We start from the raw sequence: 42,264 nt of genomic DNA, 5'->3' as shown, positions 1-42,264 counted from the left end.
GGCGGTTGCCCGCAAACTCGTCACCATTGCAAACGCTCTGTGCAAAATGAGGCGAAAGTGGGCTCCTCAACCCGCCTGAGAAATACAGTTGCTAGTAGATTTTCGGCACGTAGAGCTCGTCTGGCAGGACGCGGCGTTCGTAGTTCGGATCGTGCTTGCGCTCGGGCAGGGTAACCTTTTCGTGGGGGATCTCGTAATAGGGGATCTTCGACAGGATATGTTCCATGCAATTGAGCCGTTCGCGCTTCTTGTCGTTCCCCTCGACGATATACCAAGGCGCTTCGGGGATGTTGGTGCGCTCGAACATGTCCTCCTTGGCCTTGGTGTAGTCCTCCCAGCGGATGCGGGATTCCAGATCCATCGGCGACAGTTTCCATTGTTTCATGGGGTCATGGATGCGCATGAGGAAACGCAGCTGCTGTTCCTCGTCCGTGATCGAGAACCAGTATTTCAGCAGGATGATCCCCGACCTCACCAGCATGCGTTCGAATTCCGGCACGTCCTGAAAGAACTGCTCGACCTGTTCTTCGGTGGCGAAACCCATTACCCGTTCCACCCCGGCGCGGTTGTACCAGGATCGGTCGAACAGCACGATTTCACCCGCGGCGGGCAGGTGCGGGACGTAGCGCTGGAAATACCACTGGCTCTGCTCGCGCCGGCTGGGGGCGGGCAGGGCGACCACGCGCGCCACGCGCGGGTTCAGCCGCTGGGTGATACGCTTGATGACGCCGCCCTTGCCGGCTGCATCGCGACCCTCGAACAAGATGCAGATCTTGGCGCCGGTGTGCTGGACCCAGTCCTGAACCTTGATGAGCTCGGCCTGAAGCCGAAGCAGGTTGCGGAAATAGACCTTTCGATCCAGTTCATCTGGATGCTGAGCGCGATAGAGCTTGCGCAGCTCCATCGACAGCATCGGTTCCGAAAACTCTATCTCGAGGGTTTCGTCGAACGTATCCTGCAGCTCGGCCTCGATCCACTCCATGACGTGGTTGTCGTCCTGCTGCGCGCTCTCGGCGGTGGCGCTGGAGGCGGGGCGCTTGAGCGCCGGGCTCTTCCTGGGGTGTTTCTTGTCCTTCTTGTTCAAGACCTGCTCCTGAAATCTGATTTGATCCTGCAAGGGCGTTCCCATGCTTGATGTTGGCGCCAGGCGGCCGGTGTCAATGCCTGCTCCGGGATTTCCGGCAACCGGATGCCGTGGACGCAGTTGTCCGCCAACCGAAGCGGCGCAAGAGGGCCGAACCTGCCGCCGCATGGTCGGCAACACCGCCGTTTGAGCGCTTCCCATCCAGTATTCCACAACATATAGTAGGGGGCAACATCACTTTGACGAAAACAGGCAGAGCGACAGGCAGGCCATGGCGCATATCATCGTTGTTGGGAACGAAAAGGGCGGGGCGGGCAAGTCCACTGTCTCGATGCACGTGGCCACCGCGCTCGCGCGGATGGGGCACAAGGTCAACACGCTGGACCTGGACCTGCGCCAGCGCTCGCTGGCCCGTTACGCGGAGAATCGGGCCGACTACATGCGCCAGACCGGGATCGACCTGCCCAGCCCGGTCTGCCATGACTTGCCGGAGATCGACCCTTCGGCGCTGAAGCCGGGCGAGAACGTCTATGACCACCGCCTGTCCGCGGCCGTGGCCCGGCTGGAGCCAGACAGTGACTTCATTCTGATCGATTGCCCCGGCTCGCACACACGCCTCAGCCAGGTGGCCCATTCGTTGGCCGATACCCTGATCACGCCGCTCAACGACAGTTTCGTCGATTTCGATCTGCTGGCGCGGATCGATCCCGGCGCCGAACGGATCCTCGGCCCCTCGGTCTATTCCGAAATGGTCTGGAACGCGCGCCAGCTCAGGGCGCAGGCGGGGCTGAAGCCGATCGACTGGGTGGTGATCCGCAACCGGGTCGGTACCCAGCGGATGGTGAACAAGGAAAAGATGCAGCGCGCGGTGCGTCTTCTGTCGGAACGGATCGGCTTTCGCGTCGCGCCGGGGTTCAGCGAACGGGTCATCTTCCGCGAACTCTTTCCGCGCGGCCTGACGCTGCTGGATCTCAAGGATATCGGGGTGAAGCAGCTCAATATCTCGAATGTCGCCGCACGCCAGGAATTGCGTGACATGATGAAAGAACTGCACCTGCCCGGTGTCGAGGTAGCGTTCTAGGGTCGAGTCCCGCTCCGCCCCTTCATCTTGCAGCAAATACTCTGGGGGCCGCCATTGAAGCGCCATTGGTCCGAGCGACAATGGCGACGGGGCAAAGCCCCCGGTGGTGCGACCGAACGACACGGTGGCCCATACTCGCCTTTGCCGGAATCCGGCGCGTTCAAACCGGTTGGTAGATCGTGAACAGCTCGTGCGGTTCGGCCACGCCGCGCAGCATGTAGCGGCCGAGCGACACCAGGTCGTGTCGCCCCGGCGTCGCCAGTCGCTTCACCTTTTCGGACAGGATGACGTTCTGCCCCAGCGGCCGTCGCATGCCGGAAAGACGCGCGGTCAGGTTCACGGCGGGGCCGATCGCGGTAAAATCCAGCCTGTTTTCCGCGCCGATATTGCCGTAGAGGATCTCTCCCGCATGAAGGGCAAAGCTGGCCTCGGTCGCGGGCAGTCCGCCGCGTTCGCGTTCTTCGTTGTGCCGGTCGATGTCGGCGCGAAGCTTGGCAACCGTGTCCAGCGCGGCATCGGCCGCTTCCGTCATGTCATCATGGCCGAACATGGCCAGAAGGCCATCGCCCATGAATTTCAGGATATGCCCGCCGTTCTGCTGGATTTCGCCCACGGTGATTTCAAAGTAGTCATTCACCATCCGGATCAGATAGCTGCCGGGGATCCGCTCGGCCATCTCGGTAAAGCCGGCCAGGTCGAAAAACAACATTACCGCGTTGATTTCACGCAGCGATCCGCGCTGCAACTCGCCCCTCAGCACGCGCTGGCCCGCGTCCCGGCCCAGATAGACCCGCAGCAGTTGCTGCGCCATCAGCCGGTTCGACGCCGATTTCATTGCCAGTGCGAGATAGGGGTGCGCCCCCCGGATGATGCCGACATGCTCGGGGCCGAAGCCCTCGGGCGCGTCGGTCACCCATGATGCGATCAGCCCCTCCGGCAGGTTGTTCGGGTCAAGCGGCGCTTTGGGATCGTGCCGCGTGAGAATCGACGCCATCGCCAGGTAATCCGTCCCCCCTTCGGCGCGCAGATCCGCGAAGATCGGAAAGCGGTTGGCGAAACGGCCGTCCAGCTGCGCGTGCAGATAGGGCTGCCCTTGTTCGATCATGTAGTAGAACGGGCTGCGCACCCATTGCTCGGGCGGCTCTTCGGAATAGGAATAGGTTTCGCGGGTCATGCCGGCCTTTCGGTGCCACTCCAGCCCGATGCCGCCATATTTCGGGTGAAACGCGCTTTGCGCCACATGCAGCCGCATCAGAGGCACTCCCAGTTCTACCAGCCGGTCGCAATAGCCCGCCAGCAGTTCCTGCTGGGTCGCGCCCTCCATGCCCTGCTGCACCAGCCAGTCGTTAAGGGGCTTGCCGGCCTCGCTGTATTTCATTTTCTTCATCGTCCTCGTGGAACGTCCCATCTGTGGGCGCGGGTCGGAAATTGCCAGAGCCCTGGCGGGGAATTTCCCGCTGCTTTTCCCGGCGCTGGCGCGCGCTCAGCCCATCCCGGCCAGCCGCCGCAGCATCACCCGCAACAGCGCGTTTTCTCCCCGCGTGAACTGCGCGGTCAGCCGCGCGTCATAGTCTTCGGCAATGCCGCGCAGGTCACGATACACCGCTTCGCCCGCCGGTGTCAGTTCCAGATGTTCCGACCTCCGGTCGTTTTCGTCCCGCGTCCGGGTCAGATAGCGCCGCTCGGCCAGCCGCTGCACCGCCCGGCTGATCTTGGTCTTGTGTATCTTCGATCGCTGGCCGATCTCCTTGGCCGTCATCCGCCCGTAGATGCCCAGATGAAACAGCACCCGCCAGTCGGTGCGCAGCAGGCCATAGCGGCTCTTGTAGACTTTCTGGAACGCCAGCGAACTTTCTTCGGCCGCCTGGTTCAGCAGGAAGGGAAGAAAGTTTTCCAGATCGAAATCGTCTTTTTTCTCCATTTTCGCCCCTTGACCTATTGTTGGTTACAAAAACAACTATTACCCCAACGCTGTCAACGACAGGAAAACGCGCAACCGAGTCTCTCGCCGGTCATCCCGGACGAGGGACCAGGAGGAACACCGAAATGCCGCTCATGAAAAGCTGGGTCGCATCCGCGAACGATCCCGCCCATCCGTTTCCCTTGAACAACCTGCCCTACGGCGTCTTCTCGACCAAAGGGACCGAGCCGCGCTGCGGCGTGGCGATCGGCGACATGATCCTCGACATGGCCGCGGCCGAAGAGTCCGGCCTGATCCGGCTCATGGACGAGCCGCTCTTCGACGTGCCCTACTGGAACGACCTGATGGAGCAGGGCCCCGCCGTCTGGGCGGCGCTGCGCGAACGCCTCACCGCGCTTCTGACTGCCGGCGCGGCCGAGCGGGAGAAGGTAGAACCTCTGCTGGTGCCGCAGGCCGAGGCCACGCTGCATATGCCCTTCGTGGTCTCGGAATACACCGATTTCTATGCCGGCAAGCACCACGCCTTCAACGTGGGCACCATGTTCCGTGGCCCCGAAAACGCGCTGCCGCCGAACTGGCTGCACATCCCGATCGGCTACAATGGCCGCGCCTCCTCGGTGGTGGTCTCGGGCACCGAGATCCGCCGCCCCTGGGGCCAGCTCAAGGGGCCGAACGACGACCGCCCGCGCTTTGCCCCCTCGGCCCGGTTCGACATCGAACTGGAGATGGGCGCCATCGTCGGCACCGCCTCCGAAGGCCCGATCACCGTTCAGGAGGCTGACGCCAACATCTTCGGCTACGTCCTGCTGAACGACTGGTCGGCGCGCGACATCCAGGCTTGGGAATACCAGCCGCTGGGGCCGTTCCAGGCCAAGGCGACGGCGACCAGCATCAGCCCGTGGATCGTGACCAAGGCCGCGCTGGAACCCTTCCGCACCGACACGCCCCCGCGCGAGGTGGAACTGCTCGACCACCTCAAGGATTGCGGCCCGATGCTCTATGACATCGAACTCGAGGTGACGCTGGCCCCCGAAGGCAAGCCCGCCACCACCATTGCCCGCACCAATTACAAGGAAATGTACTATTCCTCGGCCCAGCAGCTGGCGCATCACACCACCTGCGGCTGCCCGATGAACGTGGGCGACCTGCTGGGCTCGGGCACGATCTCGGGGCCGACGAAGGACAGCCGCGGCTCGCTTCTGGAACTCAGCTGGGGCGGCAAGGAGCCGATCCGGCTCGACACCGGCGAAACCCGCAGCTTCATCGAGGACGGCGACACGCTGACACTGAAGGGCGCGGCGCGCGGCGACGGCTACACGATCGGCTTCGGCGATTGCGTGGGCAAGCTGTTGCCTGCTCTGGAAGACCCCTACGCAAGGTGATCCCCGCATTCTTCATCTTGCTCCAAATACTCCCGCCGGAGGCTCCCGCACTCGCCGCCGGCGCACCGTCAGAAGGAAGAACGACATGGCCAAGGCATTCGCATCCCAGGGCGACCTGACCGAAAAGAAGATCAGCTTTACCGAGATCGGCGAGGGCCTCTATGCCTTCACCGCCGAAGGCGACCCCAACTCGGGCGTCATCATCGGCGACGACAGCGTGATGGTGGTCGAAGCGCAGGCCACCCCGCGGCTGGCGCAGAAAGTGATCGACTGCATCCGCACCGTCACCGACAAGCCGATCACCCATGTCGCGCTGACCCATTACCACGCCGTGCGCGTCCTCGGCGCCAGCGCCTTCGGGGCTAGCCAGATCATCATGTCCGACACCGCCCGCGCCATGGTCGTGGAACGCGGCAAGGAGGACTGGGAAAGCGAATTCCAACGCTTCCCGCGCCTCTTCGAGGGGCACGAGAGCATCCCCGGCCTGACCTGGCCCACCACGACCTTCAGCGAATCGATGACCGTCTATCTGGGCAACCGCCGCGTGGACCTGATGCATCTTGGCCGGGCGCATACGGCCGGCGACATCGTGATCCACGTTCCCGACCAGAACGTGATGTTCACCGGCGACATCGTGGAATACCATTCGGCCTGCTATTGCGGCGACGGGCATTTCAGCGACTGGGGCGACACGCTGGACGCGATCAAATGGTTCGACGTGGACGCCATCGCGCCGGGCCGGGGCGATGCTCTGGTGGGCAAGGAGATGGTGAACGCCGCCATCGAAAATACCCGCGATTTCGTCGAAAGCACCTATCGCCCGGTGGCCCGCATCGCCGCCCGTGGCGGCAGCCTCAAGGAAGCATGGGACGCGGCCCGCGCCGAATGCGATCCGAAATTCAGCGACTACGCGATCTACGAACATTGCCTGCCCTTCAACGTCAGCCGCGCCTATGACGAGGCTCGCGGCGTGGACACCCCCCGCATCTGGACCGCCCAGCGCGATCTGGAGATGTGGGAGCAACTGCAGGGTTGAACCGTTACCCCGGCGGGTGAACGCGCGCACCCGCCGACCCAACCGGAGGAGACCATGAAAAAGATCTTCGAAATCCCGCTATACCCCTACGCGCGCAGCGCCGATCAGGACGCGCCCGCGCCGGTTCGCCACAAGGTCGTGGTGGTCGGTGCCGGCCCGATCGGGCTGGCGGCCGGGATCGACCTGGCCCAGCAGGGCATCGAGGTGCTGATCCTCGACGACAACGACAAGGTCAGCTTCGGCAGCCGCGCTGTCTGCTACGCCAAGCGGCCGCTGGAAATCCTCGACCGTCTGGGCTGCGGCAAGCGGATGGTGGAAAAGGGCGTGGAATGGAACGTCGGCAAGGTGTTCTTCGACGACCGCCTGGTCTATGAATTCAACCTGCTGCCCGAAGAGGGCCACCAGTTCCCCGCCTTCATCAACCTGCAGCAATACTATTTCGAAGAATACATGGTCGATCGCATCCGCGAGCTCCAGAAGGAGGGCGCGCCGATCGAGATCCGCGGCCGCAACAAGGTCGCCGCGGTGGCCGATCACGGCGACCATGTGGCGATCGAGGTGGACACGCCCGAAGGCCCCTACAACCTGACCGCCGACTGGCTGATCGCCTGCGACGGCGCCAATTCCTCGATCCGGTCTATGATGGGGCTCGATTTCGTGGGCCGCGTTTTCGAAGACAACTTCCTGATTTCGGACATCATCATGGAGGCGGATTTCCCCACCGAGCGCTGGTTCTGGTTCGACCCGCCCTTCAACCGGGGCCAGTCGGCGCTGCTGCACAAGCAGCCCGACAACGTGTGGCGGATCGACCTGCAGCTGGGCTGGGACATCGACAAGGAACGCGAAAAGCGCCCCGAGAACGTGATCCCGCGCCTCAAGGCGATGCTGGGCGAGGACGTGGAGTTCGAGCTGGAATGGATCAGCATCTACACCTTCCAGTGCCGCCGCATGGAAAAGTTCCGCCACGGCCGGGTGATCTTTGCGGGCGACGCGGCGCACCAGGTTTCGCCCTTCGGCGCCCGCGGCGCCAACAGCGGGCTTCAGGACACCGACAACCTGTGCTGGAAGCTCAAGCTGGTGATGGACGGCAAGGCGCCCGAAAGCCTGCTGGACAGCTACGACTTCGAACGCATCCACGGCGCGGACGAGAACATCCTGAACTCGACCCGCTCCACCGACTTCATCACGCCGAAATCCGAAATCAGCCGGATCTTCCGCGACGCGGTGCTGGATCTGTCGGAGCATTTCGAGTTCGCCCGTCCGATGGTGAACTCGGGCCGGCTGTCGGTGCCCTGCACCTATGACGGCTCGCCGCTCAACTCGGCGGATGCGCTTTTGGGCGGACCGGCGCGCACGCGGCCCGGCTCTCCCTGTCCCGACGCGCCGCTGGGCGACGAGTTCCTGCTGCCGAAACTGGGCGGCAGGTTCACCCTGCTGACCATCGACGCCGACGCTCCCGACGTGATCGAGGAAGACGGGATCGAGGTGACCCGGTTGGCGCTGTCGGTCAAGGATGATCCGACGCTGGCACTGAAGGAGCGATACCTGGGCGATGCGGAGTCGGCCGTCTATCTGATCCGGCCCGACCAGCACGTCGCCGCCCGCCGCCCGAGCTTTGACGAGAACATTTTCCGCGCCGCGATCCGCCGCGCGACCGGCAAGGAGTAGGACCCATGGCCGAACTGAACCTGCAACCCAATATCGACGACCCCGACGGCTTTTATGCCGAACTTCTGGCCGCCCACGAGGGGCTCGAGAAGGTCGAAAGCGATGCGCTGAACGCGCGCCTCGTGCTCGTGCTGGCCAACCATATCGGCGACCGCCACGTGCTACGTCAGGCACTGGCCGCCGCCGCCCTGAAAAAGGAGGACTGACCCCATGAAGATCCAACAGATTCACCACGTCGCCTATCGCTGCAAGGACGCGAAGGAAACCGTCGAGTGGTACAAGAAGATGCTGAACATGGACTATACGCTGGCCTTTGCCGAGGACCGCGTGCCGTCCACCCACGAGGAAGATCCCTACATGCACATCTTCCTCGATGCCGGCAACGGCAACGTTCTGGCCTTCTTCGAACTGCCGACCAAGCCCGAAATGGGCCGGGACGAGAACACTCCCGCCTGGGTGCAGCACATTGCCTTCAAGGTGGCCGACCGCGACGAACTGATGGCCTACAAGAAGCATCTTGAGGAGAACGGGGTCGAGGTGCTGGGGCCGACCGACCACACGCTGTTCCATTCGATCTATTTCTTCGACCCGAACGGGCACCGGATCGAACTGGCCTATGACGACCCCGAGGCCGCGCCGCTGGCTGCCAAGGCCGCCGAGGTCAAGGAGGCGATGCTCGAGGAATGGTCGCAGACCAAGCGCGCGCCCAAGCACGCCGCCTGGCTGCACCAGAAGGAACTGTCGCAGGACTGACCGGCGCGACCCGCGCCACTGACAGTCGGCCCGCGTGTCGGCTGTCGCCATAGAGGGGGAGGGAAGGCCATGACGGGAACCGTTCTGTATGACTACTGGCGCTCTTCGGCCAGCTATCGCGTGCGCATCGCGCTGAACCTAGCGGGCATCGCCTACCGCGCCGTCCCGGTCGATCTGGTCCGGGGCGAACACAAGACGCCCGAACACCTGGCCCGCAATCCGCAGGGGCTGGTGCCGGTTCTGAAAATCGACGGCCAGCGGTTCACGCAGTCGCTGGCGATCCTGGATTATCTCGACACCACCCGCGCGATGGGTCTGCTGCCCGAAGAACCGGCCGAGCGCGCCCGCGAGATGGCGCTGGCGCATGCGATCGCGGTGGACATCCACCCGGTCTGCAACCTTCAGGTCGTCTCCTACGCCGTCGAGATCACGGGCGGCCGCGACGGCGTGCGCGAGGACTGGATGCGCCGCTTCATCCGCCCCGGCCTTCTGGCCTTCGAGGACATGCTGTCGGGTTGGGAACAATCGCCGTGGTGCTGCGGCACGCGCCCCGGCCTGGCCGACATCTGCCTTCTGCCGCAGCTCTACAATGCCCGCCGCTGGGGCGTGGACATCTCGGACATGCCGCGGGTCCTGTCGGTCGAGGCCGCCGCCTCCGACCACCCGGCCTTTGCCTCCGCGCATCCCGACGCCGTCAGGCCGGCCGGCTGACGCATTCGGACGTGACAGGCCGGCCCCGTCCGCCCATGATCGCGCAGAACGGATCAGGGAGGTTCCATTGTCTGGACATGGTTACGAAAACGGGCGGCTGAACCTGCCCTTCGTCGGCATCTGCACCTTCGGCAAGTATCCATATGTCGAGAACTAGGATGCGATCGACGCCGACGTGGCGGTGATGGGCGCGCCCTTCGACGCAGGCACGCAATGGCGCGCCGGCGCCCGCATGGGCCCGCGCGGCATACGCGAGGCGTCCACGCTCTTCTCCTTCGGCCATGCCGGGGCCTACGACTTCGAGGACGACGTGACCTATCTCGACCCGGCCAATGTGCGGATCGTGGACATCGGCGACGCCGACATCGTGCATACGGACACGCTGCAAAGCCACGCCAATATCGAGGCCGGCGTGCGCAAGATCCGCGCGGCGGGGGCGCTGCCCGTGGTTCTGGGGGGCGATCATTCGGTCAACATTCCCTGCATCAACGCCTTTGACGATCACGGAGAGATCCACCTCGTCCAGATCGACGCCCATCTCGATTTCGTCGATGAACGCCACGGGGTCCGCTTCGGCCACGGCAACCCGATGCGCCGCGCGGCGGAAAAGCCCTATGTCACGGGTCTCACCCAGATCGGCATCCGCAACGTCTCCTCGACCGCTCGCGAAGGCTATGCCGATGCCCGCGCCATGGGTTCCGACATCCTGTCGGTGCGCCATGTCCGCCAGATGGGAATCCCTGCGCTGCTGGAAAGAATTCCGGCCGGCAAGGACTATTACCTCACCATCGACATCGACGGTTTCGACCCCTCGATCGCGCCGGGCACCGGCACGCCCAGCCACGGAGGCTTTCTGTATTACGAAATGCTGGAATTCGTCGACGGCCTGGCCCGGCGCGGCACTGTCGTGGGCCTGGATCTGGTCGAAGTGGCCCCCGACTACGATCCCGCCGGGTGCACGTCGATTCTGGCCGCCCAGTTCCTGTTGAACGCGATCGGGCGGATCATGCATCACCGCCAGGCCCGGACGTGATCCGGCGCCACCACTTCGGCGCCGACACAACCCCCCCCCATCCTCTTCATCTTGCTCCAAATACTCCGGGGAGCGCGAGGGGCGGAGCCCCTCGCCACATCTTCAATTGCGCGCTTCCGGTGCGACGGCCCCCCCGCAATCGCCTGAACACGGTCACTCCTGCGGCAGGCGGTGCAGGTCGTTCAGCAGATCCAGAAGAGTTTCATATTTCTCGGGTCCAAGCTGTTCGCGCACGCGGTCATTCAACTTGATGGCGGTCGGCAGATTCGCCGTGATCAACTCTCTGCCCGCGGGCGAAATCTGCACGATCTGCTTCCGCCGGTCCTCGGGGTCCGGGCGGCGGTGAATCAGGCCCTTGTCGTCCAGTTTCTGCAGGATCCGGGTCAGGCTGGGCAACAGCAGGCAGGCCAGTTCGGCAATGCGGGTGGGGTCCAGCGGGCCTTCTTCTTCCAGAACCCGCAGGACTCGCCACTGCTGTTCAGTAATGCCGGCCTTGGACAGCATGCCGCGGATCGGGCCCATGACCCGTTCACGCGCGCGCAAAAGGGCGATGGGCAGGGAACGTTCTGTCGACGGAAACGGACGTGTCATGGCCATGTGATAGCCTGCCCGCGCCCGGATGCAAAGCGCGCGCATGGTTGACAGTGGCGCGGAAAATACTAAACCTGTTAACGGAAATTTCCGGAGTGGACCGATGCCGCATGTGATGGTGGACTATTCCCCGAACATGGAGAACCTTGTGGACATGGCCGCGTTCTGCGACGTGCTGCGGCGGGCGGCCATCGAGACGGGGATCCTGCCGATGGCGGGGGTGCGTGTGCGCGCGGTGCGCGCCGATCATGTCTCCATCGCCGATGGCGACCCACGGCACGGCTATATCGACATCTCGGTGCGCCTGCGGGGTGGTCGGACGCTGGAGGCGCGCAAGGCCGCGACGGCGCATATCTTCGCGGCCGCGCGCGATCATCTCGCGCCGGTCATGGCCGCGCATCCGGTGGCGCTGTCCTTCGAGATGCGCGACATCGACCCCGAGCTTTCACCGAAATGCGGCACGATCCGCGACCATCTCTAGGAGGGCATTCATGGACTGGCAGGAGTTCGGCCAATGGGGCCGCCGCGTGGCCGACTGGGCCCAGGATTATCACCTGACGGTGGCCGAGCGCCCGGTGCGGGCGCAGACCAGACCGGGCGAGATCCTGAACGCCTTGCCCGAGACGCCGCCCGAAGAACCGCAGGATCTGATTGACGTCTTTGCCGATTTCGAACGCATCGTCATGCCGGGGATCACCCACTGGCAGCATCCCCGGTTCTTCGCCTATTTCCCGTCGAACGCGGCGCCGCCCTCGGTGCTGGCCGAATTCCTGGTCTCGGCCATCGCGCCGCAATGCATGCTGTGGCAGACTTCCCCCGCCGCGACCGAGATGGAAACCCGGATGATGGACTGGCTGCGGCAGGCGGTGGGGCTGCCGGACGGGTTCGCGGGCGTCATTCAGGACAGCGCCTCGACCGCGACGCTGGCGGCGGTGCTGACCATGCGCGAACGCGCCCTCGGCTGGAACGGCAACGCCGAGGGACTGGCCGGCAAGGCGCCGCTCAGGGTTTATGCCTCCTCCGAGGTGCATACCTCGATCGACCGGGCGATCTGGATTTCCGGCATCGGGCAGGAGAACCTCGTGCGCATTCCGATCAGGGGGGAAAACCGGGGCATGGACCCGGCGGCGCTGGATGCCGCGATTCGCGCCGACAAGGCCGCCGGGATGGTGCCTGTGGGGGTGATCCTGTGCGTCGGCGGAACCGGCACCGGGGCGACCGATCCGGTCGCGCAGGTGATGGAGCTTGCCGAACGTCACGGGCTCTATACCCATGTGGACGCGGCCTGGGCGGGGTCGGCGATGATCTGCCCCGAATTCCGCGATCTCTGGGCCGGGGTGGAGCAGGCGGATTCCGTTGTCCTCAATCCGCACAAGTGGCTGGGGGTGCAGTTCGACTGTTCCGCGCATTTCCTGCGCAACCCGGATGAGCTGGTGCGCACGCTGGCGATCAGCCCGGAATATCTGAAAACCCATGGGGCCGAGGGGATCGTCAACTATTCCGAGTGGTCGATTCCGCTGGGCCGGCGGTTCCGGGCGCTGAAGATCTGGTTCCTGATCCGCGCCTATGGGCTGGAGGGGCTGCGCGCGCGGATCCGCAACCATGTCGCATGGTCGCGGGCGCTGCACGACCGGGTGGCGGCCATGCCGGGGTTTCAGATCGTCACGCCGCCGATGTGGTCGCTCTGGACTTTCCGTTTTGCGCCCGAAGGGGCAGGAGATCCGGATGCGCTAAATCTGGCGCTGGTCAACGCGATCAATGACGACGGCCGGATCTACCTGACCCAGACGCGGGTGGATGGCAAGCTGGCGATCCGATTTCAGGTCGGCCAGTTCGACACGACCGAGGCCGACGTGATGATGGCCGGCGACGTGATCGCCGAGATCGCGGCGGGGCTTCGCCCCTGATCCGGCTGGACATTCGGGCGCGGCGCTGGCTACCGTCGCGCGAAAATCGAGGAGGAGATACCTATGCCCGCACCGGTAAATACCTTCAAGCAGGCGCTGGCCGAGGGAAAGACGTTGATCGGCTGCTGGCTGAGCTTTGCCGAGGCCGCGGCGGCCGAGGCGATGGGAACCGCGGGCTTCGACTGGCTGGTGATCGACGGGGAGCACGCGCCGAACGACATCCGGTCGATTCGCGATCAGCTGATGGCTCTGGCGGCGAGTCCCTCGCACCCGGTGGTTCGGGTTCCGATCGGCGAGACATGGATCATCAAGATGGTTCTGGACGCGGGCGCACAGACGGTTCTGGTGCCGATGGTCGAGACCGCCGAACAGGCCCGCGAACTGGCGCGGGCCTGCCGCTATCCGCCCGAAGGCACGCGCGGCGTGGGCGGGGCGGCATCGCGGGCGACGCGGTTTTCGTCGATCCCCGATTACATTGCCACGGCGGACGAGCAGATCTGCCTGCTGGTGCAGGTGGAAAACCGGGCGGGCATGGCGGCGCTGGACGAGATCCTGGAGGTCGAAGGGGTGGACGGCGTGTTCATCGGGCCTGCGGATCTGAGCACCGACATGGGCTTCAAGGGCAATTCGGCCGCGCCCGAAGTGCAGGCGACGATCGCCGATGCCATCCGGCGCATCCGCGCGGCGGGCAAGGCGCCGGGCGTGGTGGGCGTGACCGAAGAGGCGACCCAGGGTTACCTGGACATGGGCGCGCAGTTTCTCGCCGTGGGGTTGGATCTGTTGCTTCTGGTGCGCGAGGCGCGGGCGCTGTCGGCCAGGTGGAAGGCGAAGATCTGATCCATCGGCGCCGCACGGGGAGGAGGCGGCGCGCAGTGGGTATTTGAGACCAGAAAGAAGCAGCAATTGTGCCCGCCGCATCGTGGCGCGCGGCGGGGCGGGGGAGAAAAGAAAGATGGCCGCGGGACTGATCGTATTGTGCCTGGCCTATGTGCTGAGCCAGTTTTTTCGTGCGTTTCTGGCCGTTCTGGCCGGGCCGCTCTTGCAGGACATCGGGGCGAGCCCGGACGACCTGGCCACGGCTTCGGGGCTTTGGTTCCTGGTTTTCGCGCTGATGCAGTTGCCGGTGGGCTGGGCGCTGGATCATCTGGGGCCGAGGCGAACGGCGGCGTGGTTGTTGTTGCTGGGCGGCGGTGGCGGCGCGGCGTTGTTTGCCGTGGCGACGGCGCCGATCCATGTCAGCCTGGCGATGGGGCTGATCGGGGTCGGGTGTTCTCCGGTGCTCATGGCGTCCTACTACATTTTCGCCCGCGAGTTTCCCCCGGCGCGGTTCGCCACGCTGGCGGCGTTGATGCTGGGGGCGGGGTCGGCCGGGAACCTGATTGCATCCTACCCCACGGCGCTGGCCGCGGAGTGGTTCGGCTGGCGCGGAACGCTGGCGGGGCTGGCGGTGCTGTCGGCCCTGGTCGCGGTCGGGATTCTGGTGACGGTTCGGGACCCCGAGCGCGTCACCCACGCCAACGAAAAGGGGTCCCTGTTCGACCTGCTGAAGCTGCCCGTGGTCTGGCCGATCATGGCGATGATGTTCGTGAACTACGTTCCCTCGGGCGCGATCCGCGGGCTCTGGATCGGCCCCTATCTGACGGACGTGTTCGGCCTTAGCACGACTCAGGTCGGGCAGGCGACGTTGCTGATGGGGGCGGCGATGATCGCCGGCACCTTTGCCTATGGCCCGCTGGATCGGATACTGCGGACCCGCAAATGGGTGGTCGCCGGCGGCAACATGGCGGGAGTCGCGACCTTGGTTGCGCTTGTTTTCACGATCGATGACAGCATGTGGCTTTCGGTCGCACTGATGGCGGCCATCGGGTTCCTGGGAGGCTCTTTCCCCGTGATCATGGCGCATGGCCGGTCGTTCTTTCCGCCGCATCTGGTGGGACGCGGCGTGACGTTGCTGAATCTGTTCGGAATCGGCGGTGTCGGGGTGATGCAGTTCGCCTCTGGCCGGGTTCACGCGGCATTTTCGGATGCGGGCGGCCCCGCGCCCTATGTCGCGATCTTCGCCTTCTTTGCGGCGTCGCTGGCGACCGGGGTGGCGGTCTATCTGTTCAGCCGCGACCGGCTGGACTGAACTGGGCCTTTCCAGAGCCCTGCTTTCCTTATAGAGAAGCGCAGCCGGCCGCGCGGTTGGCACATTCTGACCCGGAATTGGAGAAGGAAAGATGGGGTACCGAGTCGTCGTCGCCGGCGCCACGGGCAACGTGGGCCGCGAAATGCTGAACATTCTGGCCGAGCGCCAGTTTCCCGTGGATGAGATCGCTGCCCTGGCGAGCCGAAAATCGCTGGGCACCGAAGTCAGCTTTGGCGACAAGACACTCAACACCCAGGATATCGACCAGTTCGACTTTGCCGGCTGGGACATGGCGCTGTTCGCGATCGGGTCCGAGGCGACGAAGAAATACGCCCCCGTCGCGGCGGCCGCGGGCTGTGTCGTGATCGACAACAGCTCGCTCTATCGCTATGACCCCGACGTGCCGCTGATCGTGCCCGAGGTGAACGCCGACGCGATCGAGGGCTATTCGAAGAAGAACATCATCGCCAACCCCAACTGTTCGACCGCGCAGATGGTGGTGGCGCTGAAGCCGCTGCATGACCGTGCACGGATCAAGCGGGTTGTGGTCAGCACCTATCAATCCGTGTCGGGCGCCGGGAAAGAGGCGATCGATGAGTTGTGGGACCAGACCAAGGGCATGTATGTGCCCGGACAGGAGGTCGCGCCCAAGAAGTTCACCAAGCAGATCGCGTTCAACGTGATCCCGCATATCGATGTCTTCATGGAAGATGGCTCCACCAAGGAAGAGTGGAAGATGGTCGCCGAGACCAAGAAGATCCTGGATCCGTCGATCAGGGTCACCGCGACCTGCGTGCGGGTGCCGGTTTTCGTCGGCCACTCCGAGGCGATCAACATCGAGTTCGAGGACCATCTGGACGAGGACGAGGCCCGCGACATTTTGCGCGAGGCACCGGGTATCCTGGTCGTGGACAAGCGCGAAGATGGCGGATATGTCACGCCGGTCGAATGCGTGGGCGACTATGCCACCTTCATCAGCCGGATCAGGCAGGATTCCACCATCGACAACGGGCTGAACCTGTGGTGCGTCAGCGACAACCTGCGCAAGGGGGCGGCGCTGAACGCCGTGCAGATCGCCGAGGTGCTGGGCAACCGGGTGCTGAAAAAGGGCTGAACCAACCCCTTCCGGTCCAGCGGGCGCCTGCCATCGGCAAGGCGCCCGTTTTCATTACCGCAAGAGGGACGAAAGGGCGCAGGTAGCCGCCCATTGAAGTATTCCAGAAGTCGCATATTAATGCGGGCATATGCCGGACGCGCCCGATCCGACCATTCGCGGGCAGGGGGCGCGTCCGGCGAACTCCGGGCGGTTGCTTGTGTCCCTCATGATAAGCAGCCCGGATCGGCGAAGGCCCGGTCGGGGTCTTCGGGAAAGCGGTCCCGCCCTCCCGGGGCCGCTTTTCGTTCGCGAACCGTCGGATCAAACCGGTTGTGATGCGCCCTTTCGGCGCATATGTTCTGGCCAGTTCGAAACAGGGATCCTGGATGCCGTTCCAGAAGGTTCAGCCAGAGAAGCTCTCCACCTCGGTCGTCAGGCAGATCGAGCTCTTGATCCTGCGCGGCGTGCTGCGCCCCGGCGAACGTCTGCCGGCCGAGCGCGAGCTGTCCGAGCGTCTGGGCGTGTCGCGCCCCTCGCTGCGGGATGCGGTGGCGGAGCTGCAGGAACGGGGCCTTCTGACCACGCGGCCCGGCGCGGGGATCTATGTGGCCGACGTCCTGGGCAGCGCCTTTTCCCCGGCGCTGATCCGGCTGTTCGCCACCCATGACGAGGCGGTGTTCGACTACATCGCCTTTCGCCGCGACATGGAGGGGCTGGCGGCCGAACGTGCGGCGCGTCTGGCCTCGGACACCGATCTGAAGGTGATCGACACGGTGTTCCGCAAGATGGAGGCGGCGCATGCCAAGCGGAACCCGGCGGACGAGGCGCGGCTGGACGCCGATTTCCACCTGGCCATCATCGAGGCCAGCCACAACGTGATCATGCTGCACATGATGCGGTCGATGTATCAGCTGCTGCGCGAAGGCGTGTTCTATAACCGAGCGACCATGTTCAAGCAGCGCACCACGCGGTCGGAGCTTCTGGACCAGCACCGGGCGATCAACGATGCCCTGCAGGCCCGCGACGCGGAAGGCGCGCGCAACGCGGTAACGGCGCATCTGAACTATGTGGAACGGTCGCTGAGCGACTACCGCAAGGCCCAGCATAACGAACAGATCGCGCGCCAGCGGTTCGAGCACGAGCGCAATCGGTGAAGAATAATTGGCGAAAATCTAAGTCGAAAAAATTAGCCGCACCCGTGAAGGCGCGGCTAATGATCCAGATCGTGAAGCGGTGCGCTTCAGTTTTTCGCCTGTGTTAGTTCCCGGCCGGGGAGAAGTTCTGACCACCGTCCGCCGACTGAATGGCGGTCTTGGTGTTGTTGGCGACTTCGGTCGTGCCCGAGCTGATCGTGTTGTAGGCGGCGGCGGCAAGGGCCACGACGGCGGCGGTCAGCACGACCCAGTCAACAGTCACGGCGCCGTTTTCGTCCTTGCGGAATTTGTTGATGAACTTCAGCATATCTGGTCCCTCCAAAGGATCACTGGATTCGGTTTCTCTCTCACCCCGGCTTCCGGTCCGGCCGCTCTCTCTTCGACCTCGTGTTCGCCGTGGTATGGGTGTATATGGCCCCAGCTCCGTGGCAGGATTTGGACGGAAACGGGGAATTTTTCGTTCTGTTTAGATGGATGCCTGCTATGGGATTGAGAACCGATTTCGAGGCGTGGCAATACAAGAAGCCCGCATCACGCCATGGATGCGGGCTTCTTCAGTGCTTTTCGGTGGCTCAGGTCTCTATGCCGTTCATTGGCTGCTGCTGCTGTTCGTGGCCGGGGTGAAGCTCTCACCACCGTCCGCCGACTGAATGGCGGTCTTGGTGTTGGTGGCGACTTCGGTCGTGCCCGAGCTGATCGTGTTGTAGGCGGCGGCGGCAAGGGCCACGACGGCGGCGGTCAGCACGACCCAGTCAACAGTCACGGCGCCGTTTTCGTCCTTGCGGAATTTGTTGATGAACTTCAGCATATCTGGTCCCTCCAAAGGATCACTGGATTAGGTTTCTCTCTCACCCCGGCTTCCGGTCCGGCCGCTCTCTCTTCGACCTCGTGTCCGCCGTGGTATGGGTGTATATGGCCCCAGCTCCGTGGCAGGATTGGGACGGAAACGGGGAATCTGACGTCAAATTTTAACTTTCCTTGAGGTTTTGGTTAATCGATTGTTAGTAAAAGGAAAAAAATTGGGGAGCCCTTGGTTTGCGGGGGGGCGGCGCGGCTATTGTCGTGCCAAATTTGGCAAAACCGTCAGATTTTTGACCCCGCCCCGCTGGCGAAATGGGATCGGGTGCGGGAAACTGGCGCAAAACGACACGAGGCAGGTGGATGTATCGGTTCCGATCGAGGCTGGCTCTTGCGCTCTGCGCGAGTCTTCTGGCGGCCCCGGCCTGGTCCGAGCCGGCGATTCCCTCGCCGGGGGCCAAGCGCGTCACGCCGCCGCCGCCGGGAGCGCAACGGCGCATCACGGTCCAGATCCGGCCCGGTGATGAAACCTGGGTGTCCGACAGGCCCGGACCGACCGCAAAAGCCGATGACAAGGCCACTAGCGAGGGCGTCCCCGACAGTCCGCCGGCCTCTGCGGGCCGCTATGCGTGGTTCTGGGCGCATGTCCCGCCGGGGGCGGATCACCCGGGGACCGAGCGGCTGGACGCGGCTCTGGCCGCGCTGTCGGCCGAAGGCTCGGTGGTCACGCCGTCGCTGGAAACCCTGATGGAGATCGTCCACAGCCGCGGCCCGGCGATCATGAGGGAAACGGTGGGAACGCGCGTGTCGCCGGCGCTCGCGCTGGCCGTGATCGCGGTTGAATCGTCGGGGCGGGCGGATGCGGTCAGCCGCGCGGGCGCCGAAGGGCTGATGCAGCTCATGCCCGACACGGCGGACCGCTTCGGAGTTGCCGACAGCCGGAAGCCCGAACAGAACATCGCCGGCGGAGTCAAATATCTCGACTGGTTGCTCGGGGAATTCGGCGGCGACCCGATTCTGGCGCTGGCCGGATACAATGCCGGGGAAGGGGCGGTCAGAAAGCATGGCGGCGTGCCGCCCTATGCTGAAACCCGCGACTATGTCCCCAAGGTGCTGGCCGCCTACCGGATGGCGCGGAACTTGTGCGTGACGCCGCCCGAGCTGATCTCGGACGGCTGCGTTTTCGTTTCGATGGACCGATAGGTCCGGTCAGACGATCGTGGCCTCGGTGGCCGCGATCATCTCCTCGCGGGTCACGCCGGGGGCCAGTTCGACGATGTGCAGCCCCTTGTGGGTGACGTCCAGCACGCCAAGATTGGTGATGATCCGGTCCACCACGCCCTTGCCGGTCAGCGGCAGGGTGCATTCGCGCAGCACCTTGGATTCGCCGTGCTTGTTGGTGTGATCCATCACCACCACCACGCGGCCCACGCCGGCCACCAGGTCCATCGCGCCGCCCATGCCCTTGACCAGCTTGCCGGGGATCATCCAGTTGGCCAGATCGCCCTTTTCGCTCACTTCCATCGCGCCCAGGATCGCCATCGCGATCTTGCCGCCGCGGATCATGGCAAAGCTGGTGGCGCTGTCGAAATAGGCCGTGTAGGGCAGTTCGGTGATTGTCTGCTTGCCGGCGTTGATGAGATCGGGATCTTCCTCCCCTTCGTAGGGGAACGGCCCCATCCCCAGCATCCCGTTTTCGGACTGGAGCACGACGAACTTGTCCTCGGGGATATAGTTCGACACCAGCGTCGGAATGCCGATGCCGAGGTTCACATACATTCCGTCTTCGAGTTCCTCGGCCGCCCGCGCGGCCATCTGATTGCGGTCCCAAGGCATGGATCAGGCCTCCTCACGCTGGCGCACGGTGCGCTGTTCGATACGTTTCTCGTGCTCGCCCTGAATCAGGCGGTGGACATAGATGCCCGGCAGGTGGATGTGGTCGGGGTCCAGCTCGCCCGGTTCGACGATCTCTTCGACCTCCATCACGCAGACCCGGCCGCAGGTCGCCGCGGGCACGTTGAAGTTGCGCGCGGTCTTGCGGAAGATCGCGTTGCCGGTGGTGTCGGCCTTCCACGCCTTGACGATCGACAGATCCGCGACGATGCCGCGCTCCATGATATAGGTTTCGCCGCCGAACTCCTTGTGCTCCTTGCCCTCGGCGATCACGGTGCCGACGCCGGTTCTGGTATAGAAGCCCGGAATCCCCGCGCCGCCGGCCCGCATCCGCTCGGCCAGCGTGCCCTGGGGGTTGAATTCCAGCTCCAGCTCGCCGCTCAGATACTGCCGCATGAATTCGGCATTCTCGCCCACATAGGACGAGATCATCTTTTTCACCTGGCGGGTCTGCAGCAGGATGCCGATGCCGAAATCGTCCACCCCGGCATTGTTCGAGGCAAAGGTCAGATCCTTGACGCCCGACTCCTTGATCGCCTGCAACAGCAGTTCGGGAATCCCGCACAGGCCGAACCCGCCGGCGGCGATGAACATGCCGTCATGCAGCAGCCCGTCCAGCGCCTCGGCGGCATTGGAATACACTTTCTTCATGGATGTCTCCCCTTACGCGGTATGGCGCGTTTCTGCCGTCGCGCAGGAAGCAAGTCAACAAACGGGCCGGGGGATAGGTATTTCTACCTACCCCCCGGAAAACCGTTCGATCCTTGATGCGCGGCTTCAGCCCTTGCCCGCCGCCGCCTTGGTCTTGGTCGCAGCCTTCTTGCGGGCCGTGGTCTTTTTCTTCGTGCCTTTCTTGGCCGCCTTTTCGGCGATCAGCTTGACCGCCATCTCCATGGTCACGTCCTGCGGATCCACGTCCTTGGGCAGGGTGGCGTTGATCTTGTCCCATTTGACATAGGGGCCATAGCGTCCGTTCATCACGTTGACCGGCCCGCCGTGTTCGGGATGCTCGCCCAATTCCTTGAGCGGCGTCGCGGCAGCCCCTCGGCCATTGCCGCGCGCGGCCTTCTTGGCCAGTTCGTCCACCGCGCGGTTGATGCCGATGGTGAATACCTCGTCCACGTCCTTGAGGTTGGCATAGGTCTTGCCGTGCCGGACATAGGGGCCATAGCGGCCGATCGCGGCCTCGATCATCTCGCCGTCCTCGGGGTGCGGGCCGATCTGGCGCGGCAGGTTCAACAGCATCAGCGCCTTTTCCAGATCCACCGTGGACAGATCCCACCCCTTGGGGATCGACGCGCGCGGCGGCTTGGGGTTGTCCTCGGTCGCCTCGCCGCGCTGCACATAGGGGCCAAAGCGGCCCTTGCGCAGGGTGATGACCTCGTCCCCGTCATAGCCGAGAATCTTGCCGTCCGGCCCCATCTCGTCGCCTTCGGCGCCCGGCGGGCCGAAGGGGCGCGTATAGCGACATTCGGGATAGTTCGAACAGCCGATGAAGGCCCCGCCCGACCGCGCGGTGCGAATCGAAAGGCGGCCCTGACCGCAGAGCGGGCAGAGGCGCGGATCCGATCCGTCCTCGGTCGGCGGAAAGATGTGCGGCTCCAGCACCTCGTTGATCTTTTCCAGAACCTCGGTGATGCGCAATTCGGACGTTTCGTCCAGCGCCGCCGAGAAGTCGCGCCAGAACTTGGCCAGCACCTCCTTGTAGTCGGCGTGGCCCGCGCTGATCTCGTCCAGTTCGTCCTCCAGCCCCGCGGTGAAATCGTAGCTGACATAGCGGGGGAAGTAGTTCATCAGGAACGCCGTCACCAGCCGGCCCTTGTCCTCGGGGATCAGGCGGCCCTTTTCCTTGCGAACGTAGCCGCGGTCCTGGATCGTGGTGACGATGCTGGCATAGGTCGAAGGCCGGCCGATGCCCAGCTCTTCCATCTTCTTGACCAGCGTGGCCTCGGTATAGCGCGGCGGCGGCTGGGTGAAATGCTGCTCGGGCGTGATCGAGCGTTTCTCGACCGGTTCGCCCTGCATCATCTGCGGCAGGCGGCGGTCGTCGTCATCCACCGCCGGCTCGTCCCGGCCCTCTTCGTAGACGCGCATGAACCCGTCGAACAGCACCACCTGACCGGTGGCGCGCAACTCCACCTGACCGTCGGCGCTGGCGATATCGACCGTGGTCCGCTCCAGCCGGGCCGGGGCCATCTGGCAGGCGATGGTGCGTTTCCAGATAAGGTCGTATAGCTTGCGCTGATCCTCGTCCGTCACCTTCAGGCTGGACGGTTTGCGGCGCATGTCGGTGGGGCGGATGCATTCATGCGCTTCCTGCGCGTTCTTGGCCTTGTTCTTGTACATGCGCGGGCTCGACGGCACATATTCCGCGCCATACAGGTCGCGGATCGCGTCGCGGGCGGCATGCACCGCTTCGGGTGCCATGTCGATGCCATCGGTCCGCATGTAGGTGATATAGCCCGCCTCGTAGAGCCTTTGTGCCGCGCTCATGGTCTGGCGCGCGCCCATGCCGAACTTGCGGCTGGCCTCTTGCTGAAGCGTCGAGGTCATGAAGGGCGGGGCGGGGTTGCGGGTGGCAGGCTTGGCCTCGACCGCCTTGACGGTCAGATCGCGCGAGGTCACAGCCTGAACAGCCAGTTCGGCCTGGGTTTCGTTGGCGATGTCGAACTTGTCGAGCTTCCTGCCCGCAAGCACCGTCAGCCGCGCCTCGAACTCCTGCCCGCGCGGGGTCGAAAGGATCGCCTTCACGGTCCAGTATTCCTGGGGGCGGAAGGATTCGATCTCCATTTCGCGCTCAACGATGAGCCGCAGGCAGACCGATTGCACCCGGCCGGCGGATTTCGCGCCAGGTAGTTTGCGCCACAGAACCGGCGAAAGGTTGAACCCGACCAGATAATCCAGCGCGCGGCGGGCGAGATAGGCCTCGACCAGCGGCATGTCCACCTGGCGCGGATGGGTCATCGCCTCGCTGACCGCGTCCTTGGTGATCGCGTTGAAAGTGACGCGGGAGACGGCCGTGTCTTTCTTGATCGCCCGGCGTTTGGTCAGCGCCTCCTGCAGGTGCCAGCTGATCGCTTCGCCTTCACGGTCGGGGTCGGTGGCAAGGATCAGCGCGTTGTCGTCTTTCAAGGCATCGGCGATCGCCTTGACGTGCTTTCGGCTGTCCGGGTCGATCTCCCATTTCATCTCGAAATCATGCTCGGTATCGACCGATCCGTCCTTGGCGGGCAGGTCGCGGACGTGCCCGTAAGAGGCCAAAACCTTGTAGTCGGAGCCGAGATACTTGTTGATTGTCTTGGCTTTGGCCGGAGATTCGACAACGACGACAGGCATTTAACTGGCAACTCCTCACAGGGATTCGGGCGCTTTCTATGGCGGCGCAACATGTGGGGCGCAAGTCCCGAATGTCAATGCGGGCCGTTTTGTCCCGCTTGGTGACGGTCGCGCGGACATGCCGGACAACCCCCGCCAATCCATCGGGGACTTGGCTTTGCGGCCGGCGCCGGACCTCTTGCCGTCAGACCGACCGGCTGAGCAGGCCGCCGGGTTGCCGCGTGATTTTCCCTTCGAGTTCCAGATCCACGAGAACGGGCGCCACCTCGCGCGCCTCGGCCTGCATGTCGCGGATCAGTTGATCCTCGGCGACGGGCGATGGGCCGAGCCGGTCGAGAATCTGCCGGTGCAGGGCGGCGACTTCGCGCAAATCGCGCCGCGGGGCAGGGGCGGGCGGGACGTCGCGAAGAAGATCGGGCTGCTCCGGTTCGGCCATGCGCGCCTCTGCATGCTCGGGCAGGGCGGCGATGACGTCCTCGGCGTTGCGCACCAGCGTTGCGCCGTCGCGGATCAGCATGTTGCAGCCGGCAGCCCGGGCATCGAAGGGATGGCCCGGCACGGCCAGCACCTCGCGCCCCTGGTCGAGCGCGTCGCGCGCGGTGATGAGACTGCCTGATCGCGCCGCGGCCTCGATCACCACAACGGCCTGAGCCAGCCCCGAGACGATTCGGTTGCGGCTGGGAAAATGCCGGGCCAAGGGTGCCATGCCCATTGGCTGTTCGGAAAGCCGCAGGCCATGTCGTGCGATGTCATGGCCCAGATGCGTATTGTCAGCCGGATAGATGATGTCCACCCCGCCGGCCATCACCGCCACGGTGCCGGTTTCCAACGCGGCGACATGGGCCGCCGTGTCGATGCCGCGGGCCAGCCCGGACACCACGACATAACCCGCCGCGCCCAGATCCCGCGCCATGGACCGCGCCATCCGAGTGCCCAGCGACGACGCATTGCGCGCGCCGACGAGTGCGATCATGGGGCGCCTCAGAACGGTCACGTCGCCGACGGCCCACAGAAGTGGCGGCGCATCGGGCAGCTCCGCCAGCTGTTCGGGATAGTCGGGCGCGCCAAGGCACAAGAGCCGCGCGCCCGCGGCTCTTGCGGCCTTGATTTCGGCTTCGACGACACCGGGAGGGCACGGTTCATACCCCTCGACCCCGGCGGCGCGCGCCACTTCGGGCAGCGCGGCCAGCGCGTTCTGCGCCGTGCCATGCTCGGCCATGAGCCGGTGGAACGTCGTCACACCGACCCGGCGAGAGCGCAACAGGCGGAGCCAAGCAAACCGGTCCTCTTCCGTGGTGGGTGGGAGTGGGGGGTGAATGGAAGAATGCTGTTCCCCGGTCATCCGTCGCTCCGTCTGTTGCGGAAATCGGTTTAGACCGCACACCGTTAACGGGCGGTGAATCTCGTGAAAAGAATCGAAAAATTTTCGGCCAATGCGCCGGAACGGGGATCAGGCGGCCGAACCGCCCACCGTCAGCCCGTCGATCAGGACCGTCGGCTGACCCACGCCGACGGGCACCCATTGCCCATCCTTGCCGCAGGTGCCCAGACCGGGATCCAGCGCCATGTCGTTGCCGAGCGCCCGGATCCGTTTCAAGGCCGAGGGGCCATCGCCGATCAGCGTCGCGCCCTTGACCGGGGCGCCGACCCTGCCGTTCTTCACCCGATAGGCTTCGGTGCAGGAAAAGACGAACTTGCCGTTGGTGATGTCCACCTGCCCGCCGCCGAAGCCCACCGCCCAGATGCCGTCGCGGATCTCGGCCACGATGTCGTCGGGATCGGCATCGCCGCCCAGCATGATCGTGTTGGTCATGCGCGGCATCGGCTTGTGGGCAAAGGACTGGCGTCGCCCGTTACCGGTTGGCTCCACCCCCATCAGGCGCGCGTTCTGCCGATCCTGCATGTAACCGACGAGGATCCCGTCCTCGATCAGCACGTTGCGTCGCGACGGGGTGCCCTCGTCGTCCACGGTGATCGAGCCGCGCCGGTCGGGGATCGTCCCGTCGTCCACGACGGTCACGCCCCGGGCGGCGACCTGTTGGCCCATCAGCCCGGCAAAGGCCGACGATCCCTTGCGGTTGAAATCGCCTTCCAACCCGTGGCCGATTGCCTCGTGCAGCAGGATGCCGGGCCAGCCGGGGCCCAGCGCCAGCTCCATGACACCGGCCGGGGTGGGTTCGGCCTCGAGATTGACCAGCGCGATCCGCAATGCCTCGCGCACGCGGGCCTGCCAGTCGTCGGGTTCGATCAGCCCGTCCAGCCCGACGCGCCCGCCGCCGCCGGCGGTGCCGGTTTCGCGCCGTCCGTTCTGCTCCACGATCACCGAGACATTCACGCGCACCAGCGGCCGCGTGTCGGTCACCTGCACTCCGTCGGGGCGCAGGATCGCGATTTCCTGAAGCGAGGCCGCGAGCGAGGCGGACACCTGAACCACGCGCGGGTCCAGATCGCGGGCGAAGGCGTCGATTTCCTTCAATGTCTCTACCTTGACCGGAAAAGAGGTGCCGGCGATCGGGTCGGCGTCGGTATAAAGCCTCCGGTTGGTCGGCTGCGGCGGCTCGGCTAGCGTGCCGCCACCATCCGCCACCATCAGCCGAACCGTCTCGGCCGCGCGCTTCAGCGCGGGGATAGAGACATCGGTCGAGTGGGCGTATCCGGCGACCTCGCCATTCACCGCGCGCAGTCCGAAGCCTTCGGAGGCGTCGTAAGAGGCCGACCGCAGCCGCCCGTCATCGAACACCAGCGATTCGGATTTTCGCCGCTCGACGAAGATCTCACCGTCCTCGGCGCCAGCGGTGGCCTCGCGCAGGATCTGATTCGCCTCGTCCAGGGGCAGGGTGGTCTCGAAGGGGCGGAAAGGGTCTGCCGACATGCCTCGTCCTTTCTGATTTGATCCAGATCAAGCCGCAAAATTTGATCCAAATCAAAAAAGCGTTTGTTTGCCGCAAGCATTTCGCTTTATCTGCTATCGCGAATATGGTTTTTACTGCGCCAATGACAACAGGGCCGGACCGGATGCACGCGAATTCGGTGCCGGTGGCGAGGAACAACGGGATCAACCGATCAGGACAGATGATGAAGAACGCACTGACGCTTTCGGGTCTTTTCGCGACCCTTTCGAGCGTGCCGGCACTGGCACAAGACGGTCTGGAAGGGCTTGAGACAGTTGGCAAGCCGACTCCCGGGGGCACCGGCTTCCAGCCGGCGGCGACGGATCTGGCGCGCGGTCTGCAGTCGCTGGACTGGCTTCTGCTGGTGATCATAACGGCGATCTGTGCGCTGGTAGCGGCGCTGATCCTGGTCGTGATCGTCCGCTACAACCGCCGCGCCAACCCGAACCCGGCCTCGTTCACTCACAACACGCCGGTGGAGATTCTCTGGACCGTGGGGCCGATCATCATCCTGGTGTTCATCGGCGCCTTCTCGCTGCCTGAACTGTTCAAGCAGCAGGAAATCCCCGAGGGCGACATCACCATCAAGGTGACCGGCAACCAGTGGTACTGGAGCTACGAATACGTGGACGAAGGCTTCGGGTTTGATTCGTTCATGCTGGCCAAGGAAGACCTGGCCGACTACGGCTACAGCGAGGACGAATATCTGCTGGCCACCGATACCGCCGTCGTCGTGCCCGTGGGCAAGATCATCGTGATGCAGGTGACGGGATCCGACGTGATCCACTCGTGGACCATTCCGTCGTTCGGCGTGAAGCAGGACGCCGTGCCGGGGCGTCTGGCCGAACTGTGGTTCAAGGCCGACAAGGAAGGCGTTTATTTCGGTCAGTGCTCCGAACTGTGCGGCAAGGATCACGCCTATATGCCGATCACGGTCAAGGTGGTCAGCCAGGAAGCCTATGATCAGTGGCTGAGCCGCGCGAAGGAAGAATTCGCCGGCATTCCGCAGTCCTACCGCGTGGCATCGAACTGATAAGGGCAGGGCGGGGCGCATTCCCGCCCGCGCCGGAGCAAGCGCATGAGCGACGTCAGCTATAACACCGACATACGCGAGCACGAAGCCGGCTTCGGCGATTATTTCGCCCTGCTCAAGCCGCGCGTGATGTCGCTGGTTGTGTTCACCGCGCTGGTGGGGCTTTTGGCCGCGCCGGTGCCGGTGCACCCGATGATCGGCTTCTGCGCGATCCTGTTCATCGCCATTGGCGGCGGGGCGTCGGGCGCGCTGAACATGTGGTGGGACGCCGATATCGACCGGGTGATGAAGCGCACCCGCAACCGCCCGATCCCCGCGGGAAAGGTCGAGGCGGGCGAGGCGCTGGCGCTGGGCCTGGCCCTGTCGGGCTTCTCGGTGGTGATGCTCGGGCTTGCGACCAACATCTTCGCGGGCGCCTTCCTGGCCTTCACCATCTTCTTCTACGTCGTGATCTACTCGATGTGGCTGAAACGCTCGACGCCGCAGAACATCGTGATCGGTGGCGCCGCAGGCGCGTTCCCGCCGGTGATCGGCTGGATCGCGGCCACGGGCGGCATGGCGGTCGAGCCCTGGCTGATGTTCGCGTTGATCTTCATGTGGACGCCGCCGCATTTCTGGTCGCTGGCGCTGTTCATGCGGTCGGATTACGACGATGCGGGCGTGCCGATGCTGACCGTGACCCATGGCCGCCGCGCGACGCGGGTGCATATCCTTGTCTACACCGTGTTGCTGGCGGCGCTGTCTCTGGGCGCGGCATTCTCGGGGATCGGCGGGCCGATCTATCTGACGGTTGCGGCGGTGATGAACCTGCTTTTCCTGCGGGGCGCGGTCCGCATCTGGCGGCGTGACGAACGGACGGCCGAGGCGGACGATTTCGCTGTGGAAAAAGGCTTCTTCAAGCTTTCGCTGCTCTATCTTTTCCTGCATTTTGGCGCGATTCTCGCCGAGGCGCTGCTGAAGCCGTACGGCTTGGGAGGCTGGGGATGAGCCTGAAGCGGACCCACGAATTGCACCAGCGGCGCTTCAGCCGCAACCTCGGCCTCGGCCTGATTTTGGCGGCCTTCGTCGCCATTGTCTTTGGTCTGACCATGGCCAAGATTTCGAACGGCGATTTCTCGGCGCCCTATGCGCCGGCGCAAGCCAATCAGGAGGGGCAGTGATGGCGGCCCCGAACCCCGGCAGGACAGCGGCCAAGCTGGTCGGCGTTGTGGTGGTGATGGGGGCGCTGGCCTGGGCGTCGATCCCGGCCTACAACTGGTTCTGCCGCGTGACCGGCTTTGGCGGGACGACCGGCGTGGCCGAGAAGGCGCCGGACGAGGTTCTGGACCGCACCATCAAGGTTCGGTTCGATGCAGGCACCGACCGCGACATGCCGTGGGAATTCAAGCCTCAGGTCCGCACCATGGAAATCCGCATCGGCGAGACGGGGCTGGCCTTTTATGAGGCCTACAATCCCACGGATCGGCCAATCGCGGGGCAGGCGTCCTACAACGTGACCCCTTATGCCGCCGGCGGCTATTTCCAGAAGATCGAATGCTTCTGCTTTACCGAGCAGGTGCTTCAGCCCGGCGAGCGGGTTGAAATGCCGGTGACGTTCTTCGTGGATCCCGAGATCGTCGATGATCCCGAGGCGAAATATCTGCATACGATCACGCTGTCGTATACCTTACATGAAATCGACCTGCCCGAGGACTATGCCGCCGCGGGTGGCGAGACGGACAACAAGCTGAACTAAAGCCAAGAGGTGAGGGACACTTACATGGCGCACGCTAAAAACCACGATTACCACATTCTGCCGCCCTCGATCTGGCCGTTCCTCGGCGCCGTCGGGGCGTTCGTCATGCTCTACGGCGCCGTTCTGTGGATGCACGGCATCTCGTCCTGGATGTTCTGGGTCGGCCTGGCTGTGGTGCTGTATACGATGTACGGCTGGTGGGCGGACGTCGTCCGCGAAGCCCGGACCGGCGACCACACCCCCGTCGTCCGGATCGGCCTGCGCTATGGCTTCATCCTGTTCATCACCTCCGAGGTGATGTTCTTTGCCGCGTGGTTCTGGTCGTTCTTCAAGCACGCGATGTATCCGATGTACGAATACGCGGGCACCGAATACATCAAGCCGGACTACCACCCGATCGACCCCTTCCACATTCCGCTGATCAACACCGTGATCCTGCTGCTGTCGGGGGTGGCCGTGACCTGGGCGCACCACGCGCTGGTGCATGAAAACAACCGCAAGGCGCTCATCAACGGGCTGGCCATCGCGATCGTGCTGGGCATCGCCTTCACCGCGCTTCAGGCCTATGAATATGGCGTGCTGATCCTGCACTACGGCTGGACATTCGGCGGCGACATCTTCTATTCGAACTTCTTCATGGCCACCGGGTTCCACGGGGTACATGTGATCGTCGGCACGATCTTCCTGATCGTCTGCCTGATTCGCGCGATCAAGGGCGATTTCACGCCCGAACAGCATGTCGGGTTCGAGGCCGCCGCGTGGTACTGGCACTTCGTCGATGTGGTGTGGCTGTTCCTGTTCTTCGCGGTCTACATCTGGGGCACCGCGGGGATGTAAGCCGCGCCGCCACGGTTGCATTCCGGCAACCGATCGGCGACATCAACAGGCGCGCGGGTGGCTTCCCGCGCGCCTTTTCTTCCACCGGAAGGCCGGTCATGCGTCCAATCCTGTTTCTGTTGGTCTTCGGTGTCACCGGGCTTGCGGTGCTGGTGTCGCTGGGCAACTGGCAGGTGCGCCGGTTGCACTGGAAGGAAGGCATCCTGGCCGAGATCGAGGCGCGCATCGCCGCCGATCCAGTGCCCCTTCCGACCGACCCGGACCCTGAACGCGACAAGTTCCTGGCCGTGACCGTGACCGGGCGCATGGAGCCGGGCGAGGTCCGCGTTCTGGTCTCCACACGCGATTCCGGCGCGGGTTATCGCATCATCGCCCCCTTCGTCATGCAGGACGGCCGCCGCATCCTGATCGACCGCGGCTATGTGCCCGCCATGGACAAGAACACGCCACGCGCGCTGGGGCCGATGACCGTCATCGGCAACCTGCACTGGCCCGACGAGATCGACGGCTTTACCCCCGAACCGGACCGCGAGGCGAATATCTGGTTCGCGCGCGACGTGCCCGCGCTGGCCGCCGAACTGGGCACCGAGCCGGTTCTCGTCATCGCAAGGTCGAAAAACGACCCCCGCGTGACGCCGTTGCCGGTGGACACCGCGGGCATTCCGAACGATCACCTGCAATATGCGGTGACATGGTATGGCCTCGCGCTGGTCTGGGCCGCCATGACCGGCTATTTCCTGTGGCGCAGCCGCGCCCGCAAGCAGAGCTAGAGGACATGAAATACATCTCGACCCGTGGCAACGCGCCGGAACTGAGTTTTGAAGAGGCGATGCTGACCGGGCTGGCCCGCGACGGCGGCCTGTACGTCCCCGCAACGATTCCGCGGATGAGTGCCGAAGACATCGCCGCGCTATCTGGCCTCGACTATGAGGAAACCGCGTTCCGGGTGATGCGGCCCTTTGTCGGAGACGCGTTTTCGGACGATGAATTCCGCGAGATCATCGCGCGCGCCTATGCGAAATTCGGCCACATCGCCCGCGCGCCGCTGAAACAGCTGGCCCCCAACCATTTCCTGCTGGAGCTGTTCCACGGGCCGACGCTCGCCTTCAAGGATTTTGCCATGCAGCTGATCGGCCAGTTGTTCGAGGCCGCGCTGGAACGGCGGGGCGAGCGGGTGACCATCGTCGGCGCCACCAGCGGCGACACCGGATCCGCCGCGATCGAGGCGTTCCGAGGGCTGGACGCGGTGGACGTATTCATCCTGTTTCCGCATGGCCGGGTCAGCGAGGTGCAGCGCCGGCAGATGACCACGCCGGAGGACGCGAACGTGCACGCGCTGGCGGTGGATGGCGATTTCGACGACTGCCAGGCGCGGGTCAAGGACATGTTCAACGACTTCGCCTTCCGCGACGAGGTGCGCCTGGCCGGCGTCAACAGCATCAACTGGGCGCGGGTGCTGGCGCAGGTGGTCTATTACTTCTCTTCCGCCGTGAGCCTCGGCGCGCCGCACCGGCAGGTGAGTTTCACCGTGCCCACGGGCAATTTCGGCGACATCTTCGCGGGTTTCATCGCCAAGCGGATGGGGCTGCCGGTGGACCGGCTCGTGGTGGCGACCAACCAGAACGACATCCTGCATCGCTGCCTCTCGGGACAGGGCTATTTCAAGGGCGAAACCCAACCCTCGATCAGCCCGTCCATGGACATCCAGGTCAGCAGCAATTTCGAGCGCGCCCTGTTCTATGCCTACGGGCAGGACGGCGCGGCGGTGACGCAGTTGATGGAAGAGCTGAAATCCGGCGGCTTCAACGTCAGCCAGGGTGCGCTGGAGGCGCTGCGCGAGGATTTCGATTCGGGGGCCGCGTCCGAGGAGGAAACGCTTGCCACGATCGCGGCGACGCTGCGCGACAGTGCGGAGCTGGTCTGCCCGCACACGGCCGTGGGCATCAAGGTGGCCAACGAGACCCGCGATCCGGCGGTGCCGATGATCACGCTGTCCACGGCGCATCCGGCGAAATTTCCGGAGGCCGTGGAACGGGCCAGCGGCGTTCATCCGCCCCTTCCCCCGCGTATGTCAGACCTGTATGACAGGCCGGAACGGCTGACCCGGATCGCCAACGATCTGGCGGCCATCGAGGATCACATCAGGGGGCATATCGCCAGGTGAGCGTTCAACTGCACCGACTGGACAACGGATTCCGTATCGTCAGCGAACACATGCCCGGCCTGCAATCGGCGGCCATCGGAATCTGGGTAACCGCCGGCGGCCGGCACGAACGGCTGGAGCAGAACGGGATCGCGCATTTCCTCGAACACATGGCGTTCAAGGGCACGGCCAACCGGACGGCCCTTGAGATCGCCGAGACGATCGAGGACGTGGGCGGTTACATCAACGCCTATACCTCTCGCGAGGTCACGGCCTATTACGCCCGCGTGCTCAAGGATGACGTCGCCTTGGCGCTGGACGTGCTGGCCGACATCCTGATGAACCCGCTTTTCGACCCGGCCGAGATCGAGGTGGAACGCGGCGTGATCCTGCAGGAGATCGGGCAGGCCAACGACACGCCAGACGACGTGATCTTTGACTGGCTCCAGCAGGAAAGCTATCGCGATCAGCCGCTTGGCCGCACGATCCTGGGGCCGGCGGAACGCGTCAGCGCCTTTTCGCGCGAGGATCTCGCCCGCTTCGTGGGGGAACATTATGGGCCGGGCCAGATGATTCTGTCGGCGGCCGGCGCGGTGGACCACGACCAGCTTGTGAACCTGGCCGAGCGCTATTTCGGCCACCTGGACCCGCTTGCGCGGGCCGAGGCCGATCCCGCGCGGTTTACAGGCGGGGAAACCCGCAGGCCCAAGGATCTGGAACAGGCGCATTTTGCGCTGGCGCTGGAAAGCCCCGGCTACCGGGATGACGCGATCTACACGGCGCAGATCTATGCCAGCGCGCTGGGCGGAGGCATGTCGAGCCGGCTGTTCCAGGAGGTGCGCGAGCGGCGCGGCCTCTGCTACACGATCTTTGCGCAGGCCGGCGCCTATGCCGACACCGGCAGCACCACGATCTATGCCGGCACCAGCGGCGAGCAGATCGCCGAACTGGCCCGCATCACCATCGACGAGATGAAGCGCGCCGCCGAGGACATGACGCCGGAAGAGGTCGAACGCGCCCGCGCCCAGATGAAGGCGGGGATGCTGATGGGGCTGGAAAGCCCCTCGAATCGTGCCGAGCGTCTGGCCCGGCTGGTGCAGATATGGGACCGGGTGCCGCCGCTCGAGGAAACCGTGGCGCGGATCGACGCCGTGACGCTGGCGGATGTGAAGACGTTCGCCGAGCACATGGCAGCGAAGGCGCCGGCGGCGCTGGCGCTCTACGGCCCGGTGGAACGCGCGCCGGGCCTGTCGGAACTGCAGGAGAGGCGCGCCGCCTGATGTCCGCCTGATGCTGCTCGGCAAACGCAAGCTAAAGATCGAGACGGAACGTCTTACCCTGCGCCCTCCGGTGCATTCGGACTTTCGCGCCTGGGCGCGGCTGCGCGAGGAGGGGCGCGACTTTCTGGCCCCGTGGGAACCCGCCTGGGCCGACGACCACCTGACCCGCAAGGCGTTCACCAACCGGGTCTACTGGGCTCAGAGGTCCGTGGCCAACGGCTCGGCCGTGCCGCTGTTCCTGATCCGGCGCGAGGATCAGACGCTGCTGGGGGCGATCACGCTGGACAATATTCGCCGTGGCCCGGCGCAGGCCGGCACCCTGGGATACTGGACGGGCCAGCGATATGCCCGCCAAGGATACATGAGCGAGGCGGTCTGCGCGGTCGTTCACTATGCCTTCACCCGGCTGGACCTGAGCCGAATCGAGGCCGCTTGCCTGCCGGAAAACACCGCTTCGCGCGGGCTGCTGGAGCGCTGCGGGTTCAAGTATGAAGGCGTTGCGCAATCCTATCTGCAGATCAACGGGCGCTGGCGGACGCATGTTCTCTATGCCTGTCTGCGGTCGGATCGGCGCGGGCGGACGGACGCGGGTTAACCAGCTGTTATCCTTGCGCCCCTAGCCTTTCGGACAAGGACTGAAAGGAGGGCTCCAATGGACGATTCGGACATTTTCTCGTTGCCGCACCACATGCCGACGCCGTCGCGGCCGCTGATGGGGTGGACGATCCTGGTGGTCGAGGACAGCCTTTATGCCTCGGACGCGGTGCGGCTGCTGTGCCTGCGCAGCGGGGCGCGGATCCGGCGGGCGGATTGCCTGGCCTCGGCGCGCCGCCACCTTCAGGTCTATCGACCCTCGGCCATCATTGTCGATCTGGGCCTGCCGGACGGGTCCGGTCTGGGCCTGATCGCCGAATTGAACGCGGCGGTTCCACGGATCCCGGTCATCATCGCCGTATCGGGCGAGGACACGGTCGCGCAGGCGGCGCTGGATGCGGGGGCGGACAGGTTCCTGGCCAAACCGATCCATTCGCTGGCGCAGTTCCAGGAGGCCGTCCTGTCGGGCAGCGAATCGGACGCATCAAGACCCCTTGTCCTGCGCCATGCGGGCGATGTCACGGTCACGCCCGATCCGGTCGCCTATCGCGATGACATGGCCCATGCCGAAGAGATACTGCGCGACGATTCGGAGGACGCCGCTCTGGACTATGTGGCCCGCTTTCTGGGCGGCGTCGCGCGCAGCGCCGGGGACAGCGCGCTCGAACGCGCGGCGGCGCATGTGATCGAGGCTCGCGCGAGCGGCATGCCGGTGACGCCCTTCGCCGCGCAGATGGCCGGTCTGGTGCGCGAGCGCATGCAGACGACCGACAAGACCCTGGTCGGCATGGCGGGCTGAGCGTAGCGCCGGAGCGCCGCGACGCCCCGCAACCCGGCCTCAATTCCAACGCATGCGGAGGCTTGGCCCGGTCCGGACTGGCCAAGAGCCGGAAAGGTCCGGCGCGCCCCGCCTGGCCTTTATGCCTGCAGCGGCTTGACGTTGATTTCACCGGTGGCCTGGGCCCGGATCGCAAGCGCCGCAGCATGGCTGCCGGCGGCGGTGGTGAAATAGGGGATCCTCGCGCTCAGAGCGGCCGAGCGGATGTCCTTGCTGTCCTCGACGGCCTGTGCGCCTTCGGTGGTGTTCATCACCAGATCCACGCCGCCATCCTTGAGCAGATCGACCACGTTCGGCCGGCCTTCATAGACCTTGTTGACGACCTCGCAGGGGACGCCGTGCTGTTCCAGCCAGCCATGCGTGCCCCGCGTGGCAACGAGCGAAAAGCCCAGCTCGACCAGCGCCCGGGCGGCTTCGAGCATCAGAGCGCCCTTGTCTTCGTCCTTGATCGAGATGAAGGCCCGGCCTTTGCGGGGCAGGGTCATGCCCGCGCCCATCTGCGCCTTGAGAAACGCGCGCGGGAAATCGCGGTCCCACCCCATGACCTCGCCCGTCGAGCGCATTTCCGGCCCCAGAATCGTGTCCACGCCGGGGAAGCGGTTGAACGGCATCACCGCCTCCTTGACCGAGAACCACGGCATCATCGGATCGGCCAGCGTCATCGGATCGGCCAGTGGCAGCGTGGTGTCGTAGTCGGCATCCGCGTCATAGGGCGGGCGCATCGGGAAATTGGACAGCGGCTCGCCGGCCATGATCCGCGCCGCGATCGACGCGATCGCGCTGTCGGTCGCCTTGGCCACGAAGGGCACGGTGCGGCTGGCGCGCGGGTTCACCTCGATCAGGTAGATTTCGCCGTCCTTCACCGCGAACTGTACGTTCATCAGACCGACCACGTTCAGCGCTCGCGCCAGCGCCTCGGTCTGGCGCTTGACCTCGTCGATGATCTCGGCGGGCAGCGAATGGGGCGGCAGCGAACAGGCGCTGTCGCCGGAATGGACGCCAGCCTCTTCGATATGCTGCATGATGCCGGCGACATGCACGTCCTTTCCGTCGCACAGCGCATCCACATCCAGCTCGGTCGCGCCCGAAAGGTAGCTGTCCAGCAGCACCGGGCTGTCGCCTGACACCACCACCGCCTCGGAGATGTAGCGTTCGAGCTGCGCCATGTCGCGGACGATCTCCATCGCCCGACCGCCAAGGACGTAGGACGGGCGGATCACCAGCGGGAAGCCAATTTCCCCGGCGATCTTCAGCGCCTCTGCGTCGGTCGAGGCAATTCCGTTGCGGGGCTGCTTCAGGCCCAGATCCTGCACCAGTTTCTGGAACCGTTCGCGGTCCTCGGCCAGGTCGATCGCGTCCGGGGTGGTGCCCAGGATCGGAATGCCCGCATCGTGCAGCGCATTGGCCAGCTTGAGCGGCGTCTGCCCGCCGAACTGGACGATCACGCCGTGCAGCGTGCCCTTCTGCTGCTCGACCCGCAGGATTTCCATGACGTGCTCAAAGGTGAGCGGTTCGAAATACAGCCGGTCCGAGGTGTCGTAGTCGGTCGAAACCGTCTCGGGGTTGCAGTTGACCATGATGGTCTCGAACCCCGCGTCCGACAGCGCAAAGCAGGCATGACAGCAGCAATAGTCGAACTCGATCCCCTGGCCGATCCGGTTCGGCCCGCCGCCGAGAATCACCACCTTCTTGCGGTCGCTGGGGCGGGCTTCGCATTCGACCTCGCCCATCATCGGGGTTTCATAGGTCGAATACATGTAAGGGGTCTGCGCCTCGAACTCGGCGGCGCAGGTGTCGATCCTCTTGAAGACAGCCGTCACGCCCAGGTTGTGGCGGGCGCGGCGCACGTTGTCCTCGTCCCGCCCGGTCAGCTTCGCCAGACGCGCGTCGGTAAAGCCCATCATCTTGACCGCGCGCAGCCCTTCTTCGGTCACCGGCAGACCGTTCCGGCGGAGGTCTTCCTCGGCTTCGACGATCTCGCGGATCCGCGCTAGGAACCAGGGGTCGAAATGGGTGACGGCCTGGATTTCGTCATTGCTCAGCCCGTGGCGCATGGCCTGGGCTATGGTGCGCAGCCGGTCCGGCGTCTGCAGGCTGAGCGCCTTGATGATCGCCGCCTTGTCCGGCGCGCCGGGAATATCGATCTCGTCAAAGCCGGTCAGGCCGGTTTCCAGCGAGGCCAGAGCCTTTTGCATGGATTCGTGGATGGTCCGCCCGATCGCCATCGCTTCGCCCACCGACTTCATGGCGGTGGTCAGGTAGGGTTCAGAGCCCGGGAACTTCTCGAAGGCAAAGCGCGGGATCTTGGTGACGACATAGTCTATGGTCGGCTCGAAGCTGGCGGGCGTGACCTTGGTGATGTCGTTGTCGAGTTCGTCCAGCGTATAGCCGACCGCCAGCTTGGCCGCGATCTTGGCAATCGGAAAGCCGGTCGCCTTGGACGCCAAGGCCGACGACCGGCTGACGCGCGGGTTCATCTCGATCACGACCATGCGGCCGGTCTTGGGATCAACGGCCCATTGCACGTTGGAGCCGCCGGTTTCCACGCCGATCTCGCGCAACACGGCGATCGAGCCGTTGCGCATCATCTGGTATTCCTTGTCGGTCAGCGTCAGCGCCGGTGCCACGGTGATCGAATCGCCGGTATGGACGCCCATGGGATCGACGTTCTCGATGGAACACACGATGATGGCATTGTCCGCCTTGTCGCGGACGACCTCCATCTCGTATTCCTTCCAGCCCAGAAGGCTTTCGTCGATCAGGATCTGGCCGACAGGGCTGGCGTCCATGCCCGTGCGGCAATAGTGAACATAGTCTTCGTGGTTGTAGGCCACACCACCGCCGGTGCCACCCAGCGTAAAGGCGGGGCGGATGATCGCCGGCAGTCCGATGTTTTCCAGTTCGGCCAACGCCAACTGCACGCCTGCGTCCAGATCGAACTCGCCATTGTCGCGTTTGGGGGCGGTCACGATCGTGGACCGGGGGTTCTCCAGCCCGATCCGCTCCATCGCTTCGCGGAAAAGCTTGCGGTCCTCGGCCATTTCGATCGCTTCGCGCTTGGCGCCGATCATTTCCACGCCGAACTTTTCCAGCACGCCCATTTCTTCGAGGGCTAGCGACGTGTTCAGTCCCGTCTGCCCCCCCATCGTCGGCAAAAGCGCGTCAGGGCGTTCCTTCTCTATGATGCGGGCGACGACCTCGGGGGTGATGGGCTCGATATAGGTTGCATCGGCGAGCCCCGGATCGGTCATGATCGTCGCGGGGTTCGAATTGACGAGAATGACGCGATAACCTTCTTCCCTCAGCGCCTTGCAGGCCTGTGCGCCGGAATAGTCGAACTCGCAGGCCTGTCCGATGACGATCGGCCCCGCGCCAATGATCATGATCGACTGGATGTCGGTTCTCTTCGGCATGGCCCGTTCCTTCAGATTTTCGAGTCGCCAGCAGCGCCCGTGCGCCCAAATTGTCCTGCGTTATAGGGATGGGCGGAAAAGGTGCAAGCCCCCAAGAAGGGCGGTGCGACTTTAGCGGGCGGAACCGGGGCTCTGCCCCGGACCCCGGGGTATTTTTTACCAGAAAGAAGCGAAAACGCCTTTGCTTCTTTCTGGTTCCAAATACCCCCGCCGGAGGCATGGCCCTGCTCCCGGCCTCGGGAGCAGGGCATACATAAGAGCGTGGCGGCCCTTTGGTGCCGCAGCCGATTGAAGGGTCTTATTCGGCAGCCTTGCGGTCGTCGATTCGATCTTCGCCCGCATATAGATAGTCCCGCGTGATCGGCAGGGCATCAATGCGTTTTCCCAATTGGAACTGGAACACCGCCTGCTTGTCCTCTTCGAAGGTCATGTAGCAGGCGATAAGGTAGTAGCGCCACATGCGGACGAACCGTTCGTCATACTTTCTGCGCACTTCGTCGAGATGCGCATCGAACCGTGCCAGCCAGTGGCGCAGGGTCATCGCGTAGTGCAGGCGCAGAACCTCGACGTCGTAGTTCCAAAGGCCGGCGCGTTCGATTGGGCCGGCCAGTTCGGACATCGACGGTATATAGCCGCCGGGAAAGATGTACTTGGTGATCCAGCGGCTTTGGGCGAACGGAGGCGAGCAGGCGCCGATCGTATGGATCAGGGCAATGCCGTCCGGTTCCAGCAGGTCCGCCACCTTGCCGAAATATTCGCCGTAATGCGGCACGCCGACATGTTCGAGCATGCCCACCGAAACGATGCGATCGAAAGGCCCTTCGACGGTGCGGTAGTCCTGCAGGCGGAAATCGATACGGTCCGACAGCCCGGCGGCATCGGCGCGTCTGCGCGCGGTGGCGAGCTGGTTTTCCGACAGGGTCACGCCGGTGACCCGGGCGCCGCAGTCACGCGCCAGGGTCATCGCCATTCCGCCCCAGCCGCAGCCGATGTCCAGCACCCGCATGCCCGGCTCGATCCTCAGCTTGGCGGCGATATGGGCTTTCTTTGCGGCTTGCGCCTCTTCCAGCGTCATGTCGGGATGGGCGAAATAGGCGCAGGAATACTGCATGTCCTCGTCCAGGAACATGCGGTAGAGGTCATCCGAGATATCATAGTGATGGGCGACGTTCCTTTGTGCGCTGGATTCGGTGTTCCGCAATATCCAGGTCTGGGCGAAATAGCGCAAACGGGTGGCCCAGCGAACCCAGGCCGGCATCCGGCTTTCCTGCCGGTTGCGCATCAGAACCCTCAGCAGCCCTTCGAGGTCGTCGTTCTCGGGCAGGATGGTGCCATCCATGTACCCCTCGCCAAGCGCCAGTTCGGGATTCAGGCAAAGGGCGCGGATGGTGGCGCGGTCGGTGATGCGCACGCGCGCGGCCGGCGCGTCATCCGGACCGTAGACTGTTTCCCGTCCGTCCGGATATGTCACCACGAGCTGCCCCGTGTGGATCAGCTGCGATATCATTCGGTGAAAAACCGTCTCCCACATCGGTTCCTCCACGTGCAATCTTGCAGACATTCCCCCAATTGTTCGGCAAACACGTTACACCAGGGCCGCGAATTCACAAAGTGAGTTGCGATTTCGGGCTGCTTCGGGGTGCGGCCCTTGACTTCGGGCGCCGGTCGGGCTGTATCGGCCCGACGTTTCAACGCCCGAGGGATCATGTCCATGCACGCCTATCGCACCCATACCTGCGCCGAACTGACCAGCGCCGATGTCGGCCAGACCGTCCGCCTGTCCGGCTGGGTCCACCGGGTCCGCGACCACGGCGGTATCCTGTTCATCGACCTGCGCGATCATTACGGCATCACGCAGGTGCTGTGCGACCCCGACAGCCCGGTCTTTTCCGAGGTAGAAAAGGTGCGCGCCGAATGGTGCATCCGCATCGACGGCACCGTGAAGGCGCGCGATCCCGAACTCATCAACCCCAAGATCCCGACCGGCGAGATCGAGGTTTTCGTCCGCGACATGGAGGTGCTGGGCCGCGCCACGGAGCTGCCGCTGCAGGTGTTCGGCGATCAGGAATATCCCGAAGAGACGCGCCTGCGCTATCGCTATCTCGACCTGCGCCGTGAAGCAATGCAGGAGAACATGAAGCTGCGCTCGGACGTGGTGGCCAGCATGCGCCGCCGGATGTGGGAGATCGGCTTCCGCGAATACCAGACGCCGATCATCACCGCCTCCAGCCCCGAGGGCGCGCGCGACTTCCTGGTGCCGAGCCGCCTGCATCCGGGCAAGTTCTACGCGCTGCCGCAGGCGCCGCAGCAGTTCAAGCAGCTGATCATGGTCAGCGGCTTTGACAAGTACTTCCAGATCGCGCCCTGTTTCCGCGACGAAGACCCGCGCGCCGACCGCAGCCCCACCGATTTCTATCAGCTCGACATGGAGATGAGCTTTGTCACCCAGCAGGACGTGTTCGACACGGTCCAGCCGGTGATAGACGGCATCTTTGAAGAGTTCGGCAACGGCGCCAAGGTGGACAAACACTGGCCGCAGATTTCCTACAAGGACGCCGCACTTTGGTACGGCACCGACAAGCCCGACCTGCGCAACCCGATCAAGATGCAGGACGTGAGCGAGCATTTCCGCGGCTCGGGCTTTGCCATCTTCGCCAAGCTGCTGGAGCAGGAAGGCACCGAGATCCGCGCGATTCCGGCGCAGGGCGGCGGCAGCCGCAAGTTCTGCGACCGCATGAACGCCTATGCGCAGAAGGAAGGCCTGCCGGGGATGGGCTATATCTTCTGGCGCGAGGGCGAAAACGGGGTCGAGGCCGCCGGTCCGCTGGCCAAGAACATCGGGCCCGAACGCACCGAGGCGATCCGCCGGCAACTGGGCCTGGGCAAGGGCGATGCCGCGTTCTTTCTTGGGGGCAAGCCCAAGAGCTTCGAGGCCTTCGCGGGGCGCGCCCGCAACGTGATCGGCGAAGAGCTTGGCCTGACCGAGAAGGACCGTTTCGCCTTTTGCTGGGTCGTCGATTTCCCGATGTATGAAAAGGACGACGAAACCGGCGAGATCGATTTCAGCCACAACCCGTTCTCGATGCCCCAGGGCGGGCTCGAGGCGCTCGACGGCGACCCGCTCGAGGTGCTGGGCTGGCAGTATGACCTGGCCTGCAACGGTTACGAGATCCTTTCGGGCGCGATCCGGAACCACCGGCTGGACATCATGTTCAAGGCCTTTGGTCTTGCCGGTTATGACGAGGCCGAGGTGCGCCGCCGCTTTGGCGGTATGGTCAACGCATTCCAGTATGGCGCTCCGCCGCACGGGGGCTGCGCGGCCGGGATCGACCGGATCGTGATGCTGCTGGCGGGAACCTCGAACATCCGCGAGGTCATCATGTTCCCGATGAACCAGCGCGCCGAGGATCTCATGATGTCGGCGCCCAGCGAGCCGAGTCCCGAACAGCTCATGGAGCTGGGGCTGCGAGTGATCCCGCAGGACTGAGGCCCCAGGCCCCGCACCGGAATACGCAACACCCGATCATCGAACCCCGCGGCGTCCCGCGGGGTTTCTTTTTTGTCGAGGAAGGGGAGGGGGCCGCGGATACAGGAGCGCTTCGGCGGCTTGATTCTGCTGGAATCTCTGGGCCGCGCGGGGGACTCTTGGGGTCGTCCTGCCGCGATGCTCTATATCTGGTGTCAGTGCAAACAGGTCTGCGCAATTTTCCTGCGCAGAGAGGTGGGTTCTGCGCAATCGAATTTCCCCAAGTCATTGATTTCGTGTCGCCAATCGAAAAATTCGGGGTTTGGCCGATTTTTTTCAAAAAGGGGGTTGCGGACCCCCGCGGTTCTCCGTAAATACGCGCTCACCGGCGGCGCTGAGGCGCGGTTGGGACGGCCGGCGGGCCTGAGAGGCGAGGGTCTTGAGGGGATCGCGGGTTGGACA

General features: G+C 64.4%; 39 protein-coding genes and 1 pseudogene. 27 read left to right on the top strand and 13 right to left on the bottom strand.

The window, feature by feature from the left end:
* Window positions 1-91: 91 nt before the first annotated feature.
* Entirely contained in the window at window positions 92-982 is an 891-nt protein-coding gene (ppk2, locus tag C4S70_RS16170) for a polyphosphate kinase 2 (protein WP_104009148.1), read from the bottom strand.
* A 373-nt stretch (window positions 983-1,355) separates the two neighbouring features.
* On the opposite strand from ppk2, the gene C4S70_RS16165 reads away from it, so the two are divergent.
* Window positions 1,356-2,165, top strand: a complete 810-nt coding sequence (locus C4S70_RS16165) for a division plane positioning ATPase MipZ (protein WP_104009141.1) — start codon at window positions 1,356-1,358, stop codon at window positions 2,163-2,165.
* A 160-nt stretch (window positions 2,166-2,325) separates the two neighbouring features.
* On the opposite strand, the gene C4S70_RS16160 is transcribed toward C4S70_RS16165, so the two are convergent.
* Window positions 2,326-3,543, bottom strand: a complete 1,218-nt coding sequence (locus tag C4S70_RS16160; RefSeq protein ID WP_104009147.1) for an adenylate/guanylate cyclase domain-containing protein — start codon at window positions 3,541-3,543, stop codon at window positions 2,326-2,328.
* A 105-nt stretch (window positions 3,544-3,648) separates the two neighbouring features.
* A complete protein-coding gene (locus C4S70_RS16155) occupies window positions 3,649-4,086 on the bottom strand; it encodes a MarR family winged helix-turn-helix transcriptional regulator (protein WP_104009140.1) in 438 nt (145 codons plus the stop codon).
* 125 nt (window positions 4,087-4,211) lie between these two features.
* On the opposite strand from C4S70_RS16155, the gene fahA reads away from it, so the two are divergent.
* The 7 genes and pseudogenes from fahA (at window position 4,212) to speB (ending at window position 10,669) form a co-directional block, all read left to right on the top strand.
* Window positions 4,212-5,468 (top strand): fumarylacetoacetase, encoded by a 1,257-nt coding sequence (gene fahA, locus C4S70_RS16150; RefSeq protein ID WP_104009139.1) that lies wholly within the window; start codon window positions 4,212-4,214, stop codon window positions 5,466-5,468.
* A gap of 85 nt (window positions 5,469-5,553) precedes the next feature.
* Complete coding sequence (locus tag C4S70_RS16145; RefSeq protein ID WP_104009138.1) at window positions 5,554-6,504, top strand: MBL fold metallo-hydrolase; 951 nt, start codon at window positions 5,554-5,556, stop codon at window positions 6,502-6,504.
* A 54-nt stretch (window positions 6,505-6,558) separates the two neighbouring features.
* The gene (locus C4S70_RS16140) at window positions 6,559-8,172 is read left to right on the top strand and encodes an FAD-dependent oxidoreductase (protein WP_104009137.1); all 1,614 of its coding nucleotides are present in this window, start codon (window positions 6,559-6,561) and stop codon (window positions 8,170-8,172) included.
* Between the two features lie 5 nt (window positions 8,173-8,177).
* Complete coding sequence (locus C4S70_RS16135) at window positions 8,178-8,378, top strand: DUF2783 domain-containing protein (RefSeq protein WP_104009136.1); 201 nt, start codon at window positions 8,178-8,180, stop codon at window positions 8,376-8,378.
* Window positions 8,379-8,382: 4 nt separating this feature from the next.
* Window positions 8,383-8,925 carry a VOC family protein gene (locus C4S70_RS16130; protein WP_104009135.1) on the top strand — a complete coding sequence of 181 codons (543 nt, stop codon included), beginning with the start codon at window positions 8,383-8,385 and terminating at the stop codon, window positions 8,923-8,925.
* 69 nt (window positions 8,926-8,994) lie between these two features.
* Entirely contained in the window at window positions 8,995-9,636 is a 642-nt protein-coding gene (maiA, locus tag C4S70_RS16125; protein WP_104009134.1) for a maleylacetoacetate isomerase, read from the top strand.
* A gap of 67 nt (window positions 9,637-9,703) precedes the next feature.
* A pseudogene (gene speB / locus C4S70_RS16120) lies at window positions 9,704-10,669 on the top strand (agmatinase).
* A 153-nt stretch (window positions 10,670-10,822) separates the two neighbouring features.
* Here speB and hpaR read toward each other — a convergent pair.
* On the bottom strand, window positions 10,823-11,260 hold the full coding sequence (gene hpaR / locus C4S70_RS16115; protein ID WP_104009146.1) for a homoprotocatechuate degradation operon regulator HpaR: 438 nt from the start codon (window positions 11,258-11,260) through the stop codon (window positions 10,823-10,825).
* A gap of 103 nt (window positions 11,261-11,363) precedes the next feature.
* Between hpaR and C4S70_RS16110 the strand changes: the two genes are divergently transcribed.
* From C4S70_RS16110 to C4S70_RS16085, 6 genes are all read left to right on the top strand, one after another.
* Window positions 11,364-11,741, top strand: coding sequence for a 5-carboxymethyl-2-hydroxymuconate Delta-isomerase (locus tag C4S70_RS16110; protein ID WP_104009133.1), 378 nt, complete (start codon window positions 11,364-11,366; stop codon window positions 11,739-11,741).
* 10 nt (window positions 11,742-11,751) lie between these two features.
* Window positions 11,752-13,167, top strand: coding sequence for a pyridoxal phosphate-dependent decarboxylase family protein (locus C4S70_RS16105; protein WP_104009132.1), 1,416 nt, complete (start codon window positions 11,752-11,754; stop codon window positions 13,165-13,167).
* 63 nt (window positions 13,168-13,230) lie between these two features.
* Entirely contained in the window at window positions 13,231-14,004 is a 774-nt protein-coding gene (locus C4S70_RS16100) for an aldolase/citrate lyase family protein (RefSeq protein WP_104009131.1), read from the top strand.
* 115 nt (window positions 14,005-14,119) lie between these two features.
* Window positions 14,120-15,295: an MFS transporter gene (locus C4S70_RS16095; RefSeq protein ID WP_104009130.1), complete on the top strand. Its 1,176-nt coding sequence runs from the start codon at window positions 14,120-14,122 to the stop codon at window positions 15,293-15,295.
* A gap of 91 nt (window positions 15,296-15,386) precedes the next feature.
* Window positions 15,387-16,409: an aspartate-semialdehyde dehydrogenase gene (locus C4S70_RS16090; protein WP_104009129.1), complete on the top strand. Its 1,023-nt coding sequence runs from the start codon at window positions 15,387-15,389 to the stop codon at window positions 16,407-16,409.
* Between the two features lie 368 nt (window positions 16,410-16,777).
* Entirely contained in the window at window positions 16,778-17,545 is a 768-nt protein-coding gene (locus tag C4S70_RS16085) for a FadR/GntR family transcriptional regulator (RefSeq protein ID WP_104009145.1), read from the top strand.
* A gap of 103 nt (window positions 17,546-17,648) precedes the next feature.
* Here the strand turns inward: C4S70_RS16085 and C4S70_RS16080 are convergent, their stop codons facing one another.
* Both C4S70_RS16080 and C4S70_RS16075 read right to left on the bottom strand, forming a co-directional pair.
* Window positions 17,649-17,852, bottom strand: a complete 204-nt coding sequence (locus C4S70_RS16080; protein ID WP_104009128.1) for a hypothetical protein — start codon at window positions 17,850-17,852, stop codon at window positions 17,649-17,651.
* A gap of 282 nt (window positions 17,853-18,134) precedes the next feature.
* On the bottom strand, window positions 18,135-18,353 hold the full coding sequence (locus C4S70_RS16075) for a hypothetical protein (RefSeq protein ID WP_104009127.1): 219 nt from the start codon (window positions 18,351-18,353) through the stop codon (window positions 18,135-18,137).
* A gap of 353 nt (window positions 18,354-18,706) precedes the next feature.
* Here C4S70_RS16075 and C4S70_RS16070 point away from each other — a divergent pair, with 353 nt between their 5' ends.
* Complete coding sequence (locus C4S70_RS16070) at window positions 18,707-19,546, top strand: lytic transglycosylase domain-containing protein (protein WP_200822786.1); 840 nt, start codon at window positions 18,707-18,709, stop codon at window positions 19,544-19,546.
* Between the two features lie 6 nt (window positions 19,547-19,552).
* On the opposite strand, the gene C4S70_RS16065 is transcribed toward C4S70_RS16070, so the two are convergent.
* The 5 genes from C4S70_RS16065 to tldD all read right to left on the bottom strand — a co-directional run bounded on the left by C4S70_RS16065 (window position 19,553) and on the right by tldD (window position 26,444).
* On the bottom strand, window positions 19,553-20,179 hold the full coding sequence (locus C4S70_RS16065; RefSeq protein ID WP_104009126.1) for a 3-oxoacid CoA-transferase subunit B: 627 nt from the start codon (window positions 20,177-20,179) through the stop codon (window positions 19,553-19,555).
* Between the two features lie 3 nt (window positions 20,180-20,182).
* A complete protein-coding gene (locus tag C4S70_RS16060; protein ID WP_104009125.1) occupies window positions 20,183-20,887 on the bottom strand; it encodes a CoA transferase subunit A in 705 nt (234 codons plus the stop codon).
* 126 nt (window positions 20,888-21,013) lie between these two features.
* Complete coding sequence (gene topA, locus C4S70_RS16055; protein WP_104009124.1) at window positions 21,014-23,572, bottom strand: type I DNA topoisomerase; 2,559 nt, start codon at window positions 23,570-23,572, stop codon at window positions 21,014-21,016.
* Window positions 23,573-23,756: 184 nt separating this feature from the next.
* Window positions 23,757-24,914 carry a DNA-processing protein DprA gene (dprA, locus tag C4S70_RS16050; RefSeq protein ID WP_104009123.1) on the bottom strand — a complete coding sequence of 386 codons (1,158 nt, stop codon included), beginning with the start codon at window positions 24,912-24,914 and terminating at the stop codon, window positions 23,757-23,759.
* Between the two features lie 108 nt (window positions 24,915-25,022).
* The gene (gene tldD, locus C4S70_RS16045; RefSeq protein ID WP_104009122.1) at window positions 25,023-26,444 is read right to left on the bottom strand and encodes a metalloprotease TldD; all 1,422 of its coding nucleotides are present in this window, start codon (window positions 26,442-26,444) and stop codon (window positions 25,023-25,025) included.
* Between the two features lie 203 nt (window positions 26,445-26,647).
* On the opposite strand from tldD, the gene coxB reads away from it, so the two are divergent.
* The 10 genes from coxB to C4S70_RS16000 all read left to right on the top strand — a co-directional run bounded on the left by coxB (window position 26,648) and on the right by C4S70_RS16000 (window position 34,884).
* Window positions 26,648-27,496: a cytochrome c oxidase subunit II gene (gene coxB / locus C4S70_RS16040; RefSeq protein ID WP_104009143.1), complete on the top strand. Its 849-nt coding sequence runs from the start codon at window positions 26,648-26,650 to the stop codon at window positions 27,494-27,496.
* Between the two features lie 45 nt (window positions 27,497-27,541).
* Window positions 27,542-28,483 carry a heme o synthase gene (cyoE, locus tag C4S70_RS16035; RefSeq protein WP_104009121.1) on the top strand — a complete coding sequence of 314 codons (942 nt, stop codon included), beginning with the start codon at window positions 27,542-27,544 and terminating at the stop codon, window positions 28,481-28,483.
* Window positions 28,480-28,656 carry a hypothetical protein gene (locus tag C4S70_RS18875; RefSeq protein WP_200822785.1) on the top strand — a complete coding sequence of 59 codons (177 nt, stop codon included), beginning with the start codon at window positions 28,480-28,482 and terminating at the stop codon, window positions 28,654-28,656. The genes cyoE and C4S70_RS18875 overlap by 4 nt, the downstream gene beginning before the upstream one ends.
* Complete coding sequence (locus C4S70_RS16030; RefSeq protein WP_104009120.1) at window positions 28,656-29,231, top strand: cytochrome c oxidase assembly protein; 576 nt, start codon at window positions 28,656-28,658, stop codon at window positions 29,229-29,231. The genes C4S70_RS18875 and C4S70_RS16030 overlap by 1 nt, the downstream gene beginning before the upstream one ends.
* A gap of 24 nt (window positions 29,232-29,255) precedes the next feature.
* Window positions 29,256-30,068: a cytochrome c oxidase subunit 3 gene (locus tag C4S70_RS16025; protein ID WP_104009119.1), complete on the top strand. Its 813-nt coding sequence runs from the start codon at window positions 29,256-29,258 to the stop codon at window positions 30,066-30,068.
* A 98-nt stretch (window positions 30,069-30,166) separates the two neighbouring features.
* Window positions 30,167-30,838, top strand: a complete 672-nt coding sequence (locus C4S70_RS16020; RefSeq protein ID WP_104009118.1) for an SURF1 family protein — start codon at window positions 30,167-30,169, stop codon at window positions 30,836-30,838.
* 5 nt (window positions 30,839-30,843) lie between these two features.
* Window positions 30,844-32,232 (top strand): threonine synthase, encoded by a 1,389-nt coding sequence (gene thrC / locus C4S70_RS16015; RefSeq protein ID WP_104009142.1) that lies wholly within the window; start codon window positions 30,844-30,846, stop codon window positions 32,230-32,232.
* Complete coding sequence (locus C4S70_RS16010; RefSeq protein ID WP_104009117.1) at window positions 32,229-33,491, top strand: M16 family metallopeptidase; 1,263 nt, start codon at window positions 32,229-32,231, stop codon at window positions 33,489-33,491. Before thrC ends, C4S70_RS16010 begins: the two co-directional genes overlap by 4 nt.
* Window positions 33,492-33,501: 10 nt before the next feature.
* Window positions 33,502-34,086, top strand: a complete 585-nt coding sequence (locus C4S70_RS16005; RefSeq protein ID WP_200822784.1) for a GNAT family N-acetyltransferase — start codon at window positions 33,502-33,504, stop codon at window positions 34,084-34,086.
* A gap of 57 nt (window positions 34,087-34,143) precedes the next feature.
* Window positions 34,144-34,884: a response regulator transcription factor gene (locus C4S70_RS16000; protein ID WP_104009115.1), complete on the top strand. Its 741-nt coding sequence runs from the start codon at window positions 34,144-34,146 to the stop codon at window positions 34,882-34,884.
* Between the two features lie 119 nt (window positions 34,885-35,003).
* Here C4S70_RS16000 and carB read toward each other — a convergent pair whose 3' ends face one another.
* Together carB and C4S70_RS15990 are read right to left on the bottom strand one after the other, a co-directional pair.
* On the bottom strand, window positions 35,004-38,336 hold the full coding sequence (carB, locus tag C4S70_RS15995; RefSeq protein WP_104009114.1) for a carbamoyl-phosphate synthase large subunit: 3,333 nt from the start codon (window positions 38,334-38,336) through the stop codon (window positions 35,004-35,006).
* Between the two features lie 298 nt (window positions 38,337-38,634).
* The gene (locus C4S70_RS15990) at window positions 38,635-39,867 is read right to left on the bottom strand and encodes an SAM-dependent methyltransferase (RefSeq protein ID WP_104009113.1); all 1,233 of its coding nucleotides are present in this window, start codon (window positions 39,865-39,867) and stop codon (window positions 38,635-38,637) included.
* Between the two features lie 180 nt (window positions 39,868-40,047).
* Between C4S70_RS15990 and aspS the strand changes: the two genes are divergently transcribed.
* Complete coding sequence (aspS, locus tag C4S70_RS15985) at window positions 40,048-41,823, top strand: aspartate--tRNA ligase (protein WP_104009112.1); 1,776 nt, start codon at window positions 40,048-40,050, stop codon at window positions 41,821-41,823.
* Window positions 41,824-41,943: 120 nt separating this feature from the next.
* The coding region (locus tag C4S70_RS19215; protein WP_235003860.1) for a hypothetical protein at window positions 41,944-42,264 on the top strand (321 nt) is incomplete at its 3' end.

Origin of the sequence: Jhaorihella thermophila (assembly GCF_900108275.1) — a bacterium.
GTDB classification, from domain to species: Bacteria; Pseudomonadota; Alphaproteobacteria; order Rhodobacterales; family Rhodobacteraceae; genus Jhaorihella; species Jhaorihella thermophila.
This window is presented reverse-complemented; position numbering and strand designations above follow the sequence as displayed.

What these genes read in the sequence shown, in the direction of transcription:
- C4S70_RS16060 (WP_104009125.1), bottom strand. Translation starts at nt 20,887, where the DNA reads ATGAAGAAAGTGTATTCCAATGCCGCCGAGGCGCTGGACGGGCTGCTG.
- maiA (WP_104009134.1), top strand. Translation starts at nt 8,995, where the DNA reads ATGACGGGAACCGTTCTGTATGACTACTGGCGCTCTTCGGCCAGCTAT.
- C4S70_RS16030 (WP_104009120.1), top strand. Translation starts at nt 28,656, where the DNA reads ATGGCGGCCCCGAACCCCGGCAGGACAGCGGCCAAGCTGGTCGGCGTT.
- C4S70_RS16155 (WP_104009140.1), bottom strand. Translation starts at nt 4,086, where the DNA reads ATGGAGAAAAAAGACGATTTCGATCTGGAAAACTTTCTTCCCTTCCTG.
- C4S70_RS16100 (WP_104009131.1), top strand. Translation starts at nt 13,231, where the DNA reads ATGCCCGCACCGGTAAATACCTTCAAGCAGGCGCTGGCCGAGGGAAAG.
- C4S70_RS16025 (WP_104009119.1), top strand. Translation starts at nt 29,256, where the DNA reads ATGGCGCACGCTAAAAACCACGATTACCACATTCTGCCGCCCTCGATC.
- tldD (WP_104009122.1), bottom strand. Translation starts at nt 26,444, where the DNA reads ATGTCGGCAGACCCTTTCCGCCCCTTCGAGACCACCCTGCCCCTGGAC.
- hpaR (WP_104009146.1), bottom strand. Translation starts at nt 11,260, where the DNA reads ATGACACGTCCGTTTCCGTCGACAGAACGTTCCCTGCCCATCGCCCTT.
- C4S70_RS16105 (WP_104009132.1), top strand. Translation starts at nt 11,752, where the DNA reads ATGGACTGGCAGGAGTTCGGCCAATGGGGCCGCCGCGTGGCCGACTGG.
- thrC (WP_104009142.1), top strand. Translation starts at nt 30,844, where the DNA reads ATGAAATACATCTCGACCCGTGGCAACGCGCCGGAACTGAGTTTTGAA.
- fahA (WP_104009139.1), top strand. Translation starts at nt 4,212, where the DNA reads ATGCCGCTCATGAAAAGCTGGGTCGCATCCGCGAACGATCCCGCCCAT.
- ppk2 (WP_104009148.1), bottom strand. Translation starts at nt 982, where the DNA reads ATGGAGTGGATCGAGGCCGAGCTGCAGGATACGTTCGACGAAACCCTC.
- C4S70_RS16140 (WP_104009137.1), top strand. Translation starts at nt 6,559, where the DNA reads ATGAAAAAGATCTTCGAAATCCCGCTATACCCCTACGCGCGCAGCGCC.
- C4S70_RS16080 (WP_104009128.1), bottom strand. Translation starts at nt 17,852, where the DNA reads ATGCTGAAGTTCATCAACAAATTCCGCAAGGACGAAAACGGCGCCGTG.
- C4S70_RS16020 (WP_104009118.1), top strand. Translation starts at nt 30,167, where the DNA reads ATGCGTCCAATCCTGTTTCTGTTGGTCTTCGGTGTCACCGGGCTTGCG.
- C4S70_RS16070 (WP_200822786.1), top strand. Translation starts at nt 18,707, where the DNA reads ATGTATCGGTTCCGATCGAGGCTGGCTCTTGCGCTCTGCGCGAGTCTT.
- topA (WP_104009124.1), bottom strand. Translation starts at nt 23,572, where the DNA reads ATGCCTGTCGTCGTTGTCGAATCTCCGGCCAAAGCCAAGACAATCAAC.
- C4S70_RS16005 (WP_200822784.1), top strand. Translation starts at nt 33,502, where the DNA reads ATGCTGCTCGGCAAACGCAAGCTAAAGATCGAGACGGAACGTCTTACC.
- C4S70_RS16095 (WP_104009130.1), top strand. Translation starts at nt 14,120, where the DNA reads ATGGCCGCGGGACTGATCGTATTGTGCCTGGCCTATGTGCTGAGCCAG.
- C4S70_RS16085 (WP_104009145.1), top strand. Translation starts at nt 16,778, where the DNA reads ATGCCGTTCCAGAAGGTTCAGCCAGAGAAGCTCTCCACCTCGGTCGTC.
- C4S70_RS16145 (WP_104009138.1), top strand. Translation starts at nt 5,554, where the DNA reads ATGGCCAAGGCATTCGCATCCCAGGGCGACCTGACCGAAAAGAAGATC.
- C4S70_RS16165 (WP_104009141.1), top strand. Translation starts at nt 1,356, where the DNA reads ATGGCGCATATCATCGTTGTTGGGAACGAAAAGGGCGGGGCGGGCAAG.
- C4S70_RS16075 (WP_104009127.1), bottom strand. Translation starts at nt 18,353, where the DNA reads ATGCTGAAGTTCATCAACAAATTCCGCAAGGACGAAAACGGCGCCGTG.
- cyoE (WP_104009121.1), top strand. Translation starts at nt 27,542, where the DNA reads ATGAGCGACGTCAGCTATAACACCGACATACGCGAGCACGAAGCCGGC.
- C4S70_RS16065 (WP_104009126.1), bottom strand. Translation starts at nt 20,179, where the DNA reads ATGCCTTGGGACCGCAATCAGATGGCCGCGCGGGCGGCCGAGGAACTC.
- C4S70_RS16160 (WP_104009147.1), bottom strand. Translation starts at nt 3,543, where the DNA reads ATGAAATACAGCGAGGCCGGCAAGCCCCTTAACGACTGGCTGGTGCAG.
- C4S70_RS16000 (WP_104009115.1), top strand. Translation starts at nt 34,144, where the DNA reads ATGGACGATTCGGACATTTTCTCGTTGCCGCACCACATGCCGACGCCG.
- aspS (WP_104009112.1), top strand. Translation starts at nt 40,048, where the DNA reads ATGCACGCCTATCGCACCCATACCTGCGCCGAACTGACCAGCGCCGAT.
- C4S70_RS15990 (WP_104009113.1), bottom strand. Translation starts at nt 39,867, where the DNA reads ATGTGGGAGACGGTTTTTCACCGAATGATATCGCAGCTGATCCACACG.
- C4S70_RS16130 (WP_104009135.1), top strand. Translation starts at nt 8,383, where the DNA reads ATGAAGATCCAACAGATTCACCACGTCGCCTATCGCTGCAAGGACGCG.
- coxB (WP_104009143.1), top strand. Translation starts at nt 26,648, where the DNA reads ATGAAGAACGCACTGACGCTTTCGGGTCTTTTCGCGACCCTTTCGAGC.
- C4S70_RS16110 (WP_104009133.1), top strand. Translation starts at nt 11,364, where the DNA reads ATGCCGCATGTGATGGTGGACTATTCCCCGAACATGGAGAACCTTGTG.
- C4S70_RS16135 (WP_104009136.1), top strand. Translation starts at nt 8,178, where the DNA reads ATGGCCGAACTGAACCTGCAACCCAATATCGACGACCCCGACGGCTTT.
- C4S70_RS18875 (WP_200822785.1), top strand. Translation starts at nt 28,480, where the DNA reads ATGAGCCTGAAGCGGACCCACGAATTGCACCAGCGGCGCTTCAGCCGC.
- dprA (WP_104009123.1), bottom strand. Translation starts at nt 24,914, where the DNA reads ATGACCGGGGAACAGCATTCTTCCATTCACCCCCCACTCCCACCCACC.
- carB (WP_104009114.1), bottom strand. Translation starts at nt 38,336, where the DNA reads ATGCCGAAGAGAACCGACATCCAGTCGATCATGATCATTGGCGCGGGG.
- C4S70_RS16090 (WP_104009129.1), top strand. Translation starts at nt 15,387, where the DNA reads ATGGGGTACCGAGTCGTCGTCGCCGGCGCCACGGGCAACGTGGGCCGC.